Below are 56,523 nucleotides of genomic sequence, written 5' to 3'. Positions count from 1 at the left end.
GACCCGTCGAAGCTGCAGTACGTGCGTTCGCTCGCCGTCGACGGCACGCCGTGGGACCAGGCGTACCTGAACGTCGACCGGCTCGACGGCGCGCACCTCGACTACGCCCTGACGACGGACCCCGCGGAGGCGACGTGGGCGACCGGCCCGTCGTCCGCACCGCCCTCGCCCTGCACAGGTGAGCACGTCTCGTGATCGGCTCCGCGCGCAGAGCTACCAGGGGATCCGCCGAAAGTCTCGATCGGCGCTGACTTCCGTCGCGAACGGATCGAAGCGCCGCCGGCGGCTCCCGGCACGGCATACCGTCCAGCCATGACAGGGGCACGCATACCGGCCGTCGTGGTTGCCGACATCAGAAAGAGCTACGGCGAGCTGAAGGCGGTGGACGGCGTCTCGTTCACCGTCGCCGAGGGGGAGTTCTTCGGCATCCTGGGGCCGAACGGCGCGGGCAAGACCACCACGCTGGAGATCGTCGAGGGGCTGCGCAAGCCCGACGGCGGCCAGGTGACGCTGCTCGGCGAGCAGCCGTGGCCGCGCAACCCGAAGCTGCTGCCGCGCATCGGCGTGCAGCTGCAGGCGTCGAGCTTCTTCGAGAAGCTGACCGCCCGTGAACAGCTCCAGACGTTCGGCTCGCTGTACGGCGTGAGCCGGCGCAAGGCGGACGAGATGCTGGAGCTCGTCGGCCTGACCGACAAGGCGGACGTGCAGGAGAACAAGCTCTCCGGCGGCCAGCGCCAGCGCCTGTCGATCGCGTGCGCCCTCGTCCACGACCCGGACCTCGTCTTCCTCGACGAGCCGACCGCCGCGCTGGACCCGCAGGCCAGGCGCAACCTGTGGGACGTGCTGCGCGCGATCCAGGCCAGGGGCAAGACCATCGTCTACACGACGCACTACCTGGACGAGGCCGAGATCCTGTGCGACCGCGTGGCGATCATGGACCGGGGACGGATCCTCGCCATGGACGCGCCCGCGACGTTGGTGCGCGGTCTCGACGCGCCCACGCACGTGGTGCTGCAGAAGGGGCTGCTGACGCGTGAGGCGGCGCGGGGCATCACCGGTGTGGACGACGCGCAGGAGGACGAGGTGTCGTTGACCATCTCCACCCGCAAGCCCGCGCCGGTGCTGTCGGCGTTGGCCGAGCGCGGCACGTTGGACGGCCTGCAGGTGCGCACGGCCACGCTGGAGGACGTCTTCCTCGACCTGACCGGACGGGAGTACCGCGCATGACCGCGTTCCGGAGCCTGTCGGCCGCGATGATCAAGGGCTTCCTGCGGGACAAGATGACGTTGTTCTTCGTCTTCCTGTTCCCGCTGATGTTCCTCGTCGTGTTCGGGCTGCTGCTCGGCGACTCGGGCAGCGACAAGACCAAGATCGCGGCGGTGGGCGACGGGCCCGTGCTGACGACGTTGGAGCAGACCGGCGCGATCGAGCTGGAGAAGCACGGTGACGTCGCGAGCGCGCGGCAGAAGGTGGACGACGGCGACCTGCCCGCCGCCGTGGTGGTCTCCGGCGATCGCGTGGAGCTGATCTACGCGGCCAGCGACCAGGTCGCGGCGGGCACCGTGCTCGGGATCGTGTCCGGCGTGGTCGACAAGATCAACCTGGGTGCGGCGAACGTGGCGCCGCGGTTCACGTTGGAGACGAAGTCGGTCGAGGACGCGTCGCTCAAGCCGATCCAGTACCTGACGCCGGGCATCCTGTCGTGGGCGATCTCGATCTCGGGTGTGTTCGGGGCGGCGCTGACCATGGTGTCGTGGCGGAAGAAGCAGGTGCTGCGGCGGATCCGGCTGGCGCCGGTGAGCACGACGACCGTGCTGACGTCGCGGGTGCTGGTGAGCATCGGCACGGCGGTGGCGCAGGGCGTGGCGTTCGTGGCGGTGGCGTTGCTGCCGGTGTTCGGGCTGAAGCTGACCGGCCAGTGGTACCTGGCGCTGCCGTTGCTGGTGCTGGGCACGACGGCGTTCTTCGCGGTCGGGATGCTGGTGGGCGCGTTCTGCAAGACGGAGGAGGCGGCGTCGGGCGCGGCGAACATCATCATCATGCCGATGGCGTTCCTGTCGGGCACGTTCTTCCCGGTGGAGAACGCCCCGCCGTGGCTGCAGACCGTGTCGAACGTCTTCCCGTTGCGCCACATGAACGACGGCATGCTGGACGTCCTGGTGCGGGGCAAGGGCGTCGAAGCCCTCCTCGTCCCCTCCGCCGTCCTGATCGCGTTCACCCTGGTCGTGGGCTTCATCGCCGCCCGCATCTTCCGCTGGGAAGACTGACCCGCGAGAGTCCTACGTTCACCGCTCGAGAGTCCTACCTCCACGTCGCGCGTGTCCTACGTTCGCGTCGCGCGTGTCCTACGTTCAGAACACGTGAGTTCAACGCTCAGAACAAGATCGACTGTTCTGAGCGTTGAACTCGGGGTACGCGAACGTAGGACACGCGCGTTCTGAACGTAGGACTCACGAGGGCTGGAGGTAGGACTCACGAGGGGTGGGGGTGGGGGTGGGGTGAGGGGGGTCACTGGCCACAATGGGGGCATGTTCAGCAGCGCTGTTGGTCGGTTCCGCCTGCTCGCCCTGGCCGAGGCGGTGTCGTGGGCCGGTCTGTTGATCGGCATGTTCTTCAAGTACGTCGTGGTGGAGAACGAGATCGGCGTCAAGATCTTCGGGCCCGTGCACGGCGCGATCTTCGTCGGCTACGTCCTGGTGACGTTGATGCTGGCGCACCGCTGGGACCGCAAGACGCTGATCCTCGGGCTCCTCGCGAGCATCCCGCCGTTCGGCACCGTGGTGTTCGAGCGCTGGGCCAACCGGACCGGTCGGCTGGCCGAGACCGAGGCTCAGAGCGCGAACGACTGAGCGCGCGCCAGTTCCGCCTCGGGGTCGCCGAGGTGGTACACGCGCTCGCTCGGCTCGATGTTGTCCAGGAACTCCTGGTACACCGCCGCGCCGACCAGGTGTGACGCCGGCCGGGCGTGCCGCAGCGCGCTCGCCGGATCGCTCGACGGGAAGTGCCGCAGCCACGCGTCGACCCACGCGCGCTCGATCGCCGGCCGGAACTCCGGCTCGACGAACCCGATCAGCCGCGCCGCGTCCAACGCCGGGTGGCCCCAGTGCGCGTCGCCCCAGTCGAGCACGACACCCCCGGAACGCCAGTTGCCCGGGTGGAAGTCGCCGTGCAGCAGCGTCCCGGGCAACCCGAAGTCCGGCACCCGCACCCCGCGCACCCGCAACCGCGGCTCACCGGCCAACGCCGCCTGCACCGCCACCCACCGCGGCACGATCCGCTCGACCACGTCGGCGCCCGGCTGCCAGCAGTCCACGCCCGGCGCCTCCGCCAGCAGCACCCGCCCTGGCTCGGCCGCGATCAACCCCGGCGCCAACGACGGGTCGACCGACGCCACCAGCCTGATCACCGCGGCCTCGTCCGCCATGAACGGCGGCGTGGCCTTCGCCCACACGTTCCCGTCCGCGGTCGGCAGCCGGTACAGGCACGACAGGTTCCACGTCTTCACCTGCACCGCCGGCCCGGTCACGTCGACGTGCCCCCGCGCCCACTCGACCAACGCCGCCGGCCCGCCAGGACGCGCCCACGGCAGCCGCAGCGGGTGATCCGCGAACGAGTGCGGCGGCGACCCGGCCGACAGCCCACGATCCGGCACGCGGTCGGCTTCCACCTGGTACGTCACCACGCCGTCACGCGCGCCCGTCGTGGTCGTCCCGACCAGCCGCAACACGCTCGTCGTCACGCCGAGCGCCCGGTCCAGCCGCGCGGTCACGGGCTCGACGTCGTTCCACCACGGGCTGTCCACGGTGAACGGCTCCGCCACGCCGACGAACCGGCCGCCGACCGTCACCAGAGCCCTGATCTCCCGCATGACGCGCAGCGTGGCCGCCACCGGCGACCTGTGTCGACCGGATTTTCCCGCCGAACGGCCGTCAGTCCTCGAAGTCCCCGACCGCGCGGCGGACCTTCGCCAGCAGGTCGGTCAGCTGCTCGGTCTGCCGGTCGGTCAGCCCGCGCAACCCGAACTCGACGCCGGTCACGGCTTCCGTCGCCGCCTCACGCCGGGCGTGCCCGGCCTCGGTGATCTCCACGAGCGTGGTGCGCCGGTCGGTGGGGTGGGGGTTGCGGCGCACGAGTCCGTCGGCTTCCAGCCGGTCCACGATGTTCGTGACGCTCGTCGGGTGCAGCTGGAGGCGTTCGCCCATGACCCGCATCGGCAGGCTGCCCGTGCGGGCGAACGTCAACAGCACCAGCGCCTCGAACCGCGCGAACGTCAGCCCGTGCGGCTTGAGGGCGGCGTCCACGGCGGACTGGATGATCTGCTGTACTCGCATGACGCTGGTGACCGCCGCCATCGCCGTCGACGGTCCGATCCGCTTCTCCCACAGCTCGGCGGCGCGCGCGATGGGGTCGAACGGCAGCGGCTGGGACGTCATGCGCCGAAGCTACCAGTGGGTACCCCGACCAGGAGGCAGTAGTGCTCGTCGCGTTCAGTGTCAGCCCGCTCGGCGGGGAGTCGGACGGGGTGGCGGAGGCCGTCGCCCAGGCCGTGCGGGTGGTCCGCGAGTCCGGTCTGCCCAACGAGACCAACGCCATGTTCACGCTGGTCGAGGGCGAGTGGGACGAGGTGATGGCGGTGGTGAAGAAGGCGACGGAGGTCGTGCAGGCCACCGCGCCGCGGGTCAGCCTGGTGCTGAAAGCGGACATCAGGCCTGGCTGGACGGGCCAGCTGACGGCGAAGGTGGAGCGGATCGAGCAACACCTGGCAGCTGACGAGTAGTCGGACGTCCAATTAAGTTGGTGGGCATGGAGCCGAGAGACCTGTGGGTCCGCTTCGAGACCTACCACGACGTCACGTACTTCACGCCCGAGTCACGGGCGGTCACCGACGCGTTGGGCTGCAAGGGCGGCTGGATGGGCTACTTCGGCCAGCGCGCGGCGCCGTTGGGCGCGGCGCCGCCGGAGGTCGTGACCGCCGCGTTCTACAACTTCCACCCGCGCATGGTGGCCCGTGCGCTGCCGGACGCGTGGGACGTCGCCACTCCCGCCCGGTTCCTGGAGGCACGGCTGGAGGGCGTCGACCGGGCCCTGCGGCGGATGCTCGACAGCCTCGACCTAGCCGAGGCCGCCGAACTGGCCGGTCAGGCGGCTGAGGCCGCGCCGACCGCGGGACGGGTGCTGGCCGCGGCGAACCGCGCGCTGCCCATGCCCGACGAGCCGCACCTGGCGCTGTGGCAGGCGTGCACGACGTTGCGCGAGTCGCGTGGTGACGGTCACGTGGCCGCGCTGGTGGCCGCGGACTTGGGGCCGTGCGAGACGTTGGTGCTGTTCAGCGCCGACAAGAGCCTCGACCCGGCGTACATGCGTGCCGCGCGTGGCTGGTCGGAGGAGGAGTGGCGGGAAGCCGAAGCGGCGCTCACCGGCCGTGGCCTGCTCGACGGCGAGGGCGGTGGGCTCACCCCGGCCGGTCGGGCGTTGCGCGAGGACGTCGAACGGCGCACCGACGAGGCCGCCACTCGTCCGTGGGATGTTCTGGGCGCGGCGGGAACCGCCCGTTTCGCCGAGTTGACGACCCCGATCGCGCTCCGCCTCGGCCGGCTGAACGAGACCATGCGGACGAACCCGATGGCGATCGACCCGATCGCGCAACTCCCCGGCTAGCCGCGCGTGGCCGGGCGCCGGACTCGTGCCAGGATGGAAGGCGTGACAAGGCCAGACCCCCGAAAGACCGCCGCACTGTCCGCCGCGTTGTCCGGGGCGGTCGACCTCGGCGCGCTGAAGGCCCGGGCCGACGCCGCGAGGCAGCGCGCCACCACACCACCCCCGTCGTCCGGTTCCGGCGGAGCCGTCGGCGGTTCGGACGCCGGTCCGAGCCCGTGGGTGCTGGACGTCACCGAGGCGACGTTCCAGTCGGTGGTCGAACGCTCCCTGGAGATCCCGGTCGTCGTCGAGCTGACCGCGTCGTGGAGTCCCGAGGCGGGCCAGCTCTCGCCCGTGCTGGAACGCGCCGCGAGGGCCGGCGGCGGCACCTGGCTGCTGGCCAGGGTCGACCTCGACGCCAACCCGCGCATCGGCCAGGTGTTCGGCGTGCAGTCGGTGCCGACCGTGGTCGCGATCGCCGGCGGCCAACCCCTCGACGCCTTCGCCGGACCGCTGCCGGAAGCCGAGTTCGGCCAGTGGATCGCCCGCCTGCTGGACGCCCTGCGCGACCGGCTGCCGGGCATCAAGGCGGCGGAGGCCAACCGCACCGCCGAGCCCGGTGAGGAGCCCGCCGCCGAGCCGGAGGACCCCCGCTTCACCGCCGCCGAGGACGCCTTCGAGCAGGGCGACTTCGCCGCCGCCGAGGCCGCGTACGAGGCGATCCTGGCCGCCGAACCGGCCAACGCCGAGGCCAAGGCGGCCCTGGCGCAGGTGCGGTTCACGGCTCGGGCCGAGGCCGTGCCCGCGGACGCCATCGCGAAGGCCGACGCCAACGCGGACGACGTGGACGCCCAACTGGCCGCGGCGGACCTGGAGCTGGCGACGAACGACGTCGACCAGGCGTTCAAGCGACTGGTCGACACGGTACGCCGGGTCTACGGCGAAGACCGCGACAAGGTCCGCGAACACCTGGTGGGCCTGTTCGAACTCTTCCCGCCGGACGACGACCGGGTCGCCAAGGCCCGCCGCAACCTGGCCAGCGCCCTGTACTGACGCACGGCACCCGCCCGCCGCACTACCCACAACGCCGAACAGGGGTCCCCGCCCAGGGGACCCCTGTTTTTGATTCTGCCGGCGGGGACCGACATTTCGTGGCCCCCGGCCGCTGCCTGTGGACAACGCTGCTGCCTGTGGACAACGCAGGCAAGCGCCCGGGGGGAGCCGAGTCGCCCGCCCAGGTAGCCGAGGTGCCCTGGTGGGCGCGGGAGCTGCTGGGGCACCCTCGACGCCCGCCGCGAACGACCCGCCCCCTCGGTTATCTCAGATATGAGATAAAGTCCGCCGGGTGACTAGCGATCTTGACAGCGCCACGCCGTACCTGACCCAGATCGGCAACCTCATCCGCGACTCGCGGCGACACCGGGGCTGGACGCAGGCGCAGCTGGCGACCGCGGTGTCCACCAGCCAGAGCGCGATCAACCGGATCGAACGCGGCAACCAGAACCTGAGCCTGGAGATGCTCTCCCGGATCAGCGAGGCGCTCGACTCCGGCATCGTGTCGCTTGGCCAGGCGGCGCCCCTGCACCTGCGGGTCACCGGCGGGCGCACGTTGTCCGGCTCCATCACTGTCAAGACCAGCAAGAACGCCGGCGTGGCGCTGCTGTGCGCCGCGCTGCTCAACTCGGGGCGCACGACGCTGCGCAAGGTGGCCCGCATCGAGGAGGTCAACCGGATCCTCGAAGTGCTCACCAGCATCGGGGTGCGGACCCGGTGGCTCAACGACGACAACGACCTGGAGATCGTGCCGCCGAAGAAGCTCGACCTGGGCGGCATCGACGTCGAGGCGGCCCGGCGCACGCGCAGCATCATCATGATGATGGGACCGCTGCTGCACCACCAGGACACCTTCGAACTGCCCTACGCGGGCGGCTGCGCTCTCGGCACGCGCACGGTGGAGCCGCACATGGTGGCCCTGCGGCCGTTCGGCCTGGACGTCAAGGCCGCGGCCGGCCGCTACGAGGTCGCGGTGGACCGCAAGGTCGGGCCGCGACGTCCCATCGTGCTGACCGAGCGCGGGGACACGGTGACCGAGAACGCGCTGATGGCCGCCGCGCGCCACGACGGCGTCACCGTGATCCGCAACGCCAGCCCCAACTACATGGTGCAGGACCTGTGCTTCTTCCTCACGGAGCTCGGTGTGCGCATCGACGGCATCGGCACCACCACGCTCACCGTGCACGGTGTCGAGCGGCTCGACCGCGACGTCGACTACGCCCCGTCCGAGGACCCGATCGAGGCCATGAGCCTGATCTCGGCCGCGATCGTCACGTCCTCGGAGATCACCGTCCGGCGGGTGCCGATCGAGTTCATGGAGATCGAGCTGGCCCTGCTGGAGGAGATGGGCCTGGACTACGACCGCTCCGCCGAGTACCCGGCCGCCAACGGTCGGACCAGGCTCGTGGACGTCGTCGTGCGGCCGTCGGCGCTGCGCGCGCCCATCGACAAGATCCACCCGATGCCGTTCCCCGGCCTGAACATCGACAACCTGCCGTTCTTCGCCCTCATCGCCGCGACGGCGCACGGATCGACCCTGATCCACGACTGGGTGTACGAGAACCGCGCGCTGTACCTGACCGAGCTCACCAAGCTGGGCGGCAAGGTCGCCCTGCTCGACCCGCACCGCGTCTACGTCGAGGGTCCGACCCACTGGTCGGGCGCGGAGGTGATCTGCCCGCCCGCGCTGCGGCCGGCGGTCGTGGTCCTGCTCGCGATGCTCGCCGCGAAGGGCACCTCGGTGCTGCGCAACGTCTACGTCATCAACCGCGGCTACGAACAGCTCGCCGACCGGCTCAACCAGCTCGGCGCCGAGATCACCACGTTCCGCGACATCTGAGCCGACGCGCGGAAGAGAACGGTGTGCCGCCGCCGGCGGTTCCGCGACAACGCCGAGAAGTGCCCGCGGCCGCGTGCGGAACCGTCAGCCGGCGTACTTGCGGGTGCACAGGCCCGCGCCCTGGTAGAAGCCGTCGCGGAACGCCTCCACGCGGGCGAAGCCGGAGGGCACCACGGTGCCGTTCACGTCCGCCGCGATCAGGCTCTTGTCCGCCAGCAGCTCGGCCACGGCCTCGTCCAGGTCGCCGGACGACAGGCGCAGCTTCGCGCCGCTCTGGTTCGTCGTCCCGGCCCACGACCCGGTCAGGCACGCCGTCCGCAGCCCCGCCGCCGGACCCTCCAGCCCGTACCCGGTCGCCTTCTGGATCGACAGCGCGAACCGCGACGCGATCTCGGCGAACGCGGCGAAGTCGCCGATGCCTCCCTTCTGCCCGCGCTTCGGCGGCGTGCCGATCTTCACCAGGTCGGGCAGGTCGATGGCGATCGAGTTCGTCGCCGGGCAGTACGCCGCGGGCGAGGTGTCGCCGCCGTCGGGGCACTCCGCGGACGACGACGTGGACAGCGCGGGCGGCGTGGCGGCGGCCTCGTTGAACGCCGCGCGCAACGACTCCTCCAGCAGCTTGAGCGAACGCTCGTCGTCCACCTTCAGGTTGCCCTTGCCCTGCCCGGTGTCCTTGTCGTCCGAGTCGAACTTCTGCTGCGTGATCCGCGCCTTGATCTCGGCCTCGTCGATCTCCGCGCACCGCTTCGGGTCACCGGCGAACCCGAACTGGAACGCCGACACCCGGTCGAACGCGCTGCCGTGCGCGCCCTGCTTCTCGGCCGACGTGCCCGCCGCGTCCCGGATGAAGAACATCGTCGCCAGCACCTGGTTCAACCCGGGCCCGGTCGAGATGCGGAAGTGCTTGGACTTGCCCTCGGCGACCCACCGGAAGAAGTTGCCCGCGTAGCAGTCGGCCTGCTGCTCCTTGATGATCGACGGCGTGGCCTGGTTGATCCCGCCGATGTCGCCGAGCTTGTACTGGATCGCGTGACCCATCTCGTGCGCCAGCACGGTCACCACCGACATCGGCCCGAACGCGTCGTCCAGCATCGGCAGCAGCTCGCCGCGGTCCCACGCGATCGAGTCGTCCAACGAGCAGTAGAACGCGTTCGCCACGCCCGCCGTGTTGGTGCGGCAGATGTCGACGCCCTTGCCGTTGGAGTCGTAGGACACCAGCCGCTTCACCGGCTCGAACTCCTTGCCGAACCGCGCGGGCAGCTGCTCGGCCCAGTACTCCTCGACGTCGGCCAGCGTGTTGATCGCCAGCCGGTCCATCTCGCCGCCGTCGCCGTTCTCCACCTGCAGGTCGGCGTCCGGCACACCGGGCTTCGCGCCGCTCTCACCGGTGGTGATGTCCAGCCCGGCGACCTTGGTGACGTCGGGCCGCTCCGACCGGCCGTGGCCGCTCACCGTCTGGGTGCACCCCGTGAACGCCATGGCGGCGGCGAGCGTCGCAGCAACCCAAGCCCGTCGAGCCATGCCAAGCCCCATCCCACGTCCGTGCCGATCCAAGCCCGAACCCTACTTGGCCGGCACGCGCGGTTAGGCCAAACCGCAGGCTTTGATGCCTTCGAACACGCCGCCGCGGAACACCTCGACCCGCTTGAACCCGGGACCGAGCGCCGCCGAACCGGTCGCGTCACGTGCCGCGTAGTCGTACGCGAGCAGCACCTGCACCGCCTCGTCCAGGTCGCCCGGCGACAGCCCGAAGCCCTTCTGCCGGGTGAACACCTCCCGCGTGTACGCGCCGGCCAGGCACAACGCGCTCGTCGCCGCACGCTCGCCCTCGAGGTCCACGCCCACCGCCGCCATCGCCGCCATCCCGTAACGGCTGGCCAGCAGCACGCCCGTGGCGTAGTCGCCGATCTCGGCGTGCAGCTCGGGCAGGTCGGCCTCGACCTCGAACTCCACCGACTTGTCCGCCGGGCAGTACGCCACCGGCCCCTGGTCGCCGGAGCAGTCCGGCTCCTGCTCGGTCGGCGTGGACTTCGGCTCGGTCCACTGCTTGCCCGCCTGCTCGACCAGGGCCTTGTAGTACAGGTTCAGGTCGGGGGTGACGTTCTCCAGCATCTCGTCGAACGGCAGGTTGCCGCCGCGGTCGCGGTCGTCCTCGGTCGTGAACGCCTGCTGGGTGAACACCCGGTTCTCCGTGGACATCGCCGCGCAGAACTTGGTGCCCTGCTGGTAGCCGTCCTGGAACGCGGACACCCGGTCGAACGCGTTGCCGTGCGCGGACCGGTCGCTCGCCGAGGTGCCGACCGGGTCGCGGAACGTGATCAGCGCGCCCAGCGCCGAGTCCAGCGTGTCGGAGCCGATGTCGAGGTGCTCGGACTTGTCGTCGTTGACCCACTTGATGAACGCGCCCGCGAAGCAGTCGGCCATCGCCTCGGTGAGGATCGTCGGGAACCGCTGCGGCTCGCGCCGTTCGGCTTCCGGCGTGATGCCCATCCGGTTCTGCACGGCGTGGCCCATCTCGTGCGCCAGCACGATCACCACGGCCGCGTCGCCGAACCGGTCCTTGAGCACGGGCAGCAGCGCGGCGCGGTCCCAGGCGATGGCGTCGGCGCTGGGGCAGTAGAACGCGTTGCCCTCGACGTCGCTCGCCTTCTCGGTGCACGGCGGCGGCTTCGCGGAGGCGTCGGCGGTGTCGACCGAGTAGATGCCGCCCTCGATCGGCTGCCACGGCTCGTCGAACGTGTCCGGGAACGCCTCCTGCCAGAACGTGTCGACGTCGGTGATGGCGGTGGCCGCCAACTGGTCGATCGGGCCGCCGTCGGTGCCCCGGATGAAGCCCGGGTCGACGGTGCCCTTGGTGACGGCCTCACCCGCCACCGGTTTGCCCGGGATGGCCTGGGCACAGGCGCTAACCGTGACCAGGACCGCCGCCAGCAGGACCAGCCGAGCCGATACGAGCCGCATTGGCCCATTGTGCCTGTCCCGAACCCCTACGGGGTCGTGTTCGACGGCACCGCCTCCCGTCGCCCGGGTTCACGCCGCCGCCATCACGCCCCGCACCGACCACGCCCGCGCGGCGAGCCGGATGGAACCGTCCGGGTGGGTGGGCAGGCGGGTGCGCAGCAGGTCGCGCAGGGCCCGGCGCCGGTCCTCGGGCAGGGACGCGGTGTAGCCGGGTGCCGGTCCCTGGCCGCCGAGGAACGGGCGCCAGAAGTCGTCGAAGTCGTGGAACACCGTCGGCACCTCCAGCGCCTCGACGCGCACCCCGGTCAGCCCGGCGTCCGTCCACAGCTTGTGGAGCGGCTCGGGCCGGCAGAGCGGGAAGCGCCTGCCCTCGTGCAACGCCGCCGCGGCCGGGTCGAGGTCGGTGGCGGCATCCCAGAAGAAGCGGGTGATCGCCATGCCTTCGGCGTAGTCCCACACGTAGGCGGCGACCACGGCGCCGGGCGCGGCGACCCTGGTGCACTCCGCCACGGCCCGCACCGGATCGGGCACGAAGTTCAGCGCGAGACCGCTGACCACGGCGTCGAACGCGCGGTCGGGCAGCGGCAGGGACCGGGCGTCACCGACGTGGAAGGCCGCGCGCGGGTCGGCGACCCGGTGCTTCGCGGTGGCCAGGAACCCTTCGGACGGATCCACCCCGACGACCTCGGCCGGGTCGGCGAGCTTCAGGACGGCCGTGGTCAACGCCCCCGGACCGCAGCCCACGTCCAGCCACCGACGGCCCGCCGGCACGTCCAGCCCTCGCAGGAACCGCCTCGCGACGGGCGCGCTCCAACGCCCGACGTAAGCCTCGTACGCCTCGCCGACCGCCCACACCTCGTCCGCCATGCGCTCAGCATGGCAGTACCGAACCGCCGCCGACGCCGTTCTCCGCTGTCGGGTTCGGCACCGACGGCCACGAACCCGGACCTGTGCTCCCGCCTGCTTCGGCAGTTGTCCACAGGTCGTGCCCGAGCGCACCCCGTTTGTCGGACCCAGCCGGCAGGATAAAAGCAGGGGTCCCCTGGGCGAGGACCCCTGCGAAGCACGCGGTGCGGTGAACCGCGGTCGGCTCGGTTCGGTGCTGCGGGCTCGTGTTCGACCGGGCTCAGCCTCCAACGATCACGCGAGCGTCGCACCTCGGCTCTGGACACCTCCGCCGGGTCGTTGCGGCTACCTCGCCGCACCTGGAGCGTTGTTCAGAAGTCGGGTTTCCAGCCGAGGCGGTAGTACCGGAGGCTGGTGACGGTGAGGCGTGCGCGGTAGCCGGTGGCGAGGATCGTCCAGTTCTTGAGGTGGGCGATGGCGTGTTCGACGGCCCATCTCAGGAGGAGGTCGGCCAGGCAGGTGAGGGGTGTGGGCGCTGCTGTCGTCGTGCGGCTCGGGACGGGTCGGTGACGGCGAGCAGGGTGCCGTCGAGGGTGGCCAGGACCTGCACCGTGGTGTGCGGGCAGAGCACCCGGCTGGGGTAACAGCACGAGCGTAAGCAGCACCGACCGGTACAGACCCAATGCCGCCGGTCGTCCCACAGGCCGGCCGGGCGTCCCAGGATCTGGTGGATCCGGTGACCGAACTCCTGGATCTGATCATGCTCCAGGCCGGTGGAACGCTCCCGGTCTCGCACAAGGCGACAGAGGACTCCCGCTGCGGTTCAGACTTTTCCGGAACGGACCGAACCCTCCCCGGAAAGTCGGCGCCGGGTCCGACGTCCGGGGAGAGGTTCGCGGCTCGCCGGTCCAGGTCAGATCTCGTCGAGGCCGGTCAGGGTCGTGGTGGCCGTGTCCGTCGACGCCTCCGGCGCCAGCCAGAGCACGCCCGCCGGCGGCAGTTGGAGCAGCGCCGAAGCGGGCCTGCCGTGCCACGGGTGCTCCTCCGCCTCCACCCCGCCGAGGTTGCCGACGCCGGAACCGCCGTAGACCTCCGAGTCCGTGTTCACCACCTCGCGCCACCGGCCCGCCACCGGCAGCCCGACCCGGTAGTCGTGGTGCGGCATGCCGGCGAAGTTCGCCACGCACGCGAGCACCGAGCCGTCCTCACCGATCCGCAGGAAGCTCAGCACGTTGCCCGCCGAGTCGTTCGCGTCGATCCACGAGAACCCCTCGGGCTTGTTGTCCGCGCTGTACAACGCGGGCGAGCCCTTGTAGACGCGGTTCAGGTCGGTGATCAGCCGGTGCAGGCCGCCGTGCAGCGGCGAGTCCAGCAGGTGCCAGTCCAGCGACCGGCCCTCCGACCACTCGTCGCGCTGCCCGAACTCGCCGCCCATGAACAGCAGCTGCTTGCCGGGGTGCGCCCACATGAACGCCAGCAGCGACCGCAGCCCCGCCGCCTTGTTCCAGTCGTCGCCGGGCATCCGCTGCCACAACGACCCCTTGCCGTGCACGACCTCGTCGTGCGACAGCGGCAGCACGAAGTTCTCGCTCCACGCGTACACCAGCGAGAACGTGATCTCGTTGTGGTGGAACGACCGGTGCACGGGCTCGCGCGACAGGTAGTGCAGCGTGTCGTGCATCCAGCCCATGTTCCACTTGAACCCGAACCCGAGGCCGCCCAGGTGCGTCGGCCGCGACACGCCCGGCCACGCCGTCGACTCCTCCGCCACCATCACCGCACCGGGGTGCCGCTTGTACACGGTCGCGTTCAGCTCCTGCAGGAACCGCACGGCGTCCAGGTTCTCCCGCCCGCCGTACTGGTTGGGCAGCCACTGCCCTTCCTGCCGCGAGTAGTCCAGGTACAGCATCGAGGCCACCGCGTCGACCCGCAGGCCGTCGATGTGGAACTCCTCGATCCAGTACAGGGCGTTCGCCACCAGGAAGTTGCGCACCTCGTTGCGCCCGAAGTCGAACACCAGCGTGCCCCAGTCGGGGTGCTCGCCCCGGCGCGGGTCCTCGTGCTCGTACAGGGCGCTGCCGTCGAACTTCGCCAACGCCCACGAGTCGCGCGGGAAGTGGGCGGGCACCCAGTCCATGATCACGCCGACGCCGCGCTGGTGCAGCACGTCCACGAAGTGCCGGAAGTCGTCCGGCGAGCCGAACCTCGACGTGGGCGCGTAGTACGACGTCACCTGGTAGCCCCACGACCCGCCGAACGGGTGCTCGGCCACCGGCATCAGCTCCACGTGCGTGAACCCGGCGCCCACCACGTAGTCGGCCAGCTCCGTGGCCAGCTCCCGGTACCCGAGGCCGGGTTTCCACGAGCCCAGGTGCACCTCGTACACGCTCATCGGCGCGTTGATCCACTGCGTGGCGTCCCGCTTGGCCTGCCACTCCGCGTCGCCCCACTCGTGCGTGGTCCGGGTGACGACCGACGCGGTCTGGGGCGGTGTCTCGGTGGCGAACGCCATCGGGTCGGCCTTCTCGTGCCACCCGCCGTCCCGGCCGAGGATCCGGAACTTGTACCGGGTGCCCTCCGGGATGCCGGGGATGAAGACCTCCCACACGCCGGACGAGCCGAGCGACCTCATCGGGTTCGCGCGCCCGTCCCAGCCGTCGAAGTCGCCGCACACCCGCACACCGCGCGCGGTCGGGGCCCACACGGCGAAAGAGACGCCCGAGACGGTGCCGTTGGGCGTGTCGTAGGTGCGCACCCGCGCGCCCAGCACGTCCCACAGCCGCTCGTGCCGCCCCTCGCCGATCAGGTGCAGGTCCAGCTCGCCGACGGTCGGCAGCCACCGGTACGGGTCGTCCACCTCCACGGCCTGGTCGCCGTACTCGACCTCCAGCCGGTAGTCGCCGGGGTGCTCGGGCAGCTCGCCCGCGAACAACCCGTCGGCGACCCGGTCCAGCTCGAAGCGCTTGTCGGCCGCCATCACCGCCACCGCGGTCGCGCCCGGCCGCAGCGCCCGCGCGACCACGCCCTCGGGGACGTGGTGCACGCCGAGCACCGAGTGCGGGTCGTGGTGCGCCCCGGCCAGCAGCCGGTCGACGTCCTCGGGCGAGATCATGACTGCACCGCTCCCTCTCCAGTGATCCGCGCGATCGACGACAACGGGACCGTCAACCACTCCGGCCTGTTCGCGTGCTCGTACGCGACCTCGTAGACGGCCTTGTCCAGCTCGAACGCCCGCAGCAGGTAACCGCGCTTGCGCGGGTCGCCGACCGACTCCGACGCCGCCTCCGCGTAGCCCTCGGTGAACGCCGCGCGGTTGCGCCGCGACCACTCCAGCGCCCGCACGGTCAGTTGGTGGTCCTCCGGCTGGCCGACGAGCAGCTGGTGCGCCGCGTAGTCGAAGGATCGCAGCATCCCCGCCACGTCGCGCAACGGCGACCGCAGCTCGACCCGCTCCGCGATCGGCGAACCCGGCTCGCCCTCGAAGTCGATCAGCAGCCAGCCCTGCACGGTCCGCAGCACCTGGCCGAGGTGCAGGTCGCCGTGGATGTGCTGCACCGCGACCGCGTCCGGGGTCTCCTTGGCCTGCTCGAACGCCTCCCGCAACGCGGGCACGTACGGCCGCAGCTCCGGCACCGACGCGACCACCGCGTCCAGCCGCGAGACCATCGCCCGCACGGTCCGCTCGATGTTCTCGGCGTTCGCGGACTGCGTGCCCAGCGCGCGCTCCAGGTCCGCGTGCACGCTGGCCACGGCCTGTCCCAGCCGCTGCGCCTCGCCCGCGAAGTCGCCGCCCACCTCGTCGGCGTGCAGGTCGGCCTCGGCCATCAGGTCGCGCACGCTCGTGGTGGCCATCGCCCAGCCGTCCACCGCGTCCGGCATGAACTGCTGGAGCATGCCGACCGTCGTCGTGTGGCCGTCCAACCGGCCCGTGATCGACCCGAGCGGCTGGGCGATGTGCTCGCACCCGACCTGGCGCAACGCCCGGTGCAGCACCAGGTCCGGGTTGTCGCCGTAGGTCAGCTTGCGGAACAGCTTGAGGATGTACTGGCTGCCGAACACGATCGACGTGTTGGACTGCTCGGACGTGATCGGCCTGCCGCGCAGCCCGGTCTGCAGCTCCACGTCCGGCTCGTGCGCGAACCTCAGGCCGTCGACCTCGGCGCCCTCGGCGATCAGGTCGAGCAGCGCGCCGGTCAGCTCCGGCACCTGCGTGGCGTCGTAGTTGTCCACGTGGTCGGTGATCAGCAGCTGGTACGGCTCCTGCCGGTCCGGCTGCGCCACCTCCACCACGAGGTGCACCAGCACCGGCTCCTCGGACCGCAGCACCACCGCCCGCAGCGGGCGGATCGACGTGACCGGGCGGTCCTTCCCGCCGAACCACCGCTGCGCGGGCAGCCACTCGGGCAGCTCGGCCATCACCTTGTCGACCAGGTCGTGCGGTTCGGTCACGTCCATCACCTCGGCTCGCTGTCGTCGCCGGCTTCCACGAGCTGGAACCAGTAGAAGCCGTGACCGGGCAAAGTCAGCAGGTAGGGCAGGTCGCCCACGGTCGGGAAGACCACCCCGCCGGTCAGCTCGACGGGCCTGCTGCTGTGGTGCTCCGACAGGTCCAGCTCGACCGGCTGCGGGAACCGCGACAGGTTGTTCACGCACAGCACGACGTCCTCGTGGCCGTCGGGCCGCAGCCACCGCCGCCGGTAGGCCAGCACGCTCGGGTTGGAGCCGCCCAGGTCGGTGAAGTCGCCCTCCGCGAACGCGTGGTGCTGCTTGCGCACCTCGATCATCCGCCGGGTCCAGTGCAGCAGCGACGACTGGTTGTTCAGCTGCGCCTCCACGTTGAGCGCCTGGTAGCCGTACACCGGGTCCATGATCACGGGCAGGTAGATCCGGCCGGGGTCGCAGCTGGAGAACCCCGCGTTGCGGTCCGGGGTCCACTGCATCGGCGTGCGCACCGCGTCGCGGTCGCCCAGCCAGATGTTGTCGCCCATGCCGATCTTGTCGCCCATGCCGATCTCGTCACCGTAGTAGAGGACGGGCGAGCCGGGTAGCGACAGCAGCATCGCGGTGAACAGCTCCTGCTGGTTGCGGTCGTTCTCCAGCAGCGGCGCCAGCCGTCGTCTGATGCCGATGTTCGCCTTCATCCGCGGGTCCTTGGCGTACTCCGCGTACATGTAGTCGCGCTCTTCGTCGGTGACCATCTCCAGCGTCAACTCGTCGTGGTTGCGCAGGAAGATGCCCCACTGGCAGCCGTCCGGGATCTGCGGCGTCTGCGCCAGGATCTCCGAGATCGGGAACCGCGACTCGCGCCGCACGGCCATGAAGATGCGCGGCATCAGCGGGAAGTGGAACGCCATGTGGCACTCGTCGCCGCCGACCTCCGCGTTGCCGAAGTACTCGACCACGTCCGACGGCCACTGGTTGGCCTCCGCGAGCAGCACCCGGCCGGGGTACTCGTCGTCGACGACCTTGCGGCAGCGCTTCAGGAAGTCGTGCGTGCGGGGCAGGTTCTCGCAGTTCGTGCCCTCCGCCTCGAACAGGTACGGCACGGCGTCGAGCCGGAACCCGTCGATGCCGAGGTCGAGCCAGAACCGCAGGGTGTCCAGCATGGCTTCCTGGACGTGCGGGTTCTCGAAGTTCAGGTCGGGTTGGTGGGAGAAGAACCGGTGCCAGTAGAACTGGCCGCGCACCGGGTCGTACGTCCAGTTGGACGACTCGGTGTCGACGAAGATGATCCGCGCGTCCGCGTAGCGCTGGTCGTCGTCGCTCCACACGTAGTAGTCGCCGTAGGGGCCGTCCGGGTCGATCCGCGACTGCTGGAACCACGGGTGCGCGTCGCTGGTGTGGTTGAGCACGAGGTCGGTGATCACCCGGATGCCGCGGCGGTGCGCCTCGTCCAGCAGGTACACGAAGTCCTCGACCGAGCCGAACTCCGGCAGCACCGCGCGGAAGTCGGAGATGTCGTAGCCGCCGTCGCGCAGCGGCGAGGCGTAGAACGGCGGCAGCCACAGGCAGTCGACGCCGAGCCACTCCAGGTAGTCCAACCGGGACGCGAGGCCCCGCAGATCGCCGGTGCCGTCGCCGTTGGAGTCGCTGAACGCGCGCACCAGCACCTCGTAGAACACCGCGCCCTTGAACCAGTCACGCTCGCGCGGCACGAGCTTGGCCGACCGGAAGTCCTCCGCCTGCGGTTCGACCAGCAGGCCGTCGGCGCCGATGGCCTCGCCGGTGTGCGGCACGTTCTCCAGGCCTACCAGCGCGGCGTCGGGTCGGGCCTCTTCTTGCATGTGTGCTCCACCTCGTCCCACCTCATTGGGGGTGCGTTCGATCGTCCCTCGTGTCCTTCGGCGGACACGGGGACTCGGTAAAGGGGACCGGGCTGGTTTTCTCTCTTAGCCGGCGAACCTGCGCTGGACGCCGACGATGTGCGCCGGAGCGCGCCAGGGTTCGAGGCGGACGTAGTTCGCCTGACCCCAGTCCCAGGTCTCCCCGGACACCTCGTCGTGCGCGATCAGCCGCTCGTGCCAGTCGACGCCGAGTGCGGGCAGGTCCAGCCAGACGGTGCCGTCCTGCGCGTTGTGGGGATCCAGGTTGACCACGACGACGACCGTGTCGCCGGTGTCCGGGTCCTGCTTGGAGTAGGCGATCAACGCCGGGTTGTCGATGTGGTGGAACCGGAGTGTTCGCATCTGCTGCAGCGCCGGGTGTGCCCGGCGGATCGCGTTCAGCTTGCGCAACCACGGTTCCAGCGACCGTCCCTCGGCCACCGCCGCCGCGTAGTCGCGGGGGCGGAGCTGGTACTTCTCCGAGTTCAGGTACTCCTCGCTGCCCGGACGCACGGCTTCGTGCTCGAACAGCTCGTAGCCCGAGTACACACCCCAGGTCGGCGCCATCGTCGCCGCCAGCGCCGCGCGCAGCGCGAACATGCCAGGACCGCCGTGCTGCAGCGATTCGTGCAGGATGTCGGGGGTGTTGACGAACAGGTTGGGCCGCGCTTCGTCCCAGTGCTCGACCAGTTCGACGCCGAACTCGGTCAGCTCCTCCTTGGTCGTGCGCCAGGTGAAGTAGGTGTAGCTCTGCGTGAAGCCGAGCTTGGCCAGGCCGTACAGGCGGGCCGGGCGGGTGAACGCCTCGGACAGGAACAGCACGTCCGGGTGCCGGTCCTTGACCGCCCAGATCAGCCACGCCCAGAAGTCCGGCGGCTTGGTGTGCGGGTTGTCGACCCGGAAGATGCGCACCCCGTGGTCGACCCAGTGCAGCACGACCCGCAGCACCTCGTTGTAGATGCCCTGCGGGTCGTTGTCGAAGTTGACCGGGTAGATGTCCTGGTACTTCTTGGGCGGGTTCTCCGCGTAGGCGATCGAGCCGTCCGGGCGGGTGGTGAACCACTCGGGGTTCTTCAGGACCCACGGGTGGTCGGGGGCGCACTGCAGCGCCAGGTCCAGCGCCACCTCGAGGTTCAGCTCGCTGGCGCGGTCGACGAACGCGTCGAAGTCCTCGATCGTGCCGAGTTCCGGGTGGATCGCGTCGTGCCCGCCCTCGTCCGCGCCGATGGCCCAGGTCGAGCCGGGGTCGTCCTCGGTGGCGGTGAGCGTGTTGTTCGGGCCCTTGCGGTTCACCCGCCCGATCGGGTGGATCGGAGGCAGGTAGGCGACGTCGAAGCCCATGGCCGCGACGCGGTCCAGCTCCTTCGCGGCGGTGACGAACGTGCCGTGCACCGGGACGCCCGACTCGTCGACGCCGCCCGTGCTGCGGGGGAAGAACTCGTACCAGGAGCCGAACGCCGCCCGCTTCCGGTCGACCCACACCTTCTGCGGCCTGCCCTTGGTGATCAGCTCGCGGACGGGGTGGTCGTGCATGATCCGGCGGACGTCGGTCGCGAGGGCGGGCGCGACGCGCTCGGCGAGGGGGCGGTGCTCGTCGCGCAACGCGGTGGCCGCGTTGACCAGCAGCGGCTTGTCCTTGCGCCGGTCGGGGCGGCGGCTGACGCGGTCGAGCAGGAGCGCGCCGGCCTCCAGGTCGTTCGCCAGGTCGTCGGGGCCCTGACCCGCGGCGATCTTGACCTCGACGGCGTGCTGCCAGGTGGCCCACGGGTCGCTCCACGCGTCCACCCGGAACGTCCACGCGCCCGGTGCGTCCGGCACGATCGTGGCGGTCCAGCGGTCGAGGCCGACGCCGTGCGGCACCATCCGCGTTTGTCTGGCGACCCGGTCCTTCGGTCCCCGCCACGCCACCGTGGCGGCCACGGCGTCGTGGCCCTCGCGCCACACCGTGGCCTCGACCGGCACGTGTTCGCCGACCACGGCCTTCGCCGGGTAGCGACCGCCGCTCACGGTCGGGGAGACATCGTCGATACCGAGTCGTCCGCTCATCGGCAGCGCCCCTCTCACCTGGTGTGACGCTTGCACGGTCAAGTCTGCCCGCAGCGGTCGGCGAACCCACCACCGGGACACCTGCACGTGCTGTTCCTACCCTTTCCGCGCGGATTGCACACTTGGCGGTGGTGTCCGTCTCGCGATTCGAGCAGATTCCCAGCCCGTGATCGGTTCCGAAGCCGTGCCACGCCGGTACCGATCGAGCGATGCCCGGTCACCCGGCCGTGGTGTCGATCAGCTCGACGAGCTTGGCGTGGACCGCGCCGTCGGCCGCCCGGCGCCGGTTGCGGAACGGCGGATCGATGTCGACGTGGCCGTCGGTCCGGAACACCTCGCCCGAGAACGGATCGGCCACCACCCCCACCGCCGCCGACGGGCTTGACGGTTGCGCAGTGTGTGCGAAATTACTTGCAGGGCGTCGTTTGCCCTGGTCGGGCTGTATCGGTCACGGCATCGGTTCGGGTGACCGTTGTCCCGCACCGCTGGATGGGGGATAAGGTCCGACGCCATGCGAGCACTTCGCCGGTTCACCGTCCGAGCCAGTCTGCCCGAGCCGTTGACTGCCCTGGGCACCCTCGCCACGAACCTGCGCTGGACGTGGCACCAGCCCACCCAGGACCTGTTCGCGTCGGTCGACCCCGAGCTGTGGGCCGAGAGCGGCGACCCGTTGCGGCTGCTGTCCGTGGTCGCGCCCGAACGCCTCGAAGAGCTCTCCCGCGACGAGCAGTTCCTCGCCCACGCCCGCGCCCTCGCCGACGACCTGCACCGCTACACCACCGGACCGCGCTGGTTCCAGCGCCGCCAGGACGAGATCGGGCAGCGCCGCGACCACGGCCACCACGACCTGCACCCCCTGCCGACCGCGATCGCCTACTTCTCGATGGAGTTCGGCGTCACCGAGGCGCTGCCGAACTACTCCGGCGGCCTCGGCGTGCTGGCGGGCGACCACCTCAAGGCGGCCTCCGACCTCGGCGTGCCGCTGATCGCGGTCGGGCTGCTCTACCGGTCCGGCTACTTCCGCCAGGCGCTGTCCCTGGACGGCTGGCAGATCGAGCACTACCCCGTGCTCGACCCGCGCGGCCTGCCGCTGGAGCTGCTCACCGAGCCGTCCGGCGCGCCGATCCTGGTGCACGTCGCCATGCCCGGCGACCGGGTGCTGCGGGCCAAGGTGTGGAAGGCGCAGGTCGGCCGCATCCCGCTGCTGCTGCTCGACTCCGACGTCGAGGAGAACGACGAGGACCTGCGTGGCGTCACCGACCGCCTCTACGGCGGCGACCAGGACCACCGCATCCGGCAGGAGATCCTGGCCGGCGTCGGCGGCGTCCGCGCCGTGCGCACGTACTGCGACCTGACCGGGCACCCGTCGCCCGAGGTGTTCCACACCAACGAGGGCCACGCGGGCTTCCTCGGCCTGGAGCGCATCCGCGAGCTGGTCACCACCGAGGGCCTCGACTTCGACCAGGCGTTGGCGGCGGTCCGCGCGGGCACGGTGTTCACCACGCACACGCCGGTGCCGGCGGGCATCGACCGGTTCCCGGTCGACCTGGTGCAGCACTACTTCGGCTCGGAGACCCTGCTGCCGGGCGTGAACACCCAGCGCGTCCTCGCGCTGGGCGCGGAGGACAACCCCGGCCTGTTCAACATGGCGCACATGGGCCTGCGGCTCGCCCAGCGCGCGAACGGCGTCTCCAAGCTGCACGGCACCGTCAGCCGCGACATGTTCCGCGGCCTGTGGCCGGGCTTCGACGCCTCGGAGGTGCCGATCGGCTCGGTCACCAACGGCGTGCACGGCCCGACGTGGGCGGCGACCGAGATGAGCAGGCTCGTCGGCGACACCGAGGAGGCGGGCGTCGGCCTGCACGGGTTCGAGCCGGTCACCGACCAGCGGCTGTGGGAGCTGCGCAACGACCTGCGCGGCAAGCTCGTAGACGAGGTCCGCCGCCGCACCCGCGCGTCGTGGCTGCAGCGCGGCGCGTCGGCGCTGGAGCTGGGCTGGACCGACTCGGTGTTCGACCCGGACGTGCTGACCGTCGGCTTCGCCCGCCGCGTGCCGACCTACAAGCGGCTGACGCTGATGCTGCGCGACGCCGAGCGGCTGCGCGCGCTCCTGCTGCACCCCGAACGGCCCGTGCAGCTGGTCGTCGCGGGCAAGTCGCACCCCGCCGACGACGGCGGCAAGGCGTTGATCCAGCAGATCGTGCGGTTCGCCGACGACGCGGGCGTGCGCCACCGGATCGTGTTCCTGCCCGACTACGACATGTCCATGGCCCGGTACCTGTACTGGGGCTGCGACGTGTGGCTGAACAACCCGATGCGCCCGCTGGAGGCGTGCGGCACGTCCGGCATGAAGTCCGCGCTCAACGGCGGGTTGAACCTGTCGATCCGCGACGGCTGGTGGGACGAGCTGTACGACGGCAGCAACGGCTGGGCCATCCCGACCGCCGACGGCATCACCGACCCGACCCGGCGTGACGACCTGGAGGCCGCCGCGCTGTACGACCTGCTCGGCAGCCAGGTCGCGCCGCTGTTCTACGACCGCGGCGAGGACGGCGTGCCGACCCGGTGGCTGGCGATGGTGCGGCACACGCTGGCCTCGCTCGGCCCGGCGGTGCAGGCGTCGCGGATGGTGCGCGAGTACGTGGAGAACCTGTACGCGCCCGCCGCGTCGTCGGCCGCCTCGGTGGTCGGCGAGGGCTTCCGCGGCGCGAAGGAGCTGGCCGCGTACCGGCAGCGGCTGCGGGCCTCGTGGACGCGGGTGCGGGTGCTGGAGTCGGAGATGTCGCTGAACGGGTCGGCCACGCCGAAGCTCGGCTCGCCGGTCGCCGTGCGGGCCCGGATCGAGCTGGCCGGCCTGGAACCGTCCGAAGTGGACGTCCAGGTGGCGCTGGGCCGGGTCGGCGACTCCGACGAGCTGTACGACGTGGTCACGCACGGCATGGACTACGCGGGCAACGGCAACTACGAGATCGAGGTGCCGCTGCCGCACGCGGGCGCCGTCGGCTACACGGTGCGCGTGCTGCCGAGGCACGACCTGCTGGCGTCACCGGCCGAACTCGGCCGGGTCGTGCTGGCGGGCTGACATCCCTCGATCAGATGACCGTCGGCGTGACCGGCGGTCATCTGGTCCGGGGTCGCGTTCACGCTGGTGGGCCGGGTTTCTTCGGTCGGGTGAAGTCGCCGGTTTCACCGGCAGGTGGGCGCGCGTCCGCGCTTACGCTTCCGGCGTGAGGAAATTCGCGACGATCGGCACGGTGCTCGCCGTGGTGCTCGGCGTGGCCGTCATCCCGGCCGCGTCGGCGCCGCGGCAACCGGCGGAACCTCCCGCCGCGTGCGCGGGACTGGTGACGCAGCTCGCGGACACGCTCAAGACGGTGATCGAGCCGCTGGCCGCGGACCCGCCCACGCCCGACAAGGCGGTCGTGCCGCTGGGTGACGTGCTCCGCCTGCTGGTGGCGATGACGGCGGCGAAGTGCCTGCCGACGCCGCCGACGACCGCGCCCGCCGAGGCCCGCGTCGACGGGCCGGAGCTGTGCCTGTCGCACGACCTGGCGATGTTCGCCGGCGCGTTCAGCGTGCTCAGCAAGATCGTGCCCGGCGCTGTGCCGCCGGATCCGGGGAAGCTCCGCGCCGAAACGGGGACGTGGCTGAAGACCGTGGGCGACGCCATGGCGAACTGCGGCCTGCCCGTGCCGGACGGCGGCATGCCGACCATGCCGGCTTCCGCCTGAGCTGCCCGGATCTCAGGAGATGTCGAGCCGGGCCGTGGTCTCCGCGACCCGGGGCATCCAGCCGGCGAGCTGTCGTGCCTCGACCAGGGACGCGCGGGCCGCCGCGTTGTCACCGGCCGCCATGTGCGCGCGGGCGATCGTGGCCAGGGCGTCGGCGCGGGCGAGGCCGCTCTCGCTGGTCGCCTTGGCCTGCGTGGCGAGGGCCAGCGCGGTGGCGTGGTCGTCCTCGATCAGGGCCAGTTGCGCCAACGTGCCCGTGCAGCGGTGGCGCGGGTAGCCGAACTTCATCGCGCCGTCCGCCGCGCGTTTCGCCGCGGGCACGCCGACGTCCGCGGGCAGCTGGCCGCCCTCGACCGCGTTCGCCGTGGAACTGGCCATCGCGGCCAGCACGAACGCCATGTCGCGCGGCTCCAGGTCGGTGCGCCCGACCAGGCCGCTGACCATGTGCAACGCCTCGCCGTACCGGGCGCGCAGGGTCAGCACGGCGGACCGTGCGCCGATGGCGACCAGCAGCGCGGGGTGGCGTTCGACCAGTTCGTCGGCGAGCGCCTCGGCCCGGTCGAGGTCGCCGAGTTCGAGCGCGTCGGTCACCTGGTTGACCAGGGGCGTCGCCTCGAACTCCGCCGCCGTGCGACCGGACACGCGGGGCAGCGCGAACAGGAACCAGCCCGGCGAGGTGGTGCCCGCGCCGCGCCGCGGCCACAGGCCGTTGAGCAGCACCGCCGTGCCCGCGACCGCGAACCCGCGCAGGAACGGCTGGTCCGCGACCGACCAGACGAGCGCGCCGAGCCAGACGACCGCCACAACCGCTGCGGACACCACGGCGGACGTGAGCCCGGTCAGCCACAGTCGACGGCGGACCGGCGCCTTGATCGACGTGAGGCCGACCGACATCAGCAGCGGGATCGTCCGCCACACCACCCGCAGGTGGGGCTTGGTCCACGTGCGGATCTCGCCGCCGACGCCGATCTCGACCAACGGCACACGCACGCGGAACAGCAGCGCGCCTGCCAGCAGGCCGAGCTGCATCGCCGCGTTGACGGCCCACGCCCCCACCGCGGCCCCGCCGAACGTCGCGACACTCGGCCGCCAGACCACGAGGACGACCAGGGCCAGCCCGGTCAGCGCTTTCCACACGGACCTGGAGACGCTACCGCCGACCTCGCGGTTCCCCGCTCACCGGTTCGTCTTCTGCGACAGGTGGTCCGGGACGGCCTGAGCCGCCGCGGCCACGCGCCGCCGATCGATCCACAGCACCGCCACGGCGACGACCACGACCGCCGCGCCGAGCGCCACGATCGAGCTGAACCGCTCGTCGCCGAGCCACCAGCCGACGCCGAACGCCGGCACCGGGGTGATGAACGCGTAGGCGGACGTGCGGGTCGGCCCCCACGCAGGCCGCGCACTTCTCCAGTGTTCTCGACGCGTTCGTTGAACGGCGCGGGGATGTCGTCCTGGTCGAGCGTGTAAGCCGGTGGTCGATCGTGCCGGAAACCGTCCGTTGTGAGGTCAGGTGACGGCCTGGGTGGCTCCCGGCCGGACGGGGAGACCGGCGGAAACGTAGCCGCGGAATCCGCCCACCAGGTCCGTCGCGCGGGGCAGGCCCACGCGCTGGAGGTCCCGGGCGGCCAGGCTGGAGGCGTAGCCCTCGTTGCACAGCACGACGACGGTCGTGTCGGCGGTGAAACCGGGGATGCGGTGCTCGCCGTCCGGGTCGAGCCGCCACTCCAGCACGATCCGCTCCACCGGGATCGAGCCGGGGATCTCACCCTCCGCCGCGCGGTTGTGGTGCGGCCGGATGTCCACCACCAGCACGTCCGGCAGACCGGCCAGCTCGTGCGGCTCGACGCGCGTCAACGCCCGTCGTGCTTCCTCCAGCAACTCCTCGGCACTCATGGGCCCTCCTGGTCGGCCAGAACGCGCAGCTGCTCCAACGGCAGCCGCAGGGCGGGCAACGGCGGGATCTCCGGCGGGATGTCGGCGAGGCTCGGGTACTCCCGGGTCGGCACCAGCGGCGGCGAGTAGGCGTGCACGCTCGCCGCACCGATCGTGCCCTGGTTCACCACCCGGTGCGCACGCCCGGCGCCGAACCCCAGCGCGCTGCCCACGGGACGCGGCGCGCTGCGGATCGGCCCACCGGGGTAGCGGTAGTCCTCCGCCAGCTCGCCGGTGAGCACGGTGAACGAGCCCGAGGCGCCGCCGTGGTCGTGCGGCTCGGTGCCCTGGCCGGGCAGCCAGCTCAGCAGCCACAGCTCGACGCCCTCGGTCAGCCCGAGCCGCGCCCACCAGCGCCGATCGGTGTCGAACCGGAGGATGCCCAGCAACGGGGTGGTCAGTTCGGCGGCGACGGTCGAGGTCAGCTCGCGCAGCTCGCGCGGCGTCCACAGGTCGCGTTCGGGGTGGATGATGTCGCGGAGGAACCGCACGTCCAGCTCGGGGTGCAGGTCCGCGCGCGCGATCGTCGCGGTCACGTTGGTCGCTCCTGATGGCTACGGGTCGGGCGGGGTAGCGATCAAGACGCGACGCGGCGTCAACCCGCTGTGCGGGAGCGGCCACGTCGCGTCCGGCTACACCCGCACGACGCCACCAGCAGGAGGTCGATCGTGCGGTCGCACCAGGTCAGCAACGGGCGGGCCACGCCGGCATCGTGCCACGGATCGGCGGCCCGCGCGGAGGGCTCTCACCAGGCAGGATTGCGTCGGTGGCGGAGGCAGTCGGTCACCGAGCCATCCGGTTCAGCACGCCCGGTTCAGCACGCGCGGTTCGGCGCGGCTCGGCTCGGTTCAGCATGCTCGGTCGGCACGCTCGGCGCGGCTCGGTCGGCGCGCTGAGTCAGGCGCGCTCAGTTCGGCACGCGGAGCAGCAGCAGGGAGCGGCCCTCCAGCACGACGGTCGCGCCGGCCGCCAGGCTCTCCGGGGCCGCGGGCGAGCCGTCGGCGGTGGCGGAGTCGATCGTCGGCTCGTAACGCCCGCCGTACTCGGCGCCCGGCAGGGTGACCTCGATCGGGTCCGCGCCCGCGTGCACGAGCAGCAGCCACGAGTCGTCCGACACCAGCTCGCCGTCACGGGAGCGCGACAGGCTGTTAGACCCGTCGATCCACATGCCGAGGAACCGGCGGCCGTCGTCGAACCAGTCGGTCTCGGCCATCTCCTCGCCGTCGGGCCGGAACCACACCAGGTCGGGCGCGCCGGACGACGTGGGCCGGCCGTCGAAGAACTGCGGCTGCCGCAAGCCGGGCGACTGGCGGCGGACCGCGATCACCCGGCGCGCGAACGCCAGCATCGCCTCGCCCTCGCCGCCGAGCTTCCAGTCCATCCACGACGTCTCGTCGTCCAGGCAGTACGCGTTGTTGTTGCCGCCCTGCGTGCGCCACTGCTCGTCACCGGCGGTGAGCATCGGCGTGCCGGTGGACAGCATCAGCGTGGCGAGCAGGTTGCGGGCCTGGCGGGCGCGCAGCGCGAGCACCTCCGGGTCGTCCGTCTCGCCCTCCACGCCGCAGTTCCACGACCGGTTGTCGTTGGTGCCGTCGCGGTTGTCCTCGCCGTTGGCCAGGTTGTGCTTCTCGTTGTACGACACCAGGTCGCGCAGCGTGAACCCGTCGTGCGCGGTGATGAAGTTGATCGACTGCCACGGTCGCCGCAGGTCGTCGGCGTACAGGTCGGACGAGCCCGACAGGCGGTACGCCAGGTCGCGCACGCTCGTCATGCCGCGCCAGAAGTCGCGCACGGTGTCGCGGTAGCGGCCGTTCCACTCGGCCCACTGCACGCCGAAGTCGCCGACCCGGTAGCCGTCGCCGGTGGCGTCCCACGGCTCGGCGATCAGCTTGCACCGCGACAGCACCGGGTCCGACGTGATCGCGGTGAGCATCGCCGACGCCCGGTCGAACCGCCCGCCGCCCGGCCTGCCGAACGTGGACGCCAGGTCGAACCGGAACCCGTCGACGCCCATCTCGGTGGCCCAGTACCGCAGCGAGTCCGTCACCAGCCGCACGAACTGCGGCGACCCGGCCTCGGTGGTGTTGCCGCAGCCGGTGATGTCGAGCGTGCCGCCGCCGTCGATGTGCAGGTAGTAGCCGGGCGCGTCGAAGCCCCGGTAGGACAGCGTCGGACCCTCCGGGCCGCCCTCGCAGGTGTGGTTGAAGACCACGTCGATGATCACTTCGATGTCGGCGTTGTGCAGCGCGGCCACCATCGTGCGGAACTCCTCCACCTCCCGGCCGGGCTCGCTGGCGTAGGCGGGGTGCGGCGCGAAGTAGCTCAGCGGCGAGTAGCCCCAGTAGTTGTGCCTGCCGTCGCGGATCAACGACGGCTCGTCGACGAACGCGTGCACGGGCAGCAGCTCGACCGACGTCACGCCGAGCCGCGTCAGGTGCTCCAGCACGGCCGGGTGCGCCAGCCCCAGGTACGTGCCGCGCTGGTGCTCGGGCACGGCCGGGTGCTGCTTGGTGAACCCGCGCACGTGCAGCTCGTAGACCACCGCCTCCTCGAACGGCACCTCGGGCTTCACGCCCGTGTCCGGCCCGCCGGGCGAGGTGACCACGGACAGCGGCACGCTGCCGAGCGAGTCGACCGGCGACGGCCCGCCGAGCATCGGGTCGTCCACGTAGCCCAACGCCGCGTCGAGGTCGGACAACGTGCCCGTGATCCGCGTCGCATACGGATCGACCAACAGCTTCGCCGGGTTGCACCGCAGGCCCCGCGACGGGTCGTACGGCCCGTGCACGCGGTAGCCGTAGCGCTGGCCCGGCGTGACGCCGGAGATCAACCCGTGCCACACGCCGAACGTGCGCTCGGTCAGCTCGACCCGCTCCTCGGTGCCGTCTTCGCTGATCAGGCACACTTCCACCGCGTCGGCGGGTGGCGCCGAGACCGCGAAGCGCACACCTCCGGCCTCGGGGTGCGCCCCGAGGGGGAACGGTCGGCCCGCGAGCAGGATCGAGTCGGCAGCCATGCGTCCGATCTTTCCAGGACACACGCCCCGTGTGGGCATGAGCGCGCTGAGGTTCACCGACCCCGCCCATACCTCCCCCCACCGGACCACCGGCGGAGGGCGTTGCAGAACAATGGCGGCGGCGAGGCATCGACGGGGCGAGGGCAGGCGTGGAAAACGAAGATCTGGTCATCCACATGCAGGGTGTTTCGGTTCGACGTGGCAAGACCACGCTGGTCGGGGACGTCGACTGGAGCGTGGAGCTCGACGAGCGCTGGGTCGTGCTCGGCCCGAACGGGGCGGGCAAGACGACGCTGCTCCGGCTGGCCGGCGCGGAGCTGCACCCGACCAAGGGCAAGGTGCACCTGCTCGGCGAGCGGGTCGGCAGGACCGACGTGGCCGAGCTGCGGCCCCGGATCGGGCTGTCCTCCTCGGCGTTGAACGGGCGCATCCCGGCCGACGAGAAGGTGGTCGACCTGGTGGTCAGCGCCGGGTACGCGGTGCTGGGGCGGTGGCGCGAGGAGTACGACAAGCTCGACACCGGCCGCGCCAGGGAGCTGCTGGCCGCGATGGGCATCGAGCACCTGGCCGACCGCACCTACGGCACGTTGTCCGAGGGCGAGCGCAAGCGCACGCTGATCTCGCGGGCGTTGATGACCGACCCCGAGATGCTGCTGCTGGACGAGCCCGCGGCGGGCCTGGACCTGGGTGGCCGCGAGGACCTGGTGGCCCGGCTGTCCGAGCTGGCGCTCGACCCGGACGCGCCGGCGATCGTGCTGGTCACGCACCACGTGGAGGAGATCCCGCCCGGCTTCACGCACGCGCTGCTGCTGCGTGACGGCGGCATCGTGGCGCAGGGTCTGCTGGACGACGTGCTGACCGAGGAGAACCTGTCGAAGACGTTCGACCAGCCGTTGGAGCTCCAACGGTCGGGTGACAGGTACTTCGCCCGCCGGAAAACTACCGAGGGGTAACCTGCGAGGCGCACCGACGGAGGTCGAGGAGGACCGCGTGGCTGAGTTCGTGAGGCTCGAAGTCGAGGACGGTATCGGCACGATCCGGCTGGACCGCCCGCCGATGAACGCGCTCAACCGACAGGTCCAGGAAGAGATCCGGTCGGCCGCGCTGGAGGCCGCCGACCGGGCCGACGTCTACTCGGTGATCGTGTACGGCGGGCCGAAGGTGTTCGCGGCCGGCGCGGACATCAAGGAGATGGCCGAGCTGTCCTACGCCGAGATGGCGGCCCGCGCGGGCTCGTTCACGTCGGCGTTGCGCGCGGTGGAGGAGATCCCCAAGCCGACCGTGGCCGCCATCACCGGGTACGCGCTCGGCGGCGGGTTCGAGCTGGCGCTGTGCGCGGACCGGCGGATCGCGGGCGACAACGCGAAGGTCGGCCAGCCCGAGATCCTGCTCGGCGTCATCCCCGGCATGGGCGGCACGCAGCGCCTGCCGCGGCTGATCGGACCGTCGCGGGCCAAGGACCTGATCTACACCGGCCGGTTCGTGGGCGCCGAGGAGGCGTTGCGGATCGGCATGGTGGACGAGGTCGTCGCGCCGGACGACGTCTACGAGGCGGCGAAGCGGTGGGCGGGTCGGTTCGTGAACGGGCCGGTGCGCGCGTACGCCGCCGCGAAGGCCGCGATCGACGGCGGGCTGGACACCGACCTCGGCAGCGGGCTGAAGCTGGAGAGCCAGCTGTTCGCGGCGATGTTCGCCACCGAGGACCAGAAGACCGGCATGGCGTCGTTCATCGAGAACGGCCCGGGGAAGGCGAAGTTCAGTGGCCGTTGATCCCAAGCCCAACCCGCACGCCACCGCCGAGGAGATCGAGGCGGCGTACAAGGACCCCAAGCTCGCCAACGTGCTCTACCACGACTGGGAAGCCGGCACGTACGACGAGAAGTGGTCCATCTCGTACGACGAGCGCTGCATCACCTACGCCAAGGACCGCTTCCGGGCCGTCGCGGGTGACACCGGGCCGTACGGGCACGCGCTGGAGCTGGGCTGCGGCACCGGGTTCTTCCTGCTCAACCTGATGCAGGGCGACGTGATCGAGCGCGGCTCGGTGACCGACCTGTCGCCGGGCATGGTCGAGGTGGCGCTGCGCAACGCCGAGCAGCTGGAACTGCCGGTCGACGGCCGGGTGGCCGACGCCGAGCGCATCCCGTACGACGACGACACGTTCGACCTGGTGGTGGGGCACGCCGTGCTGCACCACATCCCGGACGTGCCCGCCGCGATGCGCGAGGTGCTGCGGGTGCTCAAGCCGGGCGGCCGGTTCGTGTTCGCGGGCGACCCGACGAACGTCGGCAACCTCTACGCCCGCAAGCTCGGGCAGCTCACCTGGTGGCTGACCACGAACGTGACCAAGCTGGCCCCGCTGAACGAGTGGCGCCGGCCGCAGGAGGAGCTGGACGAGTCGTCCCGGGCGGCGGCCCTGGAAGCCGTCGTCGACCTGCACACGTTCGACCCGTCGGACCTGGAGCGGACCGCTCGCGGCGCGGGCGCGGTGGGCGTGCGCGCGGTGACCGAGGAGCTGTCGGCGGCGTTGTTCGGCTGGCCGGTGCGCACGTTCGAGGCCGCCGTGCCGCGCGAGAAGCTGGGCTTCGGGTGGGCGATGTTCGCCTACCGGACCTGGCAGCGGCTGTCCTGGGTGGACGAGAACGTGCTGGCCAAGGTGCTGCCGCGCGAGGTGTTCTACAACGTGTCCGTGACGGGTCGCAAGCCGGTCTAGTGGCCTACGCCTTCAGCCTCGACGACGTGGCGCACCTGCGTTCCGACGCCGGGCGCGCCGCGTTGTCGGCGCTGGTCGACCTGCCGCTGACGCCCGCGTCGCGGCTGGCCGACGTGGGCCGGGCCAAGCAGGTCTCGCCGACGTTCTTCGCGGCGGTGCTGGAGACGTTGTTGTTGCGGCGCAAGGCCGCCGCGAAGGTCGGGTTCACCGACGGCTTGTTCACCTCCGACGCGTTGCAGCAGGCCACCGCCCACCCGGTCGCGGTGCACCGGGCGCGCCGGTTCAGCGGTCCCGCGCACGACGTCACGTGCTCGATCGGCGCGGACCTGGCGGCGTTGCCCGAGGGCTCGATCGGGTCCGACCTCGACCCGGTGCGGCTGGCCATGGCGCGGCACAACCTGGGCGACGCGGTGCCGCTCGTGCGGGCGGACGCGTTGCGGCCGGTGTCCCGCGGCACGGCGGTGCTCGCCGACCCGGCGCGGCGTGACGCGAGCGGGCGGCGCACGTGGCACCCCTCGGACTTCGCGCCGTCGTTGGACGAGCTGGCCGACGCCTACGCGGCCCGCGACCTGGCGGTGAAGTGCGCGCCGGGCGTCGACTTCGCGGTCGCGCCGTGGGCCGACGAGGTCGAGCTGGTGTCGTTGGACGGGCAGGTGCGCGAGGCGTGCCTGTGGACGCGCGGCCTGGCCACGCCGGGCGTGTCGCGGCGGGCGACCGTGCTGCGGTCGGACGGTCCGGAGTGGACGATCACCTCCGCCGACCCCGACGACTGCGGGGTCGGCGAGCCGGCCGAGTGGCTGGTCGACCCGGACGGCGCGGTGGTGCGGGCCGGGCTGGTGCGGCACTACGCGGCCCGGCACGGGCTGGTGCAGCTGGACGAGCGGATCGCCTACCTGACCGGGCCGGTGCCGCCGCCGGGGGTGCGGGCGTTCCGGGTAGTCGAGCACGGGCACTACAGCGAGAAGGTGTTGCGGTCCGTGCTGCGGGCGCACGACGTGGGTCGGCTGGAGATCCTGGTGCGCGGGCTGGACGTGGACCCGAACGCGTTGCGGCCGAGGCTGAAGCTGTCCGGGTCGGGCGAGGCGACCGTGGCGTTGACGCGCATCGGCCGCCGTCCCGTCTACCTACTCGCGCACGCCGAGCGCACCTAGCCGTTCGAAGAGGAACGCGCGCAGGCCGTCGAGGTCGGTGTCCATCGTGATGTCGAGCGTCTTCGGCGCGTCCACCTCCAGCCGCTGGTCCACCACGAGCGCGCCCCGGTTGGGGCCGAACGAGCAGTCGACGTCCACCGGGAACGGGGTGCCGCTCAGGATCCCCGGCCGCACGGCCTCGGCCACCGCGACCGCGTCGTGCACCGCCATGCCGTCCCAGCCGAGGAACCGCCGGTAGGTCTCCAGGTAGGCGGGCGTGAGGCCGACCAGCGTGGCGGCGACGTCGGACGTCTTCGCCAGCGCGTCCAGCCACTCGGCGCTGACCGCGCACCGGCGGGTGAGGTCCATCGGCACCAGCGTCGTGGGCACGTCCTCCTCGACCAGCACGCGACGGGCGGCCTCGGGGTCGCTCCAGACGTTGAACTCGGCCGTCGCGGTGACGTTGCCACCGTGCACGCCGCCGCCCATGACGACGAGCCTGCCGATCTTCGGCTTGAGGTTCGGGTGCGCGGCCAGCAGCAGCGCGATGTTGGTGAGCGGGCCGATGGGTACGATCGTGACGGGGCGTTCGGCCTGGTCGAGGAGGTCGCGCAGGAGTGTGACGGCGTCACGCGCGTCCGGGCCGCGGGTGGCTTCGGGGAGCGTGTCGGCGTACCCGGAGAGCCCGTCTTCGCCGTGCGCGCTGGACAGGTGCGGGTGGGGGTGGATCAACGGCCGGGACGCGCCCACGCCCACCGGCACGTCGTCGCGGCCGAGCAGGGTCAGCAGCCGCAGGGCGTTGCGGGTGGTGTTCTCCAGCGAGACGTTGCCGAAGACCGTGGTCACCCCGATCAGGTCGACCTCGGGGCTGGCGGCGGCGAGGGCGATGGCGAACGCGTCGTCCACGCCGGGGTCGGTGTCGATGATGAGGGGTGTCGTCACCGCGTCGATTCTGCCGCTGCTCCGCAGACGGCGGCGAGGTCGCCTGGAAGTCGACCGCTCGCGCCTGATTTTCCGACGATCGAAAGGCGTGATCGCCGGAAAATGAGTCGCGAACGATCGACGCGACCTCGCGGGTGGTCCGGGCGACCGAGCCCGCCGTCTGCGGAGCAGCGGCCGAGTTACAGTGCCCGCGTGACGAGCATGTGGGGTGCGCCGGTGTGGACGAGGTGGCGTCGGTCGCGCCGCGACCCGGCGCAGGCCAGGTTCCTCACCCTGGCGTCGCTGCGCTGGGTCCTGCGGCACCGCGCGTACACGCCCTGGTACCTGGTGCGGTACTGGCGGCTGCTGAAGTTCCGGATCGTGAACCCGCACGTGGTGCTGCGCGGGATGGTGTTCCTCGGCAAGAAGGTCGAGCTGCACTGCCGGCCCGGCTACGGCCGGCTGGAGATCGGGCGCTGGGTGCACATCGGCGACGGCAACGCCATCCGCTGCCACGAGGGTTCGCTGCGGATCGGCGACAAGGCCGTGTTCGGCAAGGACAACACGGTGAACTGCTACCTGGACGTGGAGATCGGCGCGGCGACGTTGATCGCCGACTGGGTCTACATCTGCGACTTCGACCACGTCACGGCGGACATCACGCTGCCGATCAAGGACCAGGGCATCGTGAAGTCGCCGGTGCGCATCGGGCCGGACTGCTGGCTCGGCACGAAGGTCACCGTCACCCGCGGCACGCGGATCGGGCGCGGCTGCGTGATCGGCGCGCACGCCGTGGTGCGCGGCGACGTGCCGGACTTCAAGATCGCCGTGGGCCTGCCGGCGCGGGTCGTGAAGGACCGCCGCGAGGACTACGAGGCCGACGCCGTGCGCCGCGCCGCCGTCGCCGACATGGCCCGCAAGGCGCGGGAAGCCCTCGAACAGTCGCGCAACGGCTCATAGCCCGCGAAGTACGGGGGTCACGGCGCTAGCACGGCCCCTGCGGCGCGGTAGCGGCCTGGCGGCGTGCCGACCACCCGGCGGAACGCCGCGTTGAACGCGTACTCGCTGCGGTAGCCGACCGACGTCGCGACCTGGCCGACGGACAGGTCGGGCCGCTCGCGCAACGCCGTGCGGGCCAGGTCCATGCGCCACCGGGTGAGGTGGGCGATCGGCGTCTCGCCGAGCAGTTCGCGGAAGCGCGTCGCGAAGGCCGCCCGGCTCATGCCCGCCGCACGGGCGAGCGCCGCCACGCTCCACAGGTGCCCGGGCGCGCCGTACAGCGCGTCGAGCGCACGGCCGATGCGGTCGTCCGCCAGCGCCGCGCGCCACGAACCGGCCTCGGCCGGGCGTTCCAGCTCGGCCCGGATGCCCTGCAGCAGCACCAGCTCCACCAGCCTGGCCGCGACCAGCGACGCGCCGGACCGGTCGTCGCGGACCTCCTCGCGCAGGCCGTCCAGCAGCCGGCCGAGGCCGGGCACCGGATCACCGGACGAGCCCGGGCGCAGGTGGACGACGGGTGGCAGCGCCCGCGGGAACAGCGCTTTCGCCGCACCTGACACGGTCAGTTCCGCGCACAGCACCACGGTGCGGGCGCCGTCACCGCCGAACCGCCGCCGCACCGACAGCCCGCCTGACGCGGGACCGGGGTCGTGCGCGGTGACGGGCGCGTCCGGCCGGTGCCGCAGCGCGTGCGGTGCGCCGTGAGGCAGGACCACCAGGTCGCCGGCCCGGACGTGGACCTGCCGCCCGCCGACCTCCAGCCACAGCTCGCCGTCGAGGACGTGGTGCAGCGACACGGTGTCGCGCGCGGCGACCCGTGCTCCCCACGGCGCGCCGAGCTCGACCCGGCCGAACGTGCTCGCGTCGACCCGCACGTGCCGCAGCAGCGTGCCGACCAGGTCGAACGGTGAACTCTCGCGCACAAGTCCTGGACCCTCGCACATTTCCCCCGGGTCCGGGGCTTCCTACGGTGAATCCGACCACGAGAACGAGGAGACCACGTGGACATCTTCATCACCGGCGCGAGCGGCTACATCGGCTCGGCCCTGACCCGTGCCCTCGTCGCCCGCGGGCACCGGGTGCGCGGTCTGGCGCGCGGTGACGCGGCGGCAGCGAAGGTCCGGGCGAACGGCGCGCGACCGGTGCGCGGCAGCCTGGCCGACCTGGCGGTGCTGTCCGGCGCGGCGGCCGGCGCGGACGGCGTCGTGCACATCGCGGCCACCACCGGCGCCGACCGGCCCGCCGTGGACGCGGCGGCCGTGACGGCGATGCTCGGCGGGATGGCCGGCGGCGCCTTCGTCACGACCACCGGCGCGCCGAGGGCCAGGTCGTCGCGGACACCGGTGACCGAGGACGACACCGCCGAGGTCGCCGGCCCGCTCGCGTGGTTGGCCGGCGCGGAGGCACGGGTGCTCGGCGCCGAGCACGTGCGCGGGTCGTCGTGCGACCGCCGATCGTCTACGGCGACGGCGGCGGCCCGCTCGCCGGGCTGGTGCGGCAGGCGCGGGCGGACGGGGTGGCGCGGCACGTCGGCGCGGGTGGGAACCGCTGGTCCGCGGTGCACGTGAACGACCTCGCGCGCGGGTACGCCGTGCTGCTCGAATCGTCCGCGCGCGGGGTGTTCCACGCCGCCGAGACGACGCCGGTCCCGCTGGCCGCGCTCACCGCCGCGATCGGCTCCGCCGCCGGTGTGCCGGTGCGCTCGTGGAGCCTCGCCGAGGCCGTCGCGACGCACGGCGACGTGGCCGCGTACCTGGCGGCGGACGCGGCGCTCGACGCGTCCCGGCTGCGCGACCTCGGCTGGGAACCGGTGTTCGGCGACGCCCTGGGCGGCGTGTGCGGCGCCCTGCTCAACCCGGCGCAGGGCTACGCCGAGCCGGCGCGGCGGTCCCCGTCCTAGACGGGTTGCAGTTCTTCGCCCGCCTTGCGGTCGTACTCCTCCTGCGCGGAGCGGATGTCGTCGATGTGCGTCTCCGACCACACCCTGATCGCGTCCATCAGGCCGCCGACGTTGTCGCCCAGCGGGGTCAGGCTGTACTCGACGCGCGGCGGGACGCTCGGGTAGACGGCGCGGTGCACGAGGCCCGCCCGTTCCAGGTCCCGCAACGTCTGGGTGAGCATCTTCTGGGTGATGCCGTCGAGCCGCCGTCGCAGTTCGCCGAAGCGCAGGGTGCCGGGCCGCAGCGCGCCGATCACGAGGCACACCCACTTGGTCGTCAGCAGGTCGAGGACCGCACGTGACGCGCAGCTGCGGAGGTAGGCGTCCACACCGCCGTGAACGCGCAGGTCAGGAGTGGTATACACGAGGTACCTAATTACCATTCAGGTGCCTATTTCACAAGAGGTACCACCGAAGATGATCCTTTGGCCATGACGAACGAGATGCGGGCGGTGCTGGTCGAGGCCTTCGGTGGGCCCGAGGTGATGGAGGTGCGGACCGTGGCGCGGCCGACGCCGGCGCGGGACGAGGTCCTGGTCGAGGTGCGCGCGGCGGGCTTGAACGCGTTCGACTGGAAGGTGCGGCGGCACGGCTTCTGGTACACCGCGCCGTGGGTGCCGGGCTGGGACGTCTCCGGCGTGGTGGTGTCGGTGCCGGCGGGGGAGAACCGGCTGCGGGTCGGCGACGAGGTGTTCGGCATGCCACACCTGCCGCGCCCGGCCGGCGCGTACGCCGAGTACGTCGCCGCGCCCTCGCGCCACTTCGCCCGCAAGCCCGCCAACGTCGACCACGTGCACGCGGCGGCCCTGCCGATGTCCGCGCTCACCGGGTGGCAGACCCTCACCGAGGCCGCCGCCGTCAAGCCCGGTGACCGGGTGCTGATCCACGCCGCCGCGGGCGGTGTCGGGCACATCGCCGTGCAGCTCGCGAAGTCGCTCGGCGCGTGGGTGATCGGCACCGCGAGCGCGGGCAAGCACGACCTGCTGCGCGAGCTGGGCGCCGACGAGCTGGTGGACCACACGGCGCGGGACTTCGGCGAGCTGCGGGACGTCGACGTGGTGATCGACCTGGTCGGCGGCGAGGACTACGAGCGGCGGTCGATGGGCGTGCTCAGGCCCGACGGGCTCTACGTCGGCCTGACGGACCCGAGTCGGCTGCCCGACCTGCGCGTCGCGGCGGACGCGCTGGGCGTGCGCGCCGCGGTCGTGGCCGTGGTGCCGGACCACGCCGCGCTGGAGCACCTGGCCGGCCTGGTGGCACGCGGTGAGCTGAAGGTGGTCGTCGCCGAGACGTTCCCGCTGGCGGAGGTCGTGAAGGCGCACGAGGTCGGCGAGGCCAACCGGACGGCGGGCAAGCTCGTGCTTACCGTCGCAGACCGTTGACGACCAGGTCGACCGTGGCGACGAGGAAGTCGTCGGTGACCGGCCGGCCCGTCACCAGCAGGTGGAAGTAGGGCGGTCCGAGCACCGCCTCGATCACCTGTTCGCCGTCGACGGGGGCGATCTCGCCGCGGGTGACGGCACGGCGGACGACCTCCGCGTCCACGGCGAGGCGTTCGGCCCAGAACGTGCGGCCCGCGGCGGCCAGCACGTCGTCGTGCGGGGAGAGGGCGACGGACACCCGGACCATCGCCTGCACCTCCACCGTGGTCAGGTTCGCGATCGCGGCCCGGACCAGCGCGAGCAGGTCCTCGCGCAGGTCACCGGTGTCGGGGATGGGCACCTCGGCGGTCGCGCGGGCGCGGATCGCGTCGAGCAGCAACGCCTCCCGCGTGCCCCAGCGGCGGTAGAGGGTCGTCTTGTTCACGCCCGCGCGCCGGGCCACGCCTTCCAGGCTGAGGTTGTGGTAGCCGGCCGACGCCAGCTCGGCGAGGCCGGCTTCCAGCACAGCGGCGCGGACCTGCGCGCTGCGACCACCGGGACGACGGCGTGGCTCGGGCACGGCGAGGACCTTAACGCAACTCGTGGTTGCGCGAAGAGCGCTCGGTCAGGAGACTAAAAGCAACATCGCGTTGCTTTTAGCACTGGGGGTTGTGATGAACGGTGACCACAGCAGGCGTGCCGTGCTCGGCGGGCTGCTCGGCGCGGGGGTGGTCGCGGCGGCGCCCGGCCTGGCCGCAGCCGACGACCGGGGCGCACGGGGCCGTTACGCCGGCAAGGTCGTGCAGATCACCGGCGCGACGTCGGGCATCGGCGCGGCCACGGCGCGCGCGTTCGCGGCGGAGGGGGCGAAGGTGGCGTTCTGCGGCAGGCGGACCGCGTTGGGGCAGGAGGTGGAGCGGTCCATCCGCGCGGCAGGCGGCGACGCGACCTACATCGCCGCCGACGTGCGGGTGCCGTCGTCCGTGCGGCAGTTCGTGGACGGCGCCGTGCGGCGGTACGGGCGGGTGGACATCGCGTTCAACAACGCGGGCGTGCAGGTCAACGCCAACCTGGCGGACGTCACCGTCGAGCAGTGGGACGACCTGATGAACACGAACGCGCGCGGCGTGTTCCTGGCGATGAAGCACCAGCTGCCGCACATGCGCGCGGGCGGCGGCGGGCACATCATCGTCAACTCGTCCATCGGCGCGATCGTCGGCAGGCCGGGCCTGTCCACGTACCAGGCGAGCAAGCAGGCCGTGCGGGCGCTCGTGCAGTCGGCGGCGTTGGAGCACGGCGTGGACGGCATCCGCGTCAACGCGATCATGCCGGGCATCACCGACACCCCGATGATCCGCCCGGCCGGGCTGGACGACGCGACGTGGAACCAGGCGAAGGTGGCGTTGGGCCAACTCAACGTGGACGGTCTGAAGCGGATCGCGTCACCGGACGACATCGCCCGCGCCGTGCTCGCGCTGGCGTCGCCGGACCTGGCGTACCTGACCGGCGCCGCCATCCCGGTGGACGGCGGCATCGTCGCGGGCCGCCGGATGCTCCTGCCGGAGCTGCCTTCGTGACGTCGGGCCGCAGAACTGCGGCTCAGCGGAGTCGATCTCCTGCGAGGATCGGCCGACATCCGCCGTCCTGCCTCGTGGAGCGCCCGTGTCACGACCCGGCTTGTTCACGTACACGGGCGCTCTTCGCGTGCTGGGCAAGTACGAACGGCCGTGGTTCGAGAGGTTCGACCGGGCGTTGGGCGGCGCGATCCTGGCCGGTGGCGCGTTCGGCGGCGCGGGCGTCCTGGGGCTGATCGACCCGAAGAACGAAGCCATGTCGTCGCTGCGGAAGGTGCTCGACGGGGTCTCGACCAAGATGACCGGGTTGTCCGGCGTGCACCGGCAGGAACTCGTGTCCGCCGCGCACACCGTGATCGCGGTGAACTCGGTGTTCGACGCGTACCGCGACCTGCTCGGTCCCGCGTTCGACCGGCTCGACATCACCGATCGCGAGAAGTTCCGGCTGCTCGGCGTCGAGCCCGCCGGGAAGGACGAGGCTGGCGCCTTGTCCGCGTTGACGGACCTCAACGTCCCCGCGCCCGATGCCACGCGCGGCTTCCAGCAGAACTTCGAAGGCCCGCTCACGCAGTTCCTCTCGTCGACCGCGGCGGCGGTGGCGAACTTCCTCGCCGGGCTGGCGGCGTGGCCCGCGCTGTCGGCCGGGTTGGACGAGAGTTGGCTGTGGTTGGTCCTCGCGGAGAGCTGTGAGAAGTACGTGCACCACTACCTGGGGTTGGCGTCGGCGATCCCGGAGTTCGAGGTGTGGACGTTCATCGGGGAGCACTCGGCGACGCGTGCCGCCGTCGAGGCGGGGAACGCGCGGCTGGCGGAAGCACTGGCCGCCCAGACGGAATCGCTGGAGCGCTTCGGCCGGCTGCTGGCGTTGTCCACGCCGGCGCAACCCCAGCCGGACCGGTCGTACCGGGCGAAGCTGGAGAGGGCGGCGTTGGCCACCCTGTCCAAGCCGTTGCTCCGGACCGACCCGGACACCCACCCCGTCAACGCCAGGTTCCCGTCCGTCGAACGGGGGTTCGTCGCGCCCCGCTACCGCGTCGCGGTGCACGACGAGCAGGCCGTGCCGTCGTCGGAGGAGTGGTGGGCGTCGCACACGACGATCGAGGAGGACATCGACGCGTTCCTCGCGGCGCACCTGTCGGGCCCGACGAGCACCGACCGGCCGCTGCTGGTCCTGGGTCATCCGGGTGCGGGCAAGTCGCTGCTGATGGAAGTCCTCGCGGCCAGGCTGCCCGCCTCCGGGTACACCGTGGTCAACGTCCAGCTGCGCAAGGTCGACGCCGACGACGCGGTCCGGGCGCAGATCGAGACCGCGTTGACCGACGTGCTCGCCGAGCGGGTCGACTGGGGCAGGCTCGCCGACGAGTGCGGCGACAGCATCCGCGTCGTGCTGCTGGACGGGTTCGACGAACTCGTCCAGGCGAGCGGCGTGACGCGGTCCAACTACCTCAAGCAGGTGCGCGACTTCCAGGAACGTGAAGCCGACCTGGGGCGGCCGGTGGCGGTCGTCATCACGTCGAGGACGCTGGTCGTGGATCGGGCGCGCATCCCCGACGGTGTGCCGATCGTGAAGCTGGAGGAGTTCGACAACCCCCGCATCGGCAAGTGGCTGGACGCGTGGAACCACGCGAACGCCGCGACCCCGGGCTTCCGCCCGCTCGCCCCGGACGACCTGCTCCGCCGCGGCGACCTGGCCAGGCAGCCGTTGATCCTGCTGATGCTCGCCATCTACGCGGCCGACGCGGGCAACCGGCGACTGGACGACGAGAGCCTCTCCCAGTCCGAGCTGTACGAGCGCCTGATCGACTCGTTCGTGCTGCGGCAGGCCCGGGACAAGGGGCGCGTGCGGCCGTCCGGGGCGCAGATCGCCAAGCGGGTCAAGCAGGGCAAGTGGCAGCTGGGCATCGCGGCGCTCGCCATGTTCAACCGGGGCCGCCAGTACGTGGAGCACGCGGAGCTGGAGCGCGACCTCACGCCGTTCACGCCGGCGCCGGAAGTGGTGCAGCGCAGCAGCTTCGAGGACCCGCTCACGCTCGCCGACCGCACCGTCGGCGACTTCTTCTTCATCCACTCGGCGCAGCTGAACGAGCGTGCCGGCAAGCCCGGCCGGCGGACCTACGAGTTCCTGCACGCCACGTTCGGCGAGTACCTGATCGCCGAGGTGACCCTGAACCTGCTCCGCGCGATCGTCGCGGACGAGGAGCGGCGCGAGTCACGCCCGTTCGAGGACTTCGGCCTCCTGGACGACGCCCTGCTGTACGCGCTCATCTCGCACCAGGCGTTCACGAAGAGGTGGCCGATCCTGGACTTCGCGGCCGGCCTGTTCCGCGCGCTCGACCCGGACGTCCGCACCGGCGTCGTGCACGTGCTGGAGGAGCTGATCCGTTCGGTGCACCAGCGGGTGAAGCACGACCGGCACCCGACCTACGACCCGTCCGGGGCGACGCTCGTGTCGCGGGTGGCGGCCTACTCGGCGAACCTGGTCAGCCTCCGGGTCGCCCTGAGCGACGCGGGCGTGCCGCTGCACGACCTGGCGCCGGAGTTGGGCGACTGGCAGTCCGCCGTCCACCTGTGGCACTCCGGGCTCGACGCGGAAGGCTGGCACAGCGTGCGCCGGACGCTCACCCTGACCTGGATCGGCCAGGACGCGCTCGTCGTCGCCGAGAAGTCCGCCGACAACGCCCACGTGCGCGAGGCCCGACTCCTGGGCGATCCCGTGCTCGAAGGCATGGCCCGCACCGGGGAGTTCTTCGTGGAGGCCGACATCACCTCGGACACCCGCGAGCAGGAGCTGCTGGAAAGCCTCTCCCGGTGGATCGCCATGAACACCGGGATGGCCGGCACGCGCAGCGTCCTCGCCTACGACCTCGCGGCGTTCGACGCGATCGTCACCGAACTCGAGGACGGGGTGGCGCTGAACTTCGGCGCGCGTCGTGCCCTGCTCTACGCGTTGTCCCGCGAGGCGTGGCGACTTCCCCGGGACCTGGTGGGCAGGGCGATCACGCACCTCATGCGGTACGCGCCGGACGCGACCATGGCGTCCGAGATGTGCTCCGTCGTCTGCGCGCACCCGCGGTTGCTGGACGAGCTCGGCGACGTGGACCGGCTGAGCGACTGGATCACCGGCAACCGGCACAACGCCCCGGCCAACCTGACCCTGCTGTGGCGGGCCCGGTCGCGCGCCGACGGCGGCGGGGAGAGGCTCGGCGCGCTGCTGGAGGCCGTGGACGCGGTCGCGCGCCGGCTCGACGGCGGCGGGTGGGGCCGCCAGATCTACTTCCCGGTCGACTTCTTCGACTACCTGACCAGCGCGGCGGCGGTGAACTGGGTGTTCGACCAGACGCTCCTCGTGACGTTGCGGGAAGCCTCCGAGTCGGTGCTGGGCAGGGTCGAGCCGCGGCACTTCCGGGTCGTGGTCCGGAGGTTCCTGGCGGGGCCCGCCCCGGGGAACAGCACCCTCGGCTTCGTCAAGGACTACCTCTCCGCGCGCAAGGTCGACGGAAACTTCCCGGACCTGGCGTCCGCCCTCGCCGCGCTGGAGCGCTTGGCCTAGAGGAACACGTTGCCGGTCGGGATCTTGGGCCGGCCGAGCACCGGGTGGTCGCGGACGGTCGCCGACCGGTAGACGGCCGCGGTGTCCTCGGCGATCTTCGCCCAGTCGAAGTCCGTGGCCAGGCGGGACTTCGCGGCACGGGCGCGGCGCACCGCGGCGGGCCGGTCGTCCAGCACGGTCCGGACCGCGCCGGCCAGCGCCTCGACGTCGCCCGGCGCGAAGGACAGGCCCGTGACGCCGTCCAGGACGACCTCGCCCAGGCCGCCGGCGGTGGACGCCACGAGCGGGGTGCCTGCCGCCGCCGCTTCCAGCGCCACGATGCCGAACGGCTCGTACCTGCTCGGCAGCACGACCGCGTCCGCCGCCGCCAGCGCCGCCGCCAGCGCCCGGTCCGGCAGGTGCCCGACGAAGTCGACGGCCCGCCGCACCTTGTGCTTGCGCGCCTGGTCCACGAGCCAGTCCCGGTGGGTGCCGGTGCCGGCCACGACCAACCGGGTGCCGGGGTGGATCCGGCGGATCCTGGGCAGGGCGGCGATCAGGTCCTGCACGCCCTTCTCCCACTCCAGCCGCCCGAAGAACAGCAGCAGCGGCGCACCCGACGGGCTGTGCGCGGCACGCGCGGCGGCCACGTCGGACGCCCGGACCCGCCACCGGCGCGGCTCGATGCCGTTGTGCAGCACGGTGATGGACGACGGCTCCACCTCGAACAGGTGCGCCACCTCGGTCCGCATCGCCGACGAGCACGTGATCAGCGCGTCCGCGCGGTTCGCCAGCCACCACTCGACCGAGTGCACCTGCTGGTTCAACGTCTGCGACAGCCACCCGCTGTGCCGCCCGGCCTCGGTCGCGTGCACGGTCGCCACCAGCGGCGCGCCGCTCGCCTCCGCCAACGCGATCGCGGGGTGCGTGACCAGCCAGTCGTGCGCGTGCACGACGTCCGGCCGCCAGTCGCGCAGCAACTCCAACCCGGCCCGCGTCATCGCGTGGCCCATGGCCAGCGTCCACGCCACCAGGTCCCGCTCGAACACCAGGTGCGTCGGGTCCTCGGCGACCCGGATCAGCCGCACGCCGTCGACCGCGGTGTCCGACGTGGGGTGCGTGACCGCGTCCGTCCCGGAGGGCTGCCGGCACAGCACGACCACGTCGTGCCCCTGCGCCGCCAGGTGCCCGGCCAGCGCGTGCACGTGCCGGCCCAAACCGCCGACGACGACCGGCGGGTACTCCCAGGACAACATCAGCACGCGCATGGGCCATCCTCGCATCTCTGCACCGCTACCCTGTGATCACACGGGGGAAACGGGGTCACGGTCATGCAGCCTTGGATCTGGGCAGTGCTGTTCATCGCCGCGGTGCTGGCGATCGGGTTCGCGGTCGACCGGAAGGCACGCGCGAAGCGCGCCGGCCTGGTGCGGCCGGCCGACACCAAGGGCCGCTCGAAGGCCGACCCGGTGGTGCAGGCCCGGATCGACAACCCGGGTTCGGCGGGCATCGCGTACCGGCACGACGGCGGCGACGGCGGCGCCGGGAACGTCATCTAGCCAGCCCCCGCGCGTCGAGCCGGCCGAATGGACCGTCGACCAGGCGCAGTTCGGCCGCCCGGTCACGCCCGCGTCCCGCCCGCCGCAGCGCGACGAGCTCGCTGAACCGGTCCGCGTGCACCTTGGCGCGGTACCGGGCGTAGTCGGCGGCCGAGTCCTTGGTGACCATGAACGCCCAGTCGCTGGACAGCGCGAGCAACGCCTCGCGCACGGCCTGGTCGGCGACCGGGTCGCGCACCTCGCCGGACAGGTCCAGCGCGAGCAGCTCCCGCTGCACCTCCGCGTTGCCGTGCACGATGTCGGCGACCTGGGGCCCGTCCCACACGTGCCAGTCCTTGCCCGCGCCCCACGACGACGGCGGCACGTCGACCGGCGCGCCGACGTGCCCGGCCTCGACCGCGCCGCGCAACGTCGTCACCCGGACCCCGGCCTCGGGCAGCTGCCGCAGCACCGCTTCGAGCCACGCCGGGCCCTCGTGCCACCAGTGCCCGTACAGCTCGGTGTCGTACGCGGCGACGACGAGAGACGGTCGGCCGTGCTGCTCCTTCAACGCGCGCAGCCGCATCACCACCGTGTCCACGAAGTCGGCGGCGTGCCGCTGCACGGCCTCCGCCGCCAGGTCCGGGTCGTAGGGCCGCTTGTCGGCCGGCTCGACCTTCTTGCCCGTGACCCGCGCCGGCTTGAGCCCGCTGGGGTGGTCGTAGGTGTGGAAGTCGCGGTACGCCGGGTCGCCGGGGTAGCCGACCTTGGGCGACCACACCCGGTACGACACCTCCAGGTCACGCCCGAAGGCCACCACGTCGGACGTGCCGACCGGCCTGCCCGCGGCCGTGTCGCCGCGCAGCGACGGGCCGTCCACCAGGAACCGCCGCACGCCCGCCCGCGCGTAGTCGTGCTCCATGCCCGGCGCGTACGCGCACTCCGGCGCCCAGATGCCCTCCGGCGCCGACCCGATCCGCTGCGCGGTGTCGTCCAGGCCGGTGCGCAGCGAGAACGCCCGCAACCGGGGGTCGAGCAGGGGTTGGAACGGGTGCGCGGCCGGTCCGCCGAGCAGCTCCACGGTCCGCGAGTCCACAAGGGACCGCAGCACGGGCGAGAAACCGTGCCGCCACCGGGTTTCGAAGCGGTCCAGCGCCCACGCCGACGCGCGGTGCTCGCGTGCCGCCAGGTCCGGCAGCCGGGCCGCCGCGCTGTGCGCGCGCAGCTGCCAGTTGCCCAGCCAGTCGTGCAGGCCGCGCAGGCTGTACGGGTCGTCGAGCTGCGCGGCCAGGACCGGCGTGACGCCCAGCGTCAGCACGTCCTCGCGGCCCTCGGCGGCGAACCGCTCCAGCAGGTCCACCACCGGCAGGTACGAGTGCGCCCACGCCTGGTACAGCCACTCCTCGCCGACCGGCCAGGCGCCGTGGTGCGCCAGCCACGGCAGGTGGCTGTGCAGGACCAGGCAGAACGTCCCCTCGCGCGTCACGGGCGCACCGCCACGGCCACCAGGTCCAGGCTCTCGTCCACGTCGTCGGTCGTGATCTCGAAGTCCTCGCTGCGCACCGACGCGACGGCGGCCAGCAGGTCGTCGGGCCACGTGCCGCCGCCCACCACCACGGCCACCTGCGCGTCGATGACCGAGCCGCCGAACCGCTCGTCCAGCGCGCGCAACGCCGGACCGTGCCGCAGCCCGGCCAGCAGCTCGACCCGCAGCCCGGCGCCGACCAGCAGCTCGTGCAGCTCCGCGGGCGCCAGCTCACGGGTGTGGAACGGGTTGAGCGGTGTGTCGCGGCCGGGGGAGAAGGTGATCCGGTTCGGCGTGGTGACCAGCAGCCTGCCGCCGGGCCGCAGCACCCGCGCGCACTCGGCGAGGAAGCCCTCCTGGTCCCACAGGTGCTCGATGACCTGCAGGTTCGCCACCACGTCCACGCTCCCGTCGCGTACCGGCAGTGCCGCCAGGTTGCCGCGCAGCACCGCCAGCTCCGGGTACGCGCGGCTCGCGTGCGCCGCCGTCAGCTCGTCGTAGTCGAGCGCGACGACCCGCGCGGCGTGCCCGGCGATCACCGCGGCGCCGTAGCCCTCGCCGCAGCCCGCCTCCAGCACGACCGCGCCGACGCAGTGCCGGACCAGGTCCAGGTACGCCGCCTCGTGTCGCCGGAACCAGTAGTTCTCGTGGCTAACTCCTGGAAGCGTACGCTCGCCGGTCAACGGCAGGCAAGGCACTTCACCTGCTGTTACGTCGGTCATCTCGATCGACTCCTTGCCGTCGGGCGTTCCGCACATCGTTGCTTGCCACGAGAACTTCGCCGTAGGCTATCAGCATGAATGGCCTGGTGGACTGGGTGGACGAGTGGACCCTGGAATTGCGAGCCGGGACAGTATCGGATGAGACCGTGACGGTGTACGTCCGTGCCGTCAACCAGTTCGTTCGTTGGCTGGGAGAGACCCACCCGGACGTGACCACGCCGGGGCAACTCACGCCGAAGGTCTGTGCCGGCTGGATGCGATCGCTGCGTGAGAACGCCAAGGCCGAGTCGACTCGGAGGCGGGCGGGGATCGCGCTGCGCCTGTTCTTGGGCTACGTCGCCCGCGAGCCGGACTCTGGCCTGGACGTGAACCCGGCCGCCGGGCTGGACCTCCCGATGCCCGTGCCGCCGCCTGTGCCGGTGGTGTCCGATGCCGACCTGACGGCCCTCCTGTGGACAATGTCGAGCAACTCGTACGTGGACCGCCGCGACACGGCGATTATCAGGCTGCTTCTGGACACCGGCTGCCGTCGCGCGGAATTGGTCGGTATCGACGTGTCCGATGTCGATTTGCGGCACCAGGAAATCTTGGTGCACGGCAAGGGCGGAAGGTCCCGCATCGTGCCGTTCGGAGGCAAGACCGCTTTGGCATTGCGGAAATACCTGCGCGTGCGCGCCACACGCCCTGCCGCCGACGCGCCGCCGTTGTTCATCTCGGTCAGGCCGAAGGTGAACGGTTCCTGGCGGCTGACCGGTGGCGCGGTGGGCGAGATGTTGACTCGACGATGCATTCAAGCCGGGCTGAATCATCTGCACCCGCACCAGCTTCGGCACACTTGGGCACACGACTTGCTCGCCAATGGCGCAGGCGAGTCCGATGTGGAACGCCTGGCCGGGTGGTCCACGCCGACGATGGTTCGTCGCTACGGCAACTCCGTGGCCGACCAGCGCGCCCGCGATGCGGCACGCCGCCTGGGGCGCGGCGATCGGGTTTGACGCACGGAATTCGAAATGACTAGCCGAGCTTGTTCGGCTAGTCATATTGTTTGAGCGCTGTGCGGTTTGACTGTGTGCACCGCGTGTGCCAGGCTCGTTTCCGTTCCGATCTCGCCCGATTGAAGATGAAAGGGCGAACAAATGGCTATGAGCAGGGCCGAGTTGAAACTCGTGAATCAGGCTCGCGCGCTGAAGCGTTGGGCGAACGAGGACTCCGTGGCGGGAACGGCCGCCGCACGGGAGGCGTTTCTGGCGCGGTTCGAGCGCCAGGTGGACCCGGACAGCGCGCTGCCGGCCCAGGAACGGGCTCGGCGTGCCGAGCGGGCGCGGCGGGCGTACTTCGCCGGCCTCGCGGCGAAGTCCCTCGCGGCTCGGCGGCGCGCACGTGCGGCGGGTGACGCGGCACGGCAGGCGGACGTGGAGCTGCGCGCGGCACGACGCGCGGGCGGTGCCGCATGACGACGCCGACATGGGCCACCTGGTCGAACCGCCCTGAGGCCGCCGCCGCGATGGACATGCCGACGCCCGGCGGCACGGAACCTGCCGCCCGCTTCCGCGCCGCGCTCGTCCGGGAGGCCGGTGCGCCGTCGGCGGTGCCGTTGCCGCAGCAGCTCGCGCGACTGTTGGAGAGCTGGGCGGGGCCGACGACGGTCTCCGACGACAACGCGCTCCTGGGCGAGCTGGACGGCCAGGTCATGCGGATCACGGCGACCGGGGTGCTGGACCTGCTGCGCAGGCACAACCTCGCGCCGCAGCTCGGGGTCACGCCGACCACGGCCGATGCGGAGGCGGCGGTGACGCTCGCGACCGGGCACGCCCGTGTCGAGCAGGAGCGGCGGGTGGTCGCGGAGGAGCACCTGGCGCGGCGGCAGCGCGCCGAGCTGCTGGAGGACGCCGAGCTGGCGGCCAAGCGTGCCGGGCTGCTGCGGGCGCTGGCCGACCTGGACGGCCCGCCGCCGTCGGCTCCGGCGGGGGATCCGCCGGGGCGGCCCCGTCGGCGGTGGCGCGGCTGACGAAGTGACCTCCCTCACATCGAGGGGGGTCGTTTCTTTTGTGCTTACTTCACCGCGCTAACTCGGTTCGGGTGCATTTCCTGCGGCAATGCGCGCGCAGGGTGTTTGACTAGCCGAGTTAACTCGGAGCGTCATTCCGTCGGGGTGCAACCTGTAGCACTTTGCTCGTATTGGAGATGTCGTCAGCTTGTGCCATTTTGGTAGGTACATAGCAAAAGAGGAGAACAAAGTGGTCCGCCAGTACACGCACCGCGCCGACCCTGAACACGTTCGCGCTGTCCGGCAGGCCGCCGCACGTCGGCGCTGGATCGGAACGACCGCCGAGCAGCGACGCGAGGTCGCACGCAAGGGCGGAGAGGCAGCACGGAGCCGCGCCGCGCTGGCGGCCCGACTGCTCGCGGAGCACCGCGAGGCGAACGACGGCACCGCTGCCTGAGATAGACGAAGCCCCGGCGCGGGATGACGGCCCGCCCGGGGCGAAGAAGTGCGCCTGACAGCTACGACGGAACACCTCTGACACGAGTTTAGCCGAGTCGATCCGGCTTGTGAAACTCGGCGAAGGGGCGTTCGGATCTGGAGAACCACGAAATGACGACCCCCGCACAGTATGCGCGGCTGGAAGAATCCGCGCGCCTCGTCCGACATGTCACGAACACATGCGGCTGCAAGCCCACCATCCGTGACGGCGTGGCGGTGTTCGACGCCGGCAGCGACATCGCCATCACGCCCGAGACGATCGCCGCCCTCGCCTACACCGATAACGTCATCGCGCGCGGCACCGTCGTGCCCCGGTCCGTCGCGGAGGACGCGGCGACCACGCTGTGCGGCATGGCCGCGCTCAACGCGGCGACCGGCGGTGCACGATGACGGCGTTGATCGACATGTTCCCCGATGCGTTCGACGATGACGCGGAACTGCCCCCGATTGCGCCTGTTCCGACCCAGCGGCCCGCCGTGCCGACGTCCTCCGAAGTCCCGGCCGCGCCCGTCGTGGTCATCCCGGCTGCCGTCGACCCGCTCGACACCACGTGCCGCCACGACTCGGCGGTGCTGCCCGATCCGCTGCCGGACACGGTGCTGGCCGCTCTCGGCGAGGCGTTGCCGCCGCAGGTGGACAAGTGGCAGGGCGTCGCCCGTGTCGTCACGCGCTGCCGTGTCGCCGGGCTCACCGTCCACCAGGCGTGCGCCGTCGTCCGCATGCTCGCGCCCGCCACGGCACACGTGCACCGGAAGTGGCGCGCGATCATTTGCCAGATCGTGCGCGGCCCCTGGGACGACGCCGACCCGTTCGCCCAGAGCCGTACGGACAACGGCAATGCGGTGCGGTTCGGTCTGGAGCACAGCGCGGATCTCGCCTGGAGCCCGGAAGCCGGCGGGTGGTTCGTCTGGGATGGGTCCAGGTGGGCGGCCGACGACGGCACCGCCGTGCAGGGGCTGGCGAGGTCCCTGGCGGCTCGGATGCTGCGGGAGGCACACGCCTTGGCAAGCGCCAAGGGGATGAGCGAGGACGAACAGAAGCTGGCGAAGGCGAGGGTGAGTTGGGCGACGCAGACCAACAACCTGGGGCACGTCCGCGCGATGTGCGACTTCGTCCGGAACGAACCTGGCGTCAAGGTGCCTGGGACGGCGTGGGACGCCCGTCCCGAGCTGCTGGCGGTCGGCAACGGCGTGGTCGAGTTGCGGCACGACGGTGGTGCCCACCTGCGTGCTCCGAGCCGGCTGGACAGGCTTACCCGGACCACGGCCACGCCGTACACGCCGGGCAAGTCCGGTCCACTGTGGACGGCATTTCTGGAGCGGGCGGTGCCGGACCCTGACGTGCGGCGCTACCTTCAAAAGCTCGCCGGCTACTCACTGTTCGGCGGCAACGCGGAGCGGCTGTTGGTGCTGTTGATCGGCCCGACGTCGACCGGCAAGACGACGTTCCTGGAGATCATCGCCGGCGCGCTCGGCGAGCACGCCGCGCCGTTCTCGTTGTCGATGTTCCGGGCGAAGCGCGACGAGAGCCCCAGGCCGGATCTGCTGGACGCGATGCCCCGGCGGCTGTTGTTCAGCTCGGAGGCGTCCGACCGCTGGTCTCTGCACAGCGACGAGGTCAAGAGGTTGGTCGGCGCGGACAGCCTGGCAGCGCGGGCACTTCACAGCAGCAAGATCGTCACCGGTCGGCCGTCGTTTGTGCCGTGGATCGGCTCCAACGCCGCGCCGTCCGTGCTCGATGCCGACCAGGCGCTGTTCCGCAGGCTGGTCGTCGTGCCATTCACGGTGACCACGCCGAAGGACCAGGAAGACCCGACGCTGGGCGCACGCGTTCGCGAGCACGAGGCGGCGGCAGTGCTGGCGTGGCTGGGCACGGGCTGGGACATGTACGCGGCCGAAGGACTGGGCGACCTGCCGCCCGTGTGCGCCGAGGCGGCCCTTCAGCTCCGCAGTGACCTGTCCGCGCTGGACAAGTGGATCAGTGAGGAGTGCGAGCTGGACGCCGAGTACAGCGCCCCGGTGGACCTGCTGTGGCGTGCCTACCTGGCCTGGTCGATGGACGCCCGGATCGACCAGGCCGAGCGCGGCAACAAGATCCGGTTCGGCCGGGATCTCACCGGGCGCGGGTTCGGCGTCGGCAAGGCCGGCGACAAGAACAACCGCATCCGGGTTCGCACGGGCGTGCGGCTCACTGCCGAGGCGATGCAGCGGCTCACGCACGCCACCGAGGCCGCCGAGCACGGCGGCGGCTTCAGCATCGGCGACTGACCACACGGCGACACGGCACACACGGCGGCTCCCACGGGGGCCGCCGTTGTCGTGTCCGGGGACGGATGGGTGGACGGATGCGGACGGGTGTGGACGGATGGGCACGCCAACCCGTCCACCCTGGTCTGTGCAGGTCAGACGGCACGCCAGGGGTGGTGGTGGACGGGTGGACGGGTGTTTTTCAGTTTTGGAGCCATAAGAGAACGACCACCACCACGCGCATAGGGGCAGAATCCGGCGTGCAACCCGTCCACCCGTCCACCGGGGGGTGCCACAGGCCGCTGACCTGTGCAAACGCAGTGGACGGGTGAGCCCGCGGTTCCCGTCCACACCCGTCCGCAGACCCGTCCACCCGGCACACGTGTGCCCCCGTGGTGCTGGCGGCAGGGCCGGTGACGCTCTCAGTTCGGCGTGCCCTGCTGCGGGTTCGCACCCGCGCCGATGATCCGGTTGCGGATGCCCTCAGGAATGCGCTGCCACAGCCCGCCCACCGTGGTGGGCCGCGCGATCATCTCCTCGACAAGGTCGTTCGCGGTTTCCAGCAGCAGTTCCAGCAGCTCCGGACCTTCCTTGTCGTCCAGCGCCATGACGACCAGCTCGCCGGGCTCGTCGTCCACGTGCAACGCGCCGTTGCCGGTGACGCGCAGGACGTCGAGGAGCTGCGCGGTCTGAGGGGTCAGCCGGTCCCTGATTCGGTCGATCCTCTGGTCGAGCTTCGCCTTCTTGGGGGCGTCCGGGTCGAGGGTCTTGATCAGGCGCTCGACGGTGGCACGCGCCAGGGCCGCGCCCGCACGGCGTGAGACCCCGGCGACAGTGCGGCTTTCCTCGTACAGCTCTCGCACCTCTGCGGGCATGTCCGCGTGCGGGTTGGGGCCGAGACGGGCCTGTGGGTAGATCATCTGGGCGGCCCGCCAGACGGTAGGGCGCTCACAGTTGGAGCACACGGTCTCGCTCCACATCGCCCGCTTGGTTGTCGAGTCCGGTCCCGGCCCCATCTCGCTGACACCGATGCCGTGGTAGACCTGCTTTGCGACGACCCCACAGTGTGGGCAGACGAATGCTCCTCCACGGGGATGAGGCGGGACGGTGTGGGCGAGGGCTTCGTCGTCGACCATCGGAGAATGCTAAACGCGCACTCGGCGCGTCCTTGACGAACCGAGGACGTGCCGGGCGCACGATTCCGATCATGAACGTTGACTCGACGCGCGCGCGGGGTGCGTCAACCTCCGGGTCGGTGCCGTCAACCCGTCGTCGTGGTGTGGTGGTGGGCGCGGAGCGCGACTGCCTGCGGTCCTCGTTCGGCGTGCTGCTGCGCAGCGAGCGCCACGTGGCCGGGCTGAGCCAGCCACAGTTGGCCGAGCGGGCGAGCACGACGCCGTTCGGGATCTCCCGCCTGGAGAACGGACACGTGCGACCCAGCACGGGCATGTGCTGGCGGCTCGCCCGCGCCCTGCGTCACGGCCTGGACGACCGCGCTGCCGTCGCCTTGGATCTCCGCTTGCGGGTCGCCGCCGGGCCGTCGCTGCGCTCGTTCTCCACGCGGACGCACCGCCAGCGGGAGCGCCTGGCCGCCGAGCTGCTGGCCGACGGGCTCCCGATTTCTGGCGCCGACGATTTCACGAACGTGGTGCTGTCGTTGCTGGTGGGGGCGTCGTGAGGCGACGGGATCGTGTCGCGGAGCTGGCGGCGCGCGCCACGTCGGACGCCGAGCTGGAGGAGCTGGCCGCCGAAGGGCTGGACCGTGTCGCGCGCCGCCGGGTGCGGCAGCGGCGGGCGGCGGACGTGCTGTTGGCGGACGCGGAGCGGGAGCTGGAGAACCTTGGTGCCCGTTCAGCGGCCGAGGGGGTTGGTGATCCACTCGCGCAGGAGCCCGTCGATCACCTGTGCCCGGGACTTGCTCTTGCGGACTGCGGGTGCGGGGTCGTGCCCGTAGTGCCGGGCGTAGGACTCGATCATGATGATCGAGGCGTCGATGGTGGTCAGGGTGGCCGTGCCGATGCCCCGAACGTCGGGTTCCAGCACCAGTTCCGGTGTGAAGGGTGAGGACGTGACGGTGTCGTTGAGCACCCACGGGTTGCTGTGCACGACGGCGGAGGTGAGCCGGTAAGTCCCTGGGCGGTCCGGGTAGAACCGCTTGACCAACTCGGTGAGGTTGGTCTTGCAGGGCTCGTCGACCACCGGGGAACCGATTTCGAGACGGGTGGGTTGTTGCTGCTTGTTGCGGCAGATCGTGATGCCCGCCCGCCTGATCAGTTCGAGCAGTTCGTCCCGCTGCCTCGTCGGCTCGTCGGCAGCGTGCGGCAGCCGTGGATGCGCGGCCACGTCACGGGCGGCGGTGACCCGTGCGTCCACGTCGGCCAAGGCGAACACCGCACTTCGGAGCAGGCGGTGTTCGTAGCCGATCGCCGGATCGAGCAGGTAACCGATCCTTGCGGCTCCCTCGCACGCGACTCGCGTCAGCGTGTGGTGGGAGTACAGGGGGATCGAGTCGCCCGCACCGAGCAGGCTGCCGGTGCTCCACATGTGGTCGTAGACGTTGGCGAAGATCAGCCTGCACAGCTGCATGCCGTACTGCCACAAGCGCCGACGGTGGGCACGCTGAGAGTGCTCCGGCGCGGCCTTCCACGCCTCTTGTTCCGCGACGTGGAGACTTCCTCGGTGTGGAGTCTGGCCGTACTCCTCCACCATGCGCTTGAGCGCTGCGGACTCCTGGTGCAGCGCGCGCCCCGAGCTGACCACGAGCCGGGGCGGCTTGGTGCCGGGAACGGACGGAGTAGCGGTCACAGTGCCACCTACGAGGCGTCGCCGAGGCGGCGCAGGAACCGCCGCAGGACGGCGTTCAGCTCGGAGGGGTCGTCGACCGCTTCGACGGGGATGCGGTCGACGAACGCGATACCTGCATCCATGAGCAGGTGGTCGCGGGTGGTGTCCATAGCGCGCCGGCCGTTGTGGTGAGGGCCGTCGATCTCCAGCACCCCGGCCCGGCCCTTGTAGGTGACCAAGAAGTCGGGTTCCCACGTGCGGCCGGGAACGCGTCCGCCCGCCAGCGGGTAGATGCCGATCGTGCTCTCCCGGGGAAGGTCCTTTTCCTGGATCTGCCGCAACGCCTGGTACACGGTCTGCTCGCCCTGGTTGGTGAAGGCCAGGTAATCCTCGCGGAACTTGGGCGGCTGCAAGCGCACCTGGCGGCCCTGGTTGGTCGGCCTGCGAGGGGAGGTCAGTTGTTCGCGAAGTTGTTCACGCCAACCTGGGCCGACCTCCGGCATGATCTCTCGGACCATGAGGTTGAACTCGGGGTACTGAAGGCGCTGACAGACCTCCACGTAAGCCTCCCGGAGCTTGTCGAGCAGTGGCCCCTCGAAGCGCGAGCGTTGGGCAGAGGTCACTTCGAGCCAGAAGTCCCAGTCCTGGTACCGCTCGTCGTACTGGGCGATCGTCTTGTCGACGTCGAGAACCAGTTCGGCGGCTGCGCGTTCGCCTCGTTGCACGAGGAGCATGACGGCGTGTCCCAAGGCCAGGTCCGCCATCGCGTTGTACCTGGTGTCGGTGTCGGCGAACGGGTCGTTGATGACGTCCCCGAACGCGGAGGACTCGGAGCCGGTCGGCTGCTGGGGTGATCCCCACGGGTCGGTCGTCATGGGCAACTCCAGGACATGAAGGCGTGGACACCGACGATACGGCTGCCCTCTGACAATTAGCGGCGTTCTACCCTTGGCGCACCGTGTCGGCTAGTAGACCGTCGCCTCTAATGTTTGGGGTAGAGGTGGCGGAGTCGGGTGCGGGCATCGTCGGTGGTGAAGTGCCAGTCGACCTGACGCTGGTCGGCGTTGGTGGCGTGCTGCCATGCGGCGAGTTCGGTGTTGAGCGCGTCGAGGTCGGTGATGCGGCGGTCCAGACATTGGCGGGCCAGTGTGGACAGTTCGATCTCGGCGATGTTGAGCCAGGATCCGTGTTTGGGGGTGTGGTGGATCTCCAGGCGCTGGGCCAGGCTGAACGCGGTGGCGGGGTCGAAGGCTTCGTAGAGGGACGCGATGGTGTGGGTGTTGAGGTTGTCCATCACCAGGACGACCTTCTCGGCCTCGGGGTAGTCGACGGTCAGGAGTCGTTCGACCTGCCCGGCCCAGTCGATCCTGGTCCGGCGGGGTTGTGCGTCGACCCGTCGCCACCCGCCCAGGGGTTCGACCCAGCAGAAGATCGAGCAGGTGCCATGGCGGACGTACTCGCTGTCCTGCTTGAGATCCCGCCCCGGTGCGGCGGGGATCGGGTCGCGGGCGTGCGCCAGCAGCTGGTAGGGCTTCTCGTCCATGCACACCACCGGCCTGGCCGGGTCGTGGCCGCGGGCATAGACCGCGAGAACGTCCTCCATCGCCGCGGCGAAGGCCGCGTTCGCCGCGGGCGGGATGGACCAGCACTTCCTCAGGTGAGGACGCAG

General features: G+C 71.4%; 54 protein-coding genes (1 of these 54 only partly in view). 28 read left to right on the top strand and 26 right to left on the bottom strand.

Annotated elements, in window-relative coordinates:
- The 4 genes from ADK67_RS40375 to ADK67_RS40360 form a co-directional block, all read left to right on the top strand.
- Positions 1-195, top strand: the 3' portion of a protein-coding gene (locus ADK67_RS40375) for a GH92 family glycosyl hydrolase (protein ID WP_082404550.1). Its footprint begins 2,040 nt before the window's first position; the window shows 195 of its 2,235 coding nt (coding positions 2,041-2,235); its start codon lies beyond the left edge, outside the window; its stop codon occupies positions 193-195.
- A 117-nt stretch (positions 196-312) separates the two neighbouring features.
- Positions 313-1,227, top strand: coding sequence for an ABC transporter ATP-binding protein (locus tag ADK67_RS40370; RefSeq protein WP_053721867.1), 915 nt, complete (start codon positions 313-315; stop codon positions 1,225-1,227).
- On the top strand, positions 1,224-2,267 hold the full coding sequence (locus ADK67_RS40365) for an ABC transporter permease (protein WP_053721866.1): 1,044 nt from the start codon (positions 1,224-1,226) through the stop codon (positions 2,265-2,267). Before ADK67_RS40370 ends, ADK67_RS40365 begins: the two co-directional genes overlap by 4 nt.
- A gap of 261 nt (positions 2,268-2,528) precedes the next feature.
- On the top strand, positions 2,529-2,849 hold the full coding sequence (locus ADK67_RS40360; protein WP_053721865.1) for a DUF3817 domain-containing protein: 321 nt from the start codon (positions 2,529-2,531) through the stop codon (positions 2,847-2,849).
- Here the strand turns inward: ADK67_RS40360 and ADK67_RS40355 are convergent.
- Complete coding sequence (locus tag ADK67_RS40355) at positions 2,831-3,868, bottom strand: aminoglycoside phosphotransferase family protein (RefSeq protein WP_063797895.1); 1,038 nt, start codon at positions 3,866-3,868, stop codon at positions 2,831-2,833. The two genes, ADK67_RS40360 and ADK67_RS40355, sit on opposite strands and share 19 nt — an antisense overlap.
- A 61-nt stretch (positions 3,869-3,929) precedes the next feature.
- Positions 3,930-4,433, bottom strand: a complete 504-nt coding sequence (locus ADK67_RS40350; RefSeq protein ID WP_053721863.1) for a MarR family winged helix-turn-helix transcriptional regulator — start codon at positions 4,431-4,433, stop codon at positions 3,930-3,932.
- A 41-nt stretch (positions 4,434-4,474) separates the two neighbouring features.
- Between ADK67_RS40350 and ADK67_RS40345 the strand changes: the two genes are divergently transcribed.
- The 4 genes from ADK67_RS40345 (at position 4,475) to ADK67_RS40330 (ending at position 8,530) form a co-directional block, all read left to right on the top strand.
- Positions 4,475-4,777, top strand: a complete 303-nt coding sequence (locus tag ADK67_RS40345; protein ID WP_053721862.1) for an MTH1187 family thiamine-binding protein — start codon at positions 4,475-4,477, stop codon at positions 4,775-4,777.
- Positions 4,778-4,803: 26 nt separating this feature from the next.
- Positions 4,804-5,658: an SCO6745 family protein gene (locus ADK67_RS40340; protein ID WP_053721861.1), complete on the top strand. Its 855-nt coding sequence runs from the start codon at positions 4,804-4,806 to the stop codon at positions 5,656-5,658.
- A gap of 42 nt (positions 5,659-5,700) precedes the next feature.
- Positions 5,701-6,690, top strand: a complete 990-nt coding sequence (locus ADK67_RS40335; protein WP_053721892.1) for a tetratricopeptide repeat protein — start codon at positions 5,701-5,703, stop codon at positions 6,688-6,690.
- Between the two features lie 292 nt (positions 6,691-6,982).
- Positions 6,983-8,530 carry a helix-turn-helix domain-containing protein gene (locus ADK67_RS40330; protein ID WP_053721860.1) on the top strand — a complete coding sequence of 516 codons (1,548 nt, stop codon included), beginning with the start codon at positions 6,983-6,985 and terminating at the stop codon, positions 8,528-8,530.
- Positions 8,531-8,614: 84 nt separating this feature from the next.
- Here ADK67_RS40330 and ADK67_RS40325 read toward each other — a convergent pair whose 3' ends face one another.
- The 8 genes from ADK67_RS40325 to ADK67_RS51720 form a co-directional block, all read right to left on the bottom strand.
- Positions 8,615-10,051: a neutral zinc metallopeptidase gene (locus tag ADK67_RS40325; protein ID WP_082404547.1), complete on the bottom strand. Its 1,437-nt coding sequence runs from the start codon at positions 10,049-10,051 to the stop codon at positions 8,615-8,617.
- A 63-nt stretch (positions 10,052-10,114) separates the two neighbouring features.
- Complete coding sequence (locus ADK67_RS40320) at positions 10,115-11,491, bottom strand: neutral zinc metallopeptidase (RefSeq protein WP_053721858.1); 1,377 nt, start codon at positions 11,489-11,491, stop codon at positions 10,115-10,117.
- A 69-nt stretch (positions 11,492-11,560) separates the two neighbouring features.
- A complete protein-coding gene (locus ADK67_RS40315) occupies positions 11,561-12,358 on the bottom strand; it encodes a class I SAM-dependent methyltransferase (RefSeq protein ID WP_053721857.1) in 798 nt (265 codons plus the stop codon).
- An 892-nt stretch (positions 12,359-13,250) separates the two neighbouring features.
- Positions 13,251-15,449, bottom strand: coding sequence for a 1,4-alpha-glucan branching protein GlgB (glgB, locus tag ADK67_RS40310; RefSeq protein WP_053721856.1), 2,199 nt, complete (start codon positions 15,447-15,449; stop codon positions 13,251-13,253).
- On the bottom strand, positions 15,446-16,786 hold the full coding sequence (locus ADK67_RS40305) for a maltokinase N-terminal cap-like domain-containing protein (RefSeq protein ID WP_053721891.1): 1,341 nt from the start codon (positions 16,784-16,786) through the stop codon (positions 15,446-15,448). The genes glgB and ADK67_RS40305 overlap by 4 nt, the downstream gene beginning before the upstream one ends.
- Before the next feature lie 5 nt (positions 16,787-16,791).
- Complete coding sequence (treS, locus tag ADK67_RS40300) at positions 16,792-18,621, bottom strand: maltose alpha-D-glucosyltransferase (protein ID WP_053721855.1); 1,830 nt, start codon at positions 18,619-18,621, stop codon at positions 16,792-16,794.
- A gap of 105 nt (positions 18,622-18,726) precedes the next feature.
- Entirely contained in the window at positions 18,727-20,706 is a 1,980-nt protein-coding gene (locus tag ADK67_RS40295) for an alpha-1,4-glucan--maltose-1-phosphate maltosyltransferase (protein ID WP_053721854.1), read from the bottom strand.
- Between the two features lie 217 nt (positions 20,707-20,923).
- Positions 20,924-21,064, bottom strand: a complete 141-nt coding sequence (locus ADK67_RS51720; protein WP_157621437.1) for a hypothetical protein — start codon at positions 21,062-21,064, stop codon at positions 20,924-20,926.
- A gap of 153 nt (positions 21,065-21,217) precedes the next feature.
- Between ADK67_RS51720 and glgP the strand changes: the two genes are divergently transcribed.
- On the top strand, positions 21,218-23,788 hold the full coding sequence (gene glgP / locus ADK67_RS40290) for an alpha-glucan family phosphorylase (protein WP_053721853.1): 2,571 nt from the start codon (positions 21,218-21,220) through the stop codon (positions 23,786-23,788).
- Between the two features lie 145 nt (positions 23,789-23,933).
- On the top strand, positions 23,934-24,437 hold the full coding sequence (locus ADK67_RS40285; protein ID WP_053721852.1) for a hypothetical protein: 504 nt from the start codon (positions 23,934-23,936) through the stop codon (positions 24,435-24,437).
- 12 nt (positions 24,438-24,449) lie between these two features.
- Here the strand turns inward: ADK67_RS40285 and ADK67_RS40280 are convergent, their stop codons facing one another.
- The 5 genes from ADK67_RS40280 to glgX all read right to left on the bottom strand — a co-directional run bounded on the left by ADK67_RS40280 (position 24,450) and on the right by glgX (position 29,388).
- Complete coding sequence (locus ADK67_RS40280) at positions 24,450-25,574, bottom strand: hypothetical protein (RefSeq protein ID WP_053721851.1); 1,125 nt, start codon at positions 25,572-25,574, stop codon at positions 24,450-24,452.
- Positions 25,575-25,613: 39 nt separating this feature from the next.
- On the bottom strand, positions 25,614-25,787 hold the full coding sequence (locus ADK67_RS51715; protein ID WP_157621435.1) for a hypothetical protein: 174 nt from the start codon (positions 25,785-25,787) through the stop codon (positions 25,614-25,616).
- A 159-nt stretch (positions 25,788-25,946) separates the two neighbouring features.
- A complete protein-coding gene (locus ADK67_RS40275; RefSeq protein WP_053721850.1) occupies positions 25,947-26,333 on the bottom strand; it encodes a rhodanese-like domain-containing protein in 387 nt (128 codons plus the stop codon).
- Positions 26,330-26,908, bottom strand: coding sequence for a cysteine dioxygenase (locus ADK67_RS40270; protein WP_053721849.1), 579 nt, complete (start codon positions 26,906-26,908; stop codon positions 26,330-26,332). The genes ADK67_RS40275 and ADK67_RS40270 overlap by 4 nt, the downstream gene beginning before the upstream one ends.
- Before the next feature lie 371 nt (positions 26,909-27,279).
- Positions 27,280-29,388, bottom strand: a complete 2,109-nt coding sequence (gene glgX, locus ADK67_RS40265) for a glycogen debranching protein GlgX (protein ID WP_197289852.1) — start codon at positions 29,386-29,388, stop codon at positions 27,280-27,282.
- A gap of 176 nt (positions 29,389-29,564) precedes the next feature.
- Between glgX and ADK67_RS40260 the strand changes: the two genes are divergently transcribed.
- The 4 genes from ADK67_RS40260 to ADK67_RS40245 are packed head-to-tail and all read left to right on the top strand — an operon-like array spanning position 29,565 to position 33,252.
- Positions 29,565-30,341, top strand: a complete 777-nt coding sequence (locus ADK67_RS40260; RefSeq protein WP_053721889.1) for an ABC transporter ATP-binding protein — start codon at positions 29,565-29,567, stop codon at positions 30,339-30,341.
- A gap of 37 nt (positions 30,342-30,378) precedes the next feature.
- Positions 30,379-31,158: an enoyl-CoA hydratase/isomerase family protein gene (locus ADK67_RS40255; protein WP_053721848.1), complete on the top strand. Its 780-nt coding sequence runs from the start codon at positions 30,379-30,381 to the stop codon at positions 31,156-31,158.
- Entirely contained in the window at positions 31,148-32,101 is a 954-nt protein-coding gene (locus tag ADK67_RS40250; RefSeq protein WP_053721847.1) for a class I SAM-dependent methyltransferase, read from the top strand. Before ADK67_RS40255 ends, ADK67_RS40250 begins: the two co-directional genes overlap by 11 nt.
- On the top strand, positions 32,101-33,252 hold the full coding sequence (locus tag ADK67_RS40245) for a THUMP-like domain-containing protein (protein WP_053721846.1): 1,152 nt from the start codon (positions 32,101-32,103) through the stop codon (positions 33,250-33,252). The genes ADK67_RS40250 and ADK67_RS40245 overlap by 1 nt, the downstream gene beginning before the upstream one ends.
- On the opposite strand, the gene ADK67_RS40240 is transcribed toward ADK67_RS40245, so the two are convergent.
- On the bottom strand, positions 33,226-34,173 hold the full coding sequence (locus ADK67_RS40240) for a nucleoside hydrolase (protein WP_053721845.1): 948 nt from the start codon (positions 34,171-34,173) through the stop codon (positions 33,226-33,228). The two genes, ADK67_RS40245 and ADK67_RS40240, sit on opposite strands and share 27 nt — an antisense overlap.
- Positions 34,174-34,365: 192 nt before the next feature.
- Here ADK67_RS40240 and ADK67_RS40235 point away from each other — a divergent pair, with 192 nt between their 5' ends.
- The gene (locus ADK67_RS40235; protein WP_053721844.1) at positions 34,366-35,112 is read left to right on the top strand and encodes an acyltransferase; all 747 of its coding nucleotides are present in this window, start codon (positions 34,366-34,368) and stop codon (positions 35,110-35,112) included.
- Positions 35,113-35,129: 17 nt separating this feature from the next.
- On the opposite strand, the gene ADK67_RS40230 is transcribed toward ADK67_RS40235, so the two are convergent.
- On the bottom strand, positions 35,130-36,074 hold the full coding sequence (locus tag ADK67_RS40230; RefSeq protein WP_053721843.1) for an AraC family transcriptional regulator: 945 nt from the start codon (positions 36,072-36,074) through the stop codon (positions 35,130-35,132).
- Positions 36,075-36,152: 78 nt separating this feature from the next.
- Here ADK67_RS40230 and ADK67_RS40225 point away from each other — a divergent pair, with 78 nt between their 5' ends.
- Together ADK67_RS40225 and ADK67_RS53080 are read left to right on the top strand one after the other, a co-directional pair.
- Positions 36,153-36,719, top strand: a complete 567-nt coding sequence (locus ADK67_RS40225; protein ID WP_053721842.1) for an NAD-dependent epimerase/dehydratase family protein — start codon at positions 36,153-36,155, stop codon at positions 36,717-36,719.
- A complete protein-coding gene (locus ADK67_RS53080; RefSeq protein ID WP_197289851.1) occupies positions 36,716-37,051 on the top strand; it encodes a hypothetical protein in 336 nt (111 codons plus the stop codon). The genes ADK67_RS40225 and ADK67_RS53080 overlap by 4 nt, the downstream gene beginning before the upstream one ends.
- Here ADK67_RS53080 and ADK67_RS40215 read toward each other — a convergent pair.
- Positions 37,048-37,455: a winged helix-turn-helix transcriptional regulator gene (locus ADK67_RS40215; protein WP_082404542.1), complete on the bottom strand. Its 408-nt coding sequence runs from the start codon at positions 37,453-37,455 to the stop codon at positions 37,048-37,050. The two genes, ADK67_RS53080 and ADK67_RS40215, sit on opposite strands and share 4 nt — an antisense overlap.
- A gap of 66 nt (positions 37,456-37,521) precedes the next feature.
- On the opposite strand from ADK67_RS40215, the gene ADK67_RS40210 reads away from it, so the two are divergent.
- On the top strand, positions 37,522-38,472 hold the full coding sequence (locus ADK67_RS40210) for an NADP-dependent oxidoreductase (RefSeq protein WP_053721839.1): 951 nt from the start codon (positions 37,522-37,524) through the stop codon (positions 38,470-38,472).
- Here the strand turns inward: ADK67_RS40210 and ADK67_RS40205 are convergent.
- On the bottom strand, positions 38,453-39,031 hold the full coding sequence (locus tag ADK67_RS40205) for a TetR/AcrR family transcriptional regulator (RefSeq protein ID WP_053721838.1): 579 nt from the start codon (positions 39,029-39,031) through the stop codon (positions 38,453-38,455). The genes ADK67_RS40210 and ADK67_RS40205 overlap by 20 nt on opposite strands.
- Positions 39,032-39,125: 94 nt before the next feature.
- On the opposite strand from ADK67_RS40205, the gene ADK67_RS40200 reads away from it, so the two are divergent.
- Both ADK67_RS40200 and ADK67_RS40195 read left to right on the top strand, forming a co-directional pair.
- Entirely contained in the window at positions 39,126-40,028 is a 903-nt protein-coding gene (locus ADK67_RS40200) for an SDR family NAD(P)-dependent oxidoreductase (RefSeq protein WP_053721837.1), read from the top strand.
- A gap of 85 nt (positions 40,029-40,113) precedes the next feature.
- Positions 40,114-43,575: an NACHT domain-containing protein gene (locus tag ADK67_RS40195; RefSeq protein WP_157621433.1), complete on the top strand. Its 3,462-nt coding sequence runs from the start codon at positions 40,114-40,116 to the stop codon at positions 43,573-43,575.
- Here ADK67_RS40195 and ADK67_RS40190 read toward each other — a convergent pair.
- Entirely contained in the window at positions 43,572-44,822 is a 1,251-nt protein-coding gene (locus ADK67_RS40190; RefSeq protein ID WP_053721835.1) for a glycosyltransferase family 4 protein, read from the bottom strand. The genes ADK67_RS40195 and ADK67_RS40190 overlap by 4 nt on opposite strands.
- Positions 44,823-44,885: 63 nt before the next feature.
- Between ADK67_RS40190 and ADK67_RS40185 the strand changes: the two genes are divergently transcribed.
- Positions 44,886-45,113, top strand: coding sequence for a hypothetical protein (locus ADK67_RS40185; RefSeq protein WP_157621431.1), 228 nt, complete (start codon positions 44,886-44,888; stop codon positions 45,111-45,113).
- Here the strand turns inward: ADK67_RS40185 and ADK67_RS40180 are convergent.
- Both ADK67_RS40180 and ADK67_RS40175 read right to left on the bottom strand, forming a co-directional pair.
- Positions 45,106-46,578, bottom strand: a complete 1,473-nt coding sequence (locus ADK67_RS40180; protein WP_053721833.1) for a 1,4-alpha-glucan branching protein domain-containing protein — start codon at positions 46,576-46,578, stop codon at positions 45,106-45,108. The genes ADK67_RS40185 and ADK67_RS40180 overlap by 8 nt on opposite strands.
- Complete coding sequence (locus ADK67_RS40175) at positions 46,575-47,339, bottom strand: class I SAM-dependent methyltransferase (protein ID WP_053721888.1); 765 nt, start codon at positions 47,337-47,339, stop codon at positions 46,575-46,577. The genes ADK67_RS40180 and ADK67_RS40175 overlap by 4 nt, the downstream gene beginning before the upstream one ends.
- A 74-nt stretch (positions 47,340-47,413) precedes the next feature.
- Here ADK67_RS40175 and ADK67_RS40170 point away from each other — a divergent pair, with 74 nt between their 5' ends.
- The 6 genes from ADK67_RS40170 to ADK67_RS40145 all read left to right on the top strand — a co-directional run bounded on the left by ADK67_RS40170 (position 47,414) and on the right by ADK67_RS40145 (position 52,091).
- The gene (locus ADK67_RS40170; RefSeq protein WP_053721832.1) at positions 47,414-48,334 is read left to right on the top strand and encodes a tyrosine-type recombinase/integrase; all 921 of its coding nucleotides are present in this window, start codon (positions 47,414-47,416) and stop codon (positions 48,332-48,334) included.
- A gap of 216 nt (positions 48,335-48,550) precedes the next feature.
- Positions 48,551-48,793: a hypothetical protein gene (locus ADK67_RS40165; protein WP_197289850.1), complete on the top strand. Its 243-nt coding sequence runs from the start codon at positions 48,551-48,553 to the stop codon at positions 48,791-48,793.
- A complete protein-coding gene (locus tag ADK67_RS40160) occupies positions 48,790-49,347 on the top strand; it encodes a hypothetical protein (protein ID WP_053721831.1) in 558 nt (185 codons plus the stop codon). Before ADK67_RS40165 ends, ADK67_RS40160 begins: the two co-directional genes overlap by 4 nt.
- Before the next feature lie 229 nt (positions 49,348-49,576).
- Positions 49,577-49,783, top strand: coding sequence for a hypothetical protein (locus tag ADK67_RS40155; protein WP_053721830.1), 207 nt, complete (start codon positions 49,577-49,579; stop codon positions 49,781-49,783).
- Between the two features lie 152 nt (positions 49,784-49,935).
- Positions 49,936-50,214: a hypothetical protein gene (locus tag ADK67_RS51710; RefSeq protein ID WP_157621429.1), complete on the top strand. Its 279-nt coding sequence runs from the start codon at positions 49,936-49,938 to the stop codon at positions 50,212-50,214.
- A complete protein-coding gene (locus tag ADK67_RS40145; protein WP_053721828.1) occupies positions 50,211-52,091 on the top strand; it encodes a DNA primase family protein in 1,881 nt (626 codons plus the stop codon). Before ADK67_RS51710 ends, ADK67_RS40145 begins: the two co-directional genes overlap by 4 nt.
- Positions 52,092-52,492: 401 nt before the next feature.
- Here ADK67_RS40145 and ADK67_RS40140 read toward each other — a convergent pair whose 3' ends face one another.
- Complete coding sequence (locus ADK67_RS40140) at positions 52,493-53,206, bottom strand: DUF4145 domain-containing protein (RefSeq protein ID WP_082404540.1); 714 nt, start codon at positions 53,204-53,206, stop codon at positions 52,493-52,495.
- 71 nt (positions 53,207-53,277) lie between these two features.
- On the opposite strand from ADK67_RS40140, the gene ADK67_RS40135 reads away from it, so the two are divergent.
- A complete protein-coding gene (locus tag ADK67_RS40135; RefSeq protein WP_197289849.1) occupies positions 53,278-53,748 on the top strand; it encodes a helix-turn-helix domain-containing protein in 471 nt (156 codons plus the stop codon).
- Between the two features lie 173 nt (positions 53,749-53,921).
- Here the strand turns inward: ADK67_RS40135 and ADK67_RS40130 are convergent, their stop codons facing one another.
- The 3 genes from ADK67_RS40130 to ADK67_RS40120 all read right to left on the bottom strand — a co-directional run.
- A complete protein-coding gene (locus tag ADK67_RS40130) occupies positions 53,922-54,875 on the bottom strand; it encodes a hypothetical protein (RefSeq protein ID WP_157621428.1) in 954 nt (317 codons plus the stop codon).
- An 8-nt stretch (positions 54,876-54,883) separates the two neighbouring features.
- On the bottom strand, positions 54,884-55,729 hold the full coding sequence (locus ADK67_RS40125; protein WP_053721824.1) for a hypothetical protein: 846 nt from the start codon (positions 55,727-55,729) through the stop codon (positions 54,884-54,886).
- Between the two features lie 107 nt (positions 55,730-55,836).
- On the bottom strand, positions 55,837-56,523 hold a 687-nt coding region (locus ADK67_RS40120), incomplete at its 5' end, for an IS630 family transposase (protein WP_157621426.1).

It is taken from the genome of Saccharothrix sp. NRRL B-16348, assembly GCF_001280085.1.
Taxonomy (GTDB): Bacteria; Actinomycetota; Actinomycetes; order Mycobacteriales; family Pseudonocardiaceae; genus Actinosynnema.
The sequence above is the reverse complement of the archived record's forward strand: the minus strand, read 5'-3'. Positions and strand labels throughout refer to the sequence as shown.

What these genes read in the sequence shown, in the direction of transcription:
- ADK67_RS40370 (WP_053721867.1), top strand. Translation starts at nt 313, where the DNA reads ATGACAGGGGCACGCATACCGGCCGTCGTGGTTGCCGACATCAGAAAG.
- ADK67_RS40365 (WP_053721866.1), top strand. Translation starts at nt 1,224, where the DNA reads ATGACCGCGTTCCGGAGCCTGTCGGCCGCGATGATCAAGGGCTTCCTG.
- ADK67_RS40360 (WP_053721865.1), top strand. Translation starts at nt 2,529, where the DNA reads ATGTTCAGCAGCGCTGTTGGTCGGTTCCGCCTGCTCGCCCTGGCCGAG.
- ADK67_RS40355 (WP_063797895.1), bottom strand. Translation starts at nt 3,868, where the DNA reads ATGCGGGAGATCAGGGCTCTGGTGACGGTCGGCGGCCGGTTCGTCGGC.
- ADK67_RS40350 (WP_053721863.1), bottom strand. Translation starts at nt 4,433, where the DNA reads ATGACGTCCCAGCCGCTGCCGTTCGACCCCATCGCGCGCGCCGCCGAG.
- ADK67_RS40340 (WP_053721861.1), top strand. Translation starts at nt 4,804, where the DNA reads ATGGAGCCGAGAGACCTGTGGGTCCGCTTCGAGACCTACCACGACGTC.
- ADK67_RS40325 (WP_082404547.1), bottom strand. Translation starts at nt 10,051, where the DNA reads ATGGCTCGACGGGCTTGGGTTGCTGCGACGCTCGCCGCCGCCATGGCG.
- ADK67_RS40320 (WP_053721858.1), bottom strand. Translation starts at nt 11,491, where the DNA reads ATGCGGCTCGTATCGGCTCGGCTGGTCCTGCTGGCGGCGGTCCTGGTC.
- ADK67_RS40315 (WP_053721857.1), bottom strand. Translation starts at nt 12,358, where the DNA reads ATGGCGGACGAGGTGTGGGCGGTCGGCGAGGCGTACGAGGCTTACGTC.
- glgB (WP_053721856.1), bottom strand. Translation starts at nt 15,449, where the DNA reads ATGATCTCGCCCGAGGACGTCGACCGGCTGCTGGCCGGGGCGCACCAC.
- treS (WP_053721855.1), bottom strand. Translation starts at nt 18,621, where the DNA reads ATGCAAGAAGAGGCCCGACCCGACGCCGCGCTGGTAGGCCTGGAGAAC.
- ADK67_RS40295 (WP_053721854.1), bottom strand. Translation starts at nt 20,706, where the DNA reads ATGAGCGGACGACTCGGTATCGACGATGTCTCCCCGACCGTGAGCGGC.
- glgP (WP_053721853.1), top strand. Translation starts at nt 21,218, where the DNA reads ATGCGAGCACTTCGCCGGTTCACCGTCCGAGCCAGTCTGCCCGAGCCG.
- ADK67_RS40275 (WP_053721850.1), bottom strand. Translation starts at nt 26,333, where the DNA reads ATGAGTGCCGAGGAGTTGCTGGAGGAAGCACGACGGGCGTTGACGCGC.
- glgX (WP_197289852.1), bottom strand. Translation starts at nt 29,388, where the DNA reads ATGGCTGCCGACTCGATCCTGCTCGCGGGCCGACCGTTCCCCCTCGGG.
- ADK67_RS40260 (WP_053721889.1), top strand. Translation starts at nt 29,565, where the DNA reads ATGCAGGGTGTTTCGGTTCGACGTGGCAAGACCACGCTGGTCGGGGAC.
- ADK67_RS40210 (WP_053721839.1), top strand. Translation starts at nt 37,522, where the DNA reads ATGACGAACGAGATGCGGGCGGTGCTGGTCGAGGCCTTCGGTGGGCCC.
- ADK67_RS40200 (WP_053721837.1), top strand. Translation starts at nt 39,126, where the DNA reads ATGAACGGTGACCACAGCAGGCGTGCCGTGCTCGGCGGGCTGCTCGGC.
- ADK67_RS40190 (WP_053721835.1), bottom strand. Translation starts at nt 44,822, where the DNA reads ATGCGCGTGCTGATGTTGTCCTGGGAGTACCCGCCGGTCGTCGTCGGC.
- ADK67_RS40185 (WP_157621431.1), top strand. Translation starts at nt 44,886, where the DNA reads ATGCAGCCTTGGATCTGGGCAGTGCTGTTCATCGCCGCGGTGCTGGCG.
- ADK67_RS40175 (WP_053721888.1), bottom strand. Translation starts at nt 47,339, where the DNA reads ATGACCGACGTAACAGCAGGTGAAGTGCCTTGCCTGCCGTTGACCGGC.
- ADK67_RS40170 (WP_053721832.1), top strand. Translation starts at nt 47,414, where the DNA reads ATGAATGGCCTGGTGGACTGGGTGGACGAGTGGACCCTGGAATTGCGA.
- ADK67_RS40160 (WP_053721831.1), top strand. Translation starts at nt 48,790, where the DNA reads ATGACGACGCCGACATGGGCCACCTGGTCGAACCGCCCTGAGGCCGCC.
- ADK67_RS51710 (WP_157621429.1), top strand. Translation starts at nt 49,936, where the DNA reads ATGACGACCCCCGCACAGTATGCGCGGCTGGAAGAATCCGCGCGCCTC.
- ADK67_RS40145 (WP_053721828.1), top strand. Translation starts at nt 50,211, where the DNA reads ATGACGGCGTTGATCGACATGTTCCCCGATGCGTTCGACGATGACGCG.
- ADK67_RS40140 (WP_082404540.1), bottom strand. Translation starts at nt 53,206, where the DNA reads ATGGTCGACGACGAAGCCCTCGCCCACACCGTCCCGCCTCATCCCCGT.
- ADK67_RS40135 (WP_197289849.1), top strand. Translation starts at nt 53,278, where the DNA reads ATGAACGTTGACTCGACGCGCGCGCGGGGTGCGTCAACCTCCGGGTCG.
- ADK67_RS40125 (WP_053721824.1), bottom strand. Translation starts at nt 55,729, where the DNA reads ATGACGACCGACCCGTGGGGATCACCCCAGCAGCCGACCGGCTCCGAG.